A 56,204-nucleotide genomic window follows, 5' to 3' on the forward strand; every position below is an offset into this window, starting at 1 on the left:
CGCGGCGCATGGGCCTATTCGGCGGCCTTCACCGGGGCGTCGGCGGCCAGCTTGGCCTCCGCATCCTCCTGCGCCTTCAGGACGTCGGGGTGCGGCATGGAGATGATGTTGTAGCCGGAATCCACGAAGTGGATCTCGCCCGTCACCCCCGCCGACAGGTCGGACAGCAGGTAGAGGGCCGAACCGCCCACCTCCTCGATGGAGACGGTGCGGCGCAGCGGCGCGTGGCGCTTCTGGTAGTTGAACATCAGCCGCGCGTCGGCGATGCCCGCGCCGGCCAGGGTCCGCACCGGGCCGGCGGACAATGCGTTCACGCGGATGCCCACGGGGCCGAAATCCGCCGCCAGATAGCGCACGGACGCTTCCAGCGCCGCCTTGGCCACGCCCATCACGTTGTAGTTTGGCATCACCCGGGTGGAGCCGCCATAGGTGAGGGTGATGAGCGAGCCGCCGTTGGGCATCAGGGCCGCGGCGCGCTTGGCAATCTCCGTGAAGGAGAAGCAGGAGATGATCATGGTGCGGGAGAAGTTCTCCCGGCTGGTGTCCGCATAGCGGCCCTTCAGCTCCGACTTGTCGGAGAAGGCCACCGCGTGGACCAGGAAATCGATGCTGCCCCAGCGCTCCTTCAATGCGGCGAACACCGCGTCGACGCTGCCGAGGTCTTCCACGTCGCAGGGCAGGAGAATGGAGGAGCCGACGCTCTCGGCCAGCGGCTTCACCCGCTTGGCCACCTGGTCCCCCTGATAGGTGAAGGCAAGCTCCGCGCCCTGGGCCGCAAGCGACTTGGCGATGCCCCAGGCGATGGAATGGTCGTTGGCGACGCCCATCACCAAGCCCCGCTTGCCTTTCATCAGGTCCTGCATTCCGCACCCTCTCGCGCCTGAAACGCCGATAGCAGAGCTTAGGGCGCGACACTATGGCGTCGCGCCTCACCTTTCATGACCAAGCCTGACATGCCGCTCGGGCATGTCCGTCCGCGCCGCCGCCGTCAGGCGTCCACATGCTTGAGGACGAGGCATGCATTGGTGCCGCCGAAGCCGAAGCCGTTGGAGAGCACGTGGCCGAGGCTGGCATTGTCCACCCGCTCGCGGACGATGGGCATGTCGGCGAAGGCCGGGTCCATTTCCTCGATATTGGCGCTCTCGGCGATAAAGCCGTTCTGCATCATGAGGATGGAATAGATGGCCTCGTGCACGCCGGTGGCGCCCTGGGAGTGGCCGGTGAGCGACTTGGTCGCCGAGATGGGCGGGCACTTGGCGCCGAACACCTCGCGGATCGCCTCGATCTCCTTCAGGTCGCCGATGGGGGTCGAGGTGGCGTGCGGGTTGATGTAGTCGATGGGCGCCTTGAGGCCGGCGATGGCGAGCTTCATGGCCCGCGCCGCGCCCTCGCCCGAGGGGGCCACCATGTCGGCTCCGTCGGAGGTGGCGCCATAGCCGGCGATCTCCGCATAGATGCGGGCGCCGCGCGCCTTGGCGTGCTCCAGCTCCTCGAGCACCAGCACGCCCGCGCCGCCGGAGATGACGAAACCGTCCCGGTTCTTGTCATAGGCGCGGGAGGCGACCTGCGGGCGGTCGTTGAAATTGGACGACATGGCGCCCATGCCGTCGAACAGCACGGAGAGCGTCCAGTGCAGGTCCTCGCAGCCGCCGGCGAAGATCATGTCCTGCTTGCCGTACTGGATCAGCTCGTAGGCGTTGCCGATGCAGATGTTGGTGGTCGCGCAGGCGGCCGAGATGGAATAGCTCAGGCCCTTGATCTTGAACCAGGTGGACAGGGTCGCTGAGGCGGTGGAGCCCATGGCCTTGGGCACCGCGAACGGGCCGACGCGCTTGGGCCCCTTCTCGCGGGTGATGTCCGCCGCTTCGACGATGGTCTTCGTGGAGCTGCCGCCCGAGCCCATGATGAGGCCGGTGCGCTCGTTGGAGATCTCGTGCGGCTCGAGGCCGGCGTCGCGGATGGCCTGGTCCATGGCCACGTGGTTCCAGGCGGTGCCGCCGCCGTGGAAGCGCATGGCGCGGCGGTCCACCACCTCTTCCGCGTTCAGGGTCGGCGCGCCTTGCACCTGGGAGCGGAAGCCGAGCTTGGCCTGGTCCTCCGCGAAGGAGATGCCGCTTCTGGCCTCGCGGAGGCTCGCGAGAACCTCCTGCGTGGAGTTGCCGATGGACGAGACGATGCCCATCCCGGTGACGACGACGCGCCGCATGTCACTTCCTCAGTTGGAATGCACCACCATGGCCACGAATCGTGGCAGCGCCTTGTCAGGCGCCTGGTGCCGCCTCGGCCTGGAACAGGCCCACCTTCAGATCCTTGGCCCGGTAGATCACCTGATCGTCGGCCGCGAGCCATCCGTCGGCGATGCCGAGCACGAGCTTGGAGCGCATCACCCGCTTCAGCTCCACGCCGTAGACCACCTTCTTCACGTTCGGCAGCACCTGGCCGGAGAACTTCAGCTCCCCGAGGCCCAGCGCCCGGCCGCGGCCCGACGAGCCCAGCCAGCCGAGGAAGAAGCCCACCATCTGCCACAGGGCGTCGAGGCCGAGGCAGCCCGGCATCACCGGGTCGCCCTTGAAGTGGCAGCCGAAGAACCAGAGGTCCGGGTTCACGTCGAGCTCGGCCCGCACCATGCCCTTGCCGAACTCGCCGCCGGTCTCCGAGATCGCGGAGATGCGATCGAACATCAGCATGGGCGGCAGGGGCAGTTGCGCGTTACCGGCCCCGAACAGCTCGCCACGTCCACACGCGAGGAGATCCTCATACTCGAAGCTGGTCTGCCGGTCCGCCATTCTCGCTTGTGTCGCCGTTCTGCTGCGGGACAGGGCCCGCAGGTGGTTACGATAGAGCCGTGAAGCCCGCCCCCGTGACCGGCGGCGGCACTCCCTAACATAGGCAGGGGCGCGCTCAAAGTCATGAAAGCGTCACGGCGCGCAGAACTTGCCGCAGCGGCCGGAGCCGATACGCCCCCGCCGCGCTGCCGCGGCGCGAGAGGCCAGCCCGCGCCCGGTTCAGGATGGTGTCCGGATCCCGGATTTCTGTCGTAGCATGGCGGCGCGCGGGAGCCGGGCAGGATCGCCCGGCAGCGGGCCGAGGGAGCAGAGGATGGCGATACTGAATGAATTCAAGGAGTTCGCGGTCCGCGGCAATGTGGTGGACCTCGCCGTCGGCGTGATCATCGGCGCCGCCTTCGGCAACATCGTCACCTCGCTGGTGGGCGACGTGTTCATGCCGGTCATCGGCGCGGTCACCGGCGGGCTCGATTTCTCCAATCATTTCATACCGCTCTCGAAGGCGGTCACGGCCGAGAACCTGGTGGACGCCAAGAAGCAGGGCGCGGTGCTGGCCTACGGGGCCTTCATCACCATCGCCATCAACTTCATGATCGTCGCGGCGGTGCTGTTCCTGGTGGTGCGCGGCATCAACACGCTCCGGCGCAAGGAAGCGGACAAGCCGCCGGCCGCTCCGACGCGGACCGAGGTTCTGCTGACCGAGATCCGCGACCTTCTGGCCCAGCGCCCGGCGCAACCCTGACCCCCGGCAGGATCGCCCCGGCGGATGCCGGACCGCCTGCGGAAACCCGGCGCGGGACCGCTCAGCGGATGTCCGCGCCCACCGCGTCGGCCACCGAGGCGAAGCCGTCGGCCTTGAGCCGCGCGGCGAGGTCCGCCTTGATGCGGCCGACGAGGCCGGGGCCGCCGAACACCAGCATGGAATAAAACTGCACCAGGCTCGCCCCGGCGCGAATCTTGGCATAGGCGTCCGCCCCCGAGGCGATGCCGCCCACCCCGATGAGGGGCAGCTTGCCGTCCACCATCCTGTAGAGCGTGGCGAGCCGCTCGGTGGAGAGCGCCATCAGCGGCTTGCCGGAGAGGCCGCCGGCCTCGGCCTTGTGCGGGCTCTGCAGGCTCTCGGGGCGCGAGAGGGTGGTGTTGCCCATGACGATGCCGTCCACCCCGGTTTCGAGCGCCACCTGCGCCACGTCGGCCAGCGCCGCGTCGTCCAGGTCGGGCGCCACCTTCACCAGCAGCGGCGGCCGGCCCACCGGATCGGGGATGGAGGCGTTTCGCACCGCCAGCACGTGGGCGAGGAGCGCCTCCATCTCCGCACGCGCCTGCAGGGCCCGAAGGCCGGGCGTGTTGGGCGAGGAGACGTTGCAGACGATGTAATCGGCGAGCCGGCAGGTGGCGGAAACGCCGGCGGCGTAATCCTCCAGCGCGTCCTCGCTCTCCTTGTTCTTCCCCACGTTCGCGCCGACGATGCCCGTGGCGCCCGCGCTGCGGCGCTTTCCCAGGCGGTAGACGAAGGGGGCGAGCCCCTCGCTGTTGAAGCCGAAGCGGTTGATCACCGCCTCGTCCTCGTCCAGCCGGAACAGGCGCGGCAGGGGATTGCCCGGCTGCGGGCGGGGCGTCACCGTGCCGGCCTCGACGAAGCCGAAGCCGAGCCTGATGAGCGCGTCCGGCACCTCGCAATGCTTGTCGAACCCTGCCGCCAGCCCCACCGGATTGGGAAAGGGAATGCCCCACACCCGCGTCGCCAGAACCGGATCGTCCGCGCCGGACAGGTCCGGGACGAGGGGGCTCTTCAGCGCGCGGATGGCGAGGCCATGGGCCCGCTCCGGCGAGACGAAGCGCAGGAACGGCCGGGCAAGGGCGTAGAGGTCCATTTCGGCGTCACTCGCCGGTGGTGGCGGTGCCGCCGTGGGCCTTCGACCAGCTGTGGGGATCGTGGAGGAAGGACTCGATCTCGGCGATCTGCGTGGATTCGAAGCGGTTCATGGTCTTCACCGCCGCCAGCACGTCCCACCAGGTGGCGAGCCGGTGCAGGGAGAGGCCGGCGCCGTCCAGGATGCCCGCCGCCTCGGAGAAGATGTCGTAATAGAAGAAGACGAAGCAGTGGGAGCACTCGGCGCCCGCCTCGCGCAGGGCGTTGACGAAATTGACCTTGCTGCGGCCGTCGGTGGTGAGGTCCTCCACCAGCAGCACGCGCTGGCCGGGGGCGAGGTGGCCCTCGATCTGGGCGTTGCGGCCGAAGCCCTTGGGCTTCTTGCGCACATACTGCATGGGCAGCATCAGCCGGTCCGCCACCCAGGCGGCGAAGGGGATGCCCGCCGTCTCGCCGCCGGCCACCGTGTCGAACTGCTCGTAGCCGACCTCGCGGTAGAGGGTGGCGATGGCGAAGTCCACCAGCGTCTGGCGCACGCGGGGGAAGGAGATGAGGCGGCGGCAGTCGATATAGACCGGGCTCGCCCAGCCGGACGTGAAGATGAAGGGCTCGCCCGAGGAGAAACGCACCGCCTCCACCTCCAGCAGCATGCGCGCGGTCTGCTCGGCGATGGTGGCCTTGTCGGTGAAAGCCGGGACGTTCGACATGAGAGGGGGCCTCGGACGCTGAAGGGGCGGTATTACAATCGAACGACAGGCGGATCCCGTCGTGGATGGCGGCATGCATCGTGTCGGTCGAGGCGTCCCCGGATCGGCCCCCGGGCGCCGAGGCCGCAGGGACCTTTCGCGCGGGCGCTCACGGGCGCGGTCTTCCGGTCGATCATGAAACCCGTCTGCCTGTCTCAAGAGGCGCGAAGCATGCCAGCAGGCTCTGCTTTAAAAGCCCGACGCCCGCCCTGCAAGCGCGCCCCCTCGGCTCAAGGTTGCTCCCGCCCCATTTTATCGGGCTGCGATCCCCTGGGCGGACCTTCGGCCGCCCCACGCCACTCCGGCCCCTGTGCCGGCGCCGACCCGCCAGCGCTCGCTGAACGGGACGTGCGCGATCATCAATGACAAGCCTGGGATTGCGTTGGGTCTTGCCAAACGAAAACGGGCGGCCCTTCGGCCGCCCGTCGGTCATCGGGTGTCGCGGGCCGGGGCCCGGCGGATCACTCCGCCGCGCCGGCCTCGCCGTCGGAGCCGGCGGCGCGCTGGGCCTCGCGCTCGGCCTTGGCCTTGGCCTCGAGGTCCTCGCCGGTGGTCTGGTCCACCACCTTCATGGACAGGCGGGTCTTGCCGCGCTCGTCGAAGCCCATGAGCTTCACCTTCACCTTGTCGCCTTCCTTGACGACGTCGGAGGGCTTGGCCACGCGCTCGCTGGCGAGCTGGGACACGTGCACGAGGCCGTCCTTGGAGCCGAAGAAGTTCACGAAGGCGCCGAAGTCCACCACCTTCACCACGGTGCCCTCATAGATCTGGCCCACTTCCGGCTCGGAAGCGATGGACTTGATCCAGTTGATGGCGGCCTTGATGCTGTCGCCGTTGGCAGAGGCGATCTTGATGGTGCCGTCGTCCTCGATGTTGATCTTGGCGCCGGTCTTCTCGACGATCTCGCGGATCACCTTGCCGCCGGAGCCGATCACTTCGCGGATCTTGTCCACGGCGATCTTCATCACCTCGATGCGCGGGGCATGCTCGCCCAGCTCGGCGCGGGCGGTGGTGAGGGCCTTCGCCATCTCGCCGAGGATGTGGATGCGGCCGTCCTTCGCCTGGGTGAGGGCGACCTTCATGATCTCCTCGGTGATGCCGGCGATCTTGATGTCCATCTGGAGCGAGGTCACGCCCTGCTCCGTGCCGGCCACCTTGAAGTCCATGTCGCCGAGGTGGTCCTCGTCGCCGAGGATGTCGGAGAGCACGGCGAACTTCTCGCCCTCGAGGATGAGGCCCATGGCGATGCCCGCCACCGGGCGGCGCAGCGGCACGCCGGCGTCCATCAGGGCCAGCGAGGAGCCGCAGACGGTGGCCATGGAGGACGAGCCGTTGGACTCGAGGATCTCCGACACCACGCGCAGGGTGTAGGGGAACTCGTGCTTGGCCGGCAGCATGGGGTGGATGGCGCGCCAGGCGAGCTTGCCGTGGCCGATCTCGCGGCGGCCGGGGGAGCCCATGCGGCCGGTCTCGCCCACGGAGAAGGGCGGGAAGTTGTAGTGCAGCAGGAAGTGCTCCTTGTAGGTGCCTTCCAGGCTGTCGATGAACTGCTCGTCCTCGCCGGTGCCGAGGGTGGCGACGACCAGCGCCTGCGTCTCGCCGCGGGTGAACAGCGCGGAGCCGTGGGCGCGCGGCAGGATGCCGACCTCGGAGACGATCGGGCGCACGGTGCGCACGTCGCGGCCGTCGATGCGGATGCCGTCGTCGAGGATGGCCCAGCGCACGATGGAGGCCTCGAGCGCCTTGAACACCTCGGAGACCACCTGCGGGTTCGGCACGGAGGTGCCGCCGATGGCGAGCTCCTCGTAATACTTCTTCACCTTGGCCTTGGCGGCGCCGACGGCGGCGTAGCGGTCCTGCTTCTGCTTGATCTTGTAGGCGGCGCGCAGATCGTGCTCGGCGATCTCCTTCACCTTGGCCTCGATCTCGGAGACGTCCTGCGGCGCGAACGCGCGGGGCTCCTTGGCGGCCTTCTCGGCCAGCTTGATGATGGCCTCGATCACCGGCTGGAAGTGGCGGTGGCCGAACATCACCGCGCCGAGCATGATCTCCTCGGGCAGCTCCTTGGCTTCCGATTCCACCATGAGGACGGCATCGCCCGTGCCGGCGACCACCAGCTCGAGGGCGCTTTCCTTGACCTCGTCGACGGTGGGGTTCAGCACATATTCGTTGTCGATGAAGCCGACGCGCGCGGCGCCCACCGGGCCCATGAAGGGGATGCCCGAGAGGGTGAGGGCGGCGGAGGCGGCGACCATGGCGACCACGTCGGGATCGTTCTCTAGGTCATGCGCCAGCACGGTGACGATCACCTGGGTGTCGCACTTGAATCCGTCCGGGAAGAGCGGGCGGATGGGGCGGTCGATGAGGCGGGAGACCAGCGTCTCCTTCTCGCTCGGACGGCCCTCGCGCTTGAAGTAGCCGCCGGGGATGCGGCCGGCGGCGTAGGTCTTCTCCTGGTAGTTCACCGTGAGGGGGAAGAAGTCCTGGCCGGGCTTGGGCTCCTTCGCCGCGACGACGGTGGCGAGCACCTTGGTGTCGCCATAGGTGGCGAGCACGGAGCCGTCGGCCTGGCGGGCCATCTTGCCGGTCTCGAGGGTGAGGGTGCGGCCACCCCAGTCGAGCTCTTCGCGATGGATGTCGAACATGTCTTGCTCTTTTCTAGATGGCGCGAAGACGGGGAGCCATGAGCAAGACGGCCGGACGCGCCGCGCGAAGCCGCACCCTCACGAGGGGGCTCCGACGGTAGCGTCCGGCGATCCTGCCATGACTCGTCCTTCGTTCGCGGACCCGCAGCCGGCCCCATGCCTGCTGCGTCAGGCGTGCCTCCTGGTCATCGGAGGGCACGCGCGGCGCCCGCCCGCCTGGGGCGAGCGCCGGGTGGTGGCGTCAGCGACGGATGCCGAGACGCTCGATGAGGGTCTTGTAGCGGCCCTCGTCCTTCTTCTTCAGATAGTCGAGAAGGCTGCGGCGCTGCGAAACGAGCTTCAGGAGCCCGCGGCGCGAGTGGTTGTCCTTGTGATGGGACTTGAAGTGGCCGGTGAGGTTGGAGATCCGCTCGGTGAGGATCGCCACCTGCACTTCCGGCGAACCGGTGTCGCCGTCCTTGGTGCCATAATCCTTGATGAGCGCCTGCTTGCGCTCTGCCGTGATCGACATCGGTCTGTCCTTTCAACGAGAGTGCACTTTGGAAGCCCCCTCGCCGGCGCCGCCGGACGGGTTTCACGAGGCTTCCGCTCGGCCGGGCCGGGATGTCGTCCAGCACGGTCGAACCTGAAACACGGAAGGCGGCGCCCTTTTCATCGGAAAACGCCCGCCCCGCCTGTTATTGAAGCCGAGCGCGCGTGCTCCAGGGCACCGTCCGCGCGGCGGACTATAGACAATTTTCCCAATGGAACCAGCGGAATGTTTCCGGGCCGGCTCCACCTGCCGCAGCCCGGCCGCGACAGGTGTCGGCGTTCTCACCCTCCCGCGCGGTCGCAGCGGGAGGGCGTCAGCCCTGGGGCATTTTCGAGTGAACCGGGCACCGGTTCGCGTGAAGAAAATGCGCTGGAACAAAGAGGTAGGGCATTTCCGCGATTCGGAGAAACGCGGAAATGCCCTAGCCTTCGTCGCTGCGGCGCGGCGGGCGCGGTTCGCGGTTCACGATCTTCTTGGCCCAGTTGAACACGCGGTGGGGGTAGATCTCACCCCCCTCCACGTCGCCGATGGCGATGAGCGCGCCCTGGCAGAAGATGGCGGCGTGGCCCTTGACGATGGGGGCGTCCCGCCCGCGCAGGATCACGCTCTGGCCGCAACGCAGGCGGTGGGCGTCGGGCGGGGTGACGGTGATCTCGGGGATCTCCTCCAGGGCCACGGCCACCGGGTCGAGGGCGTCCATGAGCGCCTCTTCCCCGGCTTCCGCGCGCTCGCGCAGCTCGTCCAGGGGCACCAGGTCCTCTTCCAGGAAGGGGCCGACGCAGGCCCGGCGGAGGGCCGAGACGTGGCCGCGGGCGCCCAGCATGCGGCCGAGGTCGCGGGCGATGGCGCGCACATAGGTGCCCTTCCCGCACTCGGCCTCCAGCACCGCGTGGTCGGCATCGGGCCGCTCCACGAGATCGATGCGGAAGATGCTCACCGGGCGGGCCTCCAGCACCACCTCCTCGCCGTCGCGGGCGAGGTCGTAGGCGCGCTCGCCGCCGATCTTGAGGGCGGAATAGGCCGGGGGCACCTGCATGATCTCGCCGCGGAAGGCGGACAGCGCCTGCAGGATGTCGGCGTCGCTCGGGCGAAGGTCGGAGGTGGCGACCTCCTTGCCCTCGGCGTCGTCGGTGTCGGTCTCGATGCCGAAGCGCACGGTGAAGCGATAGGTCTTGCGCCCGTCCATGACGTAGGGGACGGTCTTCGTCGCCTCGCCGAAGGCAATGGGCAGGCAGCCGGAAGCCAGCGGGTCCAGCGTGCCGGCGTGGCCCGCCTTCTTCGCCCCGAAGATGCGCTTCACCACGCTCACCGCCTGGGTTGAGGTGAGGCCTACGGGCTTGTCGAGCAGCACCCAGCCATCGAGGTCGCGCTTGGGCGCGCGGGGGCGGTTGTCCTGCTCGCGGGTGATGCGGGGCGGGCGGGACTCGCGGGCGGAACCGGGCGCCTTGCCGGTCTCGGCAGGGGCAGTGGGCGCGGGGGCATCTGCGGCGGCGTCCACGGCGGGGACGTCAGCCTGGGCAGTGGCCGTTGCAGCGGCTTGAGCGGTCATTCGTCGTCGGTCTCTTTGTCGGTCGAAGTCTCGGACTGGGTCTCGGAATCGAGGTCGCGCTGCACCTCCGGCGAGCGCAGCAGCGCATCCATGCGGGCGCCCTCGTCGAACGAGGTGTCCTTGCGGAAGCGCAGCTCGGGCACGCTTTTCAGCTCCACCCGCCGGGCCACCTCGCCGCGCAGCCGGCGCGCGTTGGTGTCCAGCGCCTTCAGCACGGGGGCGATGTCCTTGCCGCCCAGGGGCATGACGTAGCAGGTGGCGATCTTGAGGTCCGGCGACATGCGCACCTCGGGCACGGTGATGATGTGCCCGGCGAGCACCGGATCAGTGACGTTGCCGCGCTGGAGCACTTCGGCGAGCGCGTGGCGGACGAGCTCGCCCACGCGCAGCATGCGCTGGGAGGGGCCGCCCCCCGTGCGGGAATCAGGTCTCATTGTTCTTAAAACCTCTGCGGTGCCCTGCGGCCTGGCCGCGGCACCTTCTCCTTCAAGATGGAGCGGGCGGATTTGGACCGTGCCGCTCCGGTTGAAACCGTTTGTGCTCCGCTGTCGCGCCATCCTGCCCTCTCCCGCGGGCGGGGGAGGGGGGTGGAGCGCGGACCGCTCTCGTCAGCCCGTCATCGCCGGGCCCGGTGCCGGCCGTCCACGCCCATCAGCCGGCACGGGCCGCCCCCGGGAATACCCGGGTCCGGATATGCCCGGATTCCGGCGTCCGGGACCCGATGCCGGCGACAGCCGGTGTCGGGCCCGCGGCCGGGCGATGGCGATCCCCGAAGGGAGGGTGATCACAGCGAGCGCTGGATCACCTCGACGCGGTAGCACTCGATCACGTCGCCAGCGCGCATGTCCTGGTAGTTCTCGAAGGACATGCCGCAATCCTGGCCGGCGTGCACCACGTTCACCGCATCCTTGAAGCGGTTCAGCGTGGCGAGCTTGCCTTCGTGGATCACCACGTTGTCGCGGATGAGGCGGACGTGCTGGCCGCGTTCCACGATGCCGTCGGTGACCTGGCAGCCGGCCACCTTGCCCACCTTGGAGACCGCGAAGATCTCCTTGATGAGGGCGTTGCCCAGCATGGTCTCGCGGTTGATGGGCGCGAGCAGGCCGCTCATGGCCTTCTTCACGTCATCCACGAGGTCGTAGATGATGTTGTAGTAGCGGATCTCGATGCCCGCCCGGTCGGCCGCGTCGCGGGCTTCCTTGTTGGCCCGCACGTTGAAGGCGATGATGGCGGCGCCGGAGGTCTCCGCCAGCGTCACGTCGCTCTCGTTGATGCCGCCCGCGCCGGAATGGATGATGCGGGCCTGCACCTCGTCGTTGCCGATCTTCTCCAGCGAGCCGATGATCGCTTCCACCGAGCCTTGCACGTCGCCCTTGATGATAAGGGGGAATTCCTTCCGCCCCGAAGCCTTCACCTGGCTCATCATCTGCTCCAGCGAGCCGCGGATGGTGGCGGAACGGGCCGCCGCCTTCTCGCGCTTCTGGCGCTGGCGGTAATCGGTGATCTCGCGGGCTCGCGCCTCGTTCTCCACCACGGCGAGGCGGTCGCCCGCCTCCGGGGTGCCGTTGAAGCCCAGCACCTCCACCGGGAAGGACGGGCCGGCCGCGTCCACGTTGGAGCCGGTGTCCGAGATGAGGGCGCGCACGCGGCCCCACTCGGCGCCCGCCACCACGATGTCGCCCACGTGCATGGTGCCGCGCTGGACGAGGACGGTGGCCACCGGGCCCCGGCCGCGATCGAGCTTGGCTTCCACCACGGTGCCTTCGGCGGCGCGGTCGGGATTGGCGCGCAGGTCGAGCAGTTCCGACTGGAGCGCAATGGCCTCGAGCAGCTTGTCGAGGTTGAGATGCTCCTTGGCGGACACCTCCACCTCGAGCGTCTCGCCGCCCATGCTTTCCACCTGCACCTCGTGCTGGAGCAGCTCGGACCGCACCCGCTCCGGCTTGGCGCCGGGCTTGTCGATCTTGTTGATGGCCACGATCAGCGGCACCTTGGCGGCGCGCGCGTGATTGATGGCCTCCACCGTCTGGGGCATCACGCCGTCATCGGCCGCCACCACCAACACCACGATGTCCGTCACCTTGGCGCCGCGGGCGCGCATGGCGGTGAAGGCGGCGTGGCCGGGGGTGTCGATGAAGGTGATCTTGCTGCCCGAGGGCGAGGTCACCTGGTAGGCGCCGATGTGCTGGGTGATGCCGCCGGCCTCGCCGGAGACCACGTTGGCCTTGCGGATGGCGTCCAGCAGCGAGGTCTTGCCGTGGTCGACGTGGCCCATGATGGTCACGACGGCCGGGCGCGGCAGGAGGGTTTCGAGCTCGTCCGGCGTGTCGAACAGGCCTTCCTCGACGTCGGATTCCGACACGCGGCGCACCGTGTGGCCGAGATCGGTGGCGATGAGCTCGGCCGTGTCGGCGTCGATCACGTCGGTGATCTTCACCATCTGACCCTGCTTCATCAGCATGCGGATCACGTCCACGGCCCGCTCCGACATGCGGTTGGCGAGTTCCTGGATGGTGATGGTCTCGGGCAGGATCACCTCGCGGGCGATCTTTTCCTTGCTCTCCTGCTGCCGATGGCCGGTCATGCGCTGGGTGCGGCGGCGGAACGACGCCACCGAGCGCTGCCGCTCCTCCTCGCCCGACTGGGCGGTGACGAGGGTAAGGCGGCCGCGCTGCTTTTCCTGGCCGGCGGGGGCACGGGGCACCTTCACCGGGGCGACCGGGCGGGCGCCGGGCCCGCGGCGCACGGCGCGGCGTTCCTCGTCCTCGCCGCCCTCGGTCGGGGTGGCGGCGGTGCCGGCCGGGCGGGGCGTGAGCGGCCGGGCGGCTGTCGCACCGGCGCCGGCGCCGCCGGCGGGACGGGCACCGCCCTGGTCCTCGCCGAAGCGCTTGCGGGCTTCCTGCTCGGCCTTCTTCTTCTTCTCTTCTTCCTGGGCGCGGCGCGCCTCTTCCTCGCGCTTGCGGGCCTCGGCGGCCTCGCGCTCGGCACGTTCGACGCGCTCGCGCTCGGCGCGGCGGCGCGCCTCTTCCTCGGCGGCGCGGCGTTCCTCGGCCATGCGCCGCTCTTCCACCTCGCGGACGCGGGCGTCGGCGAGAGCTGAAGCGCGGGCGTTGCGCTCCTCCTCGGTCAGGGTGCGCAGGACGACGCCGGAGCCGCCGGGACGCTGCTGCTGGCCGGGGCGGCCACCGGGGCCGCCGGCGCGGCGATCCTGGCCGCCGGGGCCACCGGAACGCGGCGGCTGGCCGGGACGGCCGGGCGCGCCGGGGCGCTGGCCCTGGGCCGGAGCGCCGGAACGCGACGCCCCGGATGCGGGGGTCGAGCGCGACCCTTCGGCCGGGCGAGCGGGAGCGGCCGGCCGGGCTGGAGCCGCAGGAGCGGCCGGGGCAGGCGCGGGGGCAGCGGCCACCGGAGCCGGAGCGGCGGGAGCCGCGGGGGTGGCCGGAACGGGAGCCGCGGGCTGGACCGGCTGCTCGGCGGGCGCGGCCGGAGCCTTCGCTTCCACAGCGGCAGCGGCCGGGGCGGCCGGGGCGGCGGGAGCGGGTGCGCTGGGCGCGACAGGCGCAGGCGCCGCAGCCTCGGGAGCTGCGGGGACGGGGGCTGCAGGAGCCGGGGCGACCGGGGCCGGGGCCGGTGCCTTGGCCTCGGAAATCGGCGCGGCAGGAGCCGGCACGGGCGCCTTGGCCTGGACCGGAGCCGCCGGCTGGGCGGGGGCGGCCGGACGCGGCGCGGCGGGGGCGGCCGCCGGCGCTGGGGCAGTGGCGTGCCCCTGTTCACCTGGGGCGATGACGCGGCGCTTCACCTTCTCCACCACAACCGCCTTCGAGCGGCCGTGGCTGAAGCTCTGGCGCACCGTGCCCTGCTCCACCGGGCGCTTCAGGGTGAGCGTCTTACCGGGGGCGGGATGCAGCGTCTTGTCGCCTGGGGTCTTCGTATCGTTCATTCCGTATCCGTTCCTTGCATCCGGCCGGGGACATGCGCGTGATCCTCGCCCTGCCCATGCCCTTCGCCACCGGACGCACCCGTCCGCCAGCGCAAGAGCTTGAGGCAGCGCCCGAGAAAGCCTTCCGTCGTCGGATGCGCGAGCAGCGCCGCATGTACCACATTTGACCGCCCCAACGCCAAGTCCAATTCGATGCCGGGAAAGCAATCGATCAACGAGACCGGGCGCGCGCCGGCATTTTCCACCTGGCGTGCGAGGGCATTCAGCTTGCGCACCCCATCCGGGCGCGCGTCCGCGGCGTGCAGGAGTACCCGCACGTCGCCGGCGGCGAGGGCCGCCTCGATCTTGGTCGCGCCCGTCACCACCTTGCCCGCCTTGTTGGCGAGGGAGAGGGCGGCGCGGGCATCCTTGTAGAGAAGCGCATCCACGAGATCGGCAAGGTCCGGCGCGGCGGTTCCCTTGCCCTTGAAGGCGCGGCCGAAGGCCTTGCGCTTCAGCGCCGTCTCGAGATCGGCGCGCGTGGCGCTCACCCAGGCGCCACGCCCGGGCAGCCTACGGGCGAGGTCCGGGACGATCTGGCCGTCCGGCCCCGCCACGAAGCGCAGCATGTCCTCGACCGGGGTGACCCGCCGCGTGGCAAGGCACAGGCGCGACAAGGGCGCCCGTGCAGCCCCAAGGCTGCGGGGTCCCCCGTCCGTCTCGTCCTCGTCCAGCGTTTCGAGCACCGTGGGTCATCTCCTTCGGCTCAGGCTTCGTCGGCCGGGGCGTCTTCCGCCTCGGCCGGCTCATCCGCCTCGATCCAGCCGGCGGTGACGCGGGCCTGCATGATCAGGGCCTCCGCGTCCTCGCGGGAGAATTCGAAGCCGTCCAGGGCGCCGGCGTGGCGGACGGTCTCGCCGTCCTTGCGCTCGGTCCAGCCGACGAGATCGTCGGTGGCGCAGCCGGCCAGGTCCTCGACGCTCTTGATGTCGTTCTCGCCGAACGCCACCAGCATCTTGGAGGTGACGCCGGGCACCGCCTTGAGGTCGTCCTCCACGCCCAGCTCCTTGCGGCGGGCGTCGAGCGCCTCCTCCACCTCGGCGAGGTGCTTCTGGGCGCGGGCCTGCAGCTCGGCGGCGGTGTCCTCGTCGAAGCCCTCGATGGAGGCGAGCTCCTGGAGCGGCACGTAGGCGATCTCCTCCACCGAGGTGAAGCCCTCGGAGGTGAGCAGCTGGCCCATCATCTCGTCGAGATCGAGCGCTTCGGCGAACATCTTGGTGCGCTCGGCGAATTCCTTCTGCCGCCGCTCGCTCTCCTCCTGCTCGGTCATGATGTCGATGTCCCAGCCGGTGAGCTGGGTGGCGAGGCGCACGTTCTGGCCGCGGCGGCCGATGGCGAGCGAAAGCTGCGCGTCCGGCACCACCACCTCGATGCGCTCGCGATCCTCGTCGAGCACCACCTTCACCACCTCGGCGGGGGCAAGGGCGTTGACGATGAAGGTGGCGATGTCCGGGTTCCAGGGAATGATGTCGATCTTCTCGCCCTGCAGCTCGTTCACCACGGCCTGCACGCGCGAGCCGCGCATGCCGACGCAGGCGCCCACCGGGTCCACGGAGCTGTCGCGGGAGATGACCGCGATCTTGGCGCGGGAGCCGGGATCGCGGGCCACCGCCTTGATCTCGACGATGCCGTCGTAGATCTCCGGCACTTCCTGGGCGAACAGCTTCGCCATGAACTGCGGATGGGTGCGGGACAGGAAGATCTGCGGCCCGCGGGGCTCGCGGCGCACGTCGTAGACATAGGCGCGGATGCGGTCGCCGGTCTTCACCGTCTCGCGCGGGAGCAGCTCGTCGCGGCGCAGCATGCCTTCGCCGCGGCCGAGGTCCACCACCACGTTGCCATACTCGACGCGCTTGACGAGGCCGTTCACCACGTCGCCGATGCGGTCCTTGTACTCGTCATACTGCCGGTCGCGCTCGGCCTCGCGCACCTTCTGCACGATGACCTGCTTGGCCGACTGGGCGGCGATGCGGCCGAAGTCGAAGGGCGGCAGGGTGTCGGCGATGGTGTCGCCCACCTGGGCCGCCGGATTGTGGCGGCGGGCGCCGTCGAGCGTGATCTCGGTGGCGGAATTCTCCACATCGTCCACCACCAGGAGGTGTCGCGCCAGGCGCAGCTCACCGGTCTTGGGATTGATGTCCGCGTGGATATCCGTCTCCTGGCCGTAGCGCGAGCGCGCCGCCTTGGCGATGGCGTCTTCCATGGCGGCGATGACAATGCTGCGGTCGATGGACTTTTCCCGCGCGACCGCATCGGCGATCTGCAGGAGTTCCAGCCGGTTTGCGCTGACGGCGACCATCAGTGCTTCTCCTTCACGCTGCTGGCGTTGGCCGAGGAGCCGGCCGTCTCCAGGCCGGCCTTCTTCTTGGCGTTGGATTTCTTGGCATCGGGCTTCTTGCCCGGGACCTTGCTCTTCTTCGCCTTCTTGCCGGCGACCTTGCCGGTGGCGGCCTTGTTGGCCACCGGCCCGCGCGCGGGCGCGGCGGGGGCGTCGGCCAGATCGCCGGGCGCGAACGTGTCGTCCGCCTCGAGCGGATCAGCGTCGCCGTCGAGGAAGGCCTCGGCGTCCTCGTCCAGCGCCTGCCCGGCGGCCTTGGCGGCGCGCAGGGCCTCGCGGATGAGGGCGTCGGTGAGCACGAGCTTGGCGTCGTGGATGTCGGCGACGGGCAGGCGGACGGTGTCCTCCTCGTCGGCCCTGGCATCCAGCCGCTTGACCACCGCATCGTCGCCCTCGGCGCCGATGAGGATGCCGCGGAAGCGCTTGCGGCCGTCCACGGGGACGGTCATCTCCAGCTTCACCTCGTGCCCCGCCCAGCGGACGAAGTCCGAGCGGCGCACCAGCGGCCGGTCGATGCCGGGGGAGGACATCTCCAGGCGGTAGGCGCTGGCGATGGGGTCTTCCACGTCGAGCACGGGGGAGAGAGCGCGGGAGGCGGCCTCGCAATCATCGATGGACATGGTGCCGTCGGGCCGCTCGGCCATGATCTGCACCGTGCCGCCGTCGCGGTTCGTCACCTTGACCCGCACCAGGCGGAAGCCGAGCGCGCCGAGCACGCCCGAGGCGATGGCGGCCACGCGGGCGGCCACCCCGGTTTCGGTGATGAGGCGCGGCTCGTTCGGATCGTCGAGCGCGGCGTTGATCTCGGTCATGTCCCTCCGGGACGCGAAGGTCCGGGCGAATTGGGCCTCCGGCGGTTCGGCACCGGGGCCCGGGTTTGAATCGTTGCCCCTGCGGGCCGGCAGCGGAAGGTCCGGATAAGCAGAAAAGGAGCGGACCCCCGCGGGGACCCACTCTCATCACCTTCGACTGCGATGGCGCTGAGGCATCCCCATCGGGGACGGCGCTAATATAGCCAGAAATGCTCGCGACGCAATCCCCTCGCAGCGGTCGACCATTCCGGAGGTGCGGTGGTCCGCTTTGCCGGGAGTGCCGCATTTGCGCCGCGATGGGCGTGTTGAAGGCGCCCATGGCGGCGTTCCCGCCGCCGACCTCGAGGGAGGCGCTCCGGCGCCGTGCGGTGGGCCTGTTCCCTCTGCCGCAGGGTCCGGAGGCAGCGGCCCGCCTGATCCGCCTGGGGCTGACCGGATCGCTGAATTTCGGAACCGCCCTTCCGGCCGACGAGCTTGTGTTTGCGTCACTCGTCCGGAAAGCGGCGAACCGCCGGGGCGCCTGGCACGCCCGCCTGCGCCCCGGCGGTGAAATCCTCGCCTCGTTTCCTCGCCTCGTTTCCTTGCAACCCGTGACGGAAAGCACCGCCCGCCCTGCCGGGGGACGGCGATGGCTCACGCCAGGGCGTCCAGCTCCCCGTCAGTCAGGGCGCCGGGCACGATGGTGACGGGAATCGGAAAGCGCGCCGCATGCCCGCCCGCGAGCGAGGTGACGAGCGGCCCCGGCCCATCCTTCCCCTCGCCCGCCGCCAGGACCAGGATGGCGATGTCCCGATCCTCGTGGATGACGGCGCGGATCACCTCCGCCTTGTCCCCCTCGCGCACCACGTGCTCGGGCGTGATGCCGGCCACCTGGCGGGCGCGGGCCGTGTATTTGGCAAGTCGCTCCTCCATCTCCTCATGGGCCTCGGCGCGCATGAGGTCGGCGACGCCGAGCCATTGCTGGTTCACCCCTTCCAGCTCCAGGATCCCGAGCATGACCATTCCGCCTTCGGTGCCGGCGGCGCGGCGGCTGGCGTAATAGACGGCCCGGTCGCATTCGGGCGTGTCGTCCACCACCACCAGGAACTTGCGGCGATGGCCGGGCTCGTGGCTCTGGCGCGTCGGAATCATGGGCACTCGCCTCGGCTCGGGGGCGCGGCGGCCCCGTTCGGGCGGGGATGGTGCCACGGGAGACGGCGGCGGCGGGAGGACTTTTTCGCCCCGCGCAAGACGCGTCCCCAGGGCAAAGGACCTTGAGCATTTCCGCGATTCAACAGACGGGGGAAATACTCTAGACGGGACAGGCGCCGCGCGGACGGTGCGGGACAGCGCGGGGCCGGCCTCAGGCCGGATGCGCAGGTGACAGGGAGATGTGGCGGTGTCGGAACTCAGCCTCGAACAGGCCCAGGCCATTGTCGCGGCCGCGCTCGGTCATGCGCGGGCCAATGCCATGAACCCTCTGGCGGTGGTCGTGCTCGACGCCCGTGGCGCCATCAAGGCGTTTGCGGCGGAGGACGGCACCAGCCTCAACCGCGGCGACATCGCCCACGGCAAGGCCAGTGGCGCGCTGGGGCTGGGCATGGGCTCGCGCGCGCTGTTCAAGCGGGCGAAGGACCAGCCCTTCTTCATCTCGGCCGCCACCTCCACCATCGGCGGCGCGCTGATCCCGGTGCCGGGCGGCGTGCTGATCCGGTCCGGCGAGGGCAAGATCCTCGGCGTCGTGGGCATTTCCGGCGACACCTCCGACAATGACGAGGCCTGCGCGCTGGCCGGCATCGCCGTCACCGGCCATGTGGGCGACCCCGGCCAGGATTGACCGTCGGGGAGGCAAAAGGCCCGGCGGGAGCCGGGCCGTCCGCTCAGAGGATCTGCGCCGCGTCCTCGAAGGACAGGCGCGGCAGGCGGGGCATCACCTTCTCCGGGTCGCCGTGGCCGATGGCGGCGATGAAGTTGGTCTTCACGGTGCCACCCGGGAAGAATTCCGCGTCCACCTTGTCGGCGTCGAAGCCGGACATGGGGCCGACGTCGAGGCCAAGCGCGCGGGCGGCGAGCATGAGATAGGCGCCCTGCAGCGACGAGTTGCGGAAGGCGTGGGGCTCGATGGCCGCCGGATTGTTCACGAAGATGTCGCGGAAGCCCGGATTGTGCGGGAACACCTGCGGGATCTTGTCGTGGAAGTTCAGGTCATAGCCGACGATGACGATGACCGGCGCCGCGAGCGACTTCAGATTCCCCTGCGAGAGGGCGGGGCGCAGGCGTTCCTTCGCCTCGGGGGTGGCAAGGAACACGAAGCGCGCGGGCTGGGTGTTGGCCGAGGTGGGGCCGAACTTCACCAGATCGTACAGGGCCTTGATCTCGGCCTCGGTCACCGGGGCGTCGGTCCAGCCGTTCTGCGAACGGGCGTCGAGGAAAAGGCGATCGATGGCGGCCTGGTCGATCTTGCCGGGCGTCAGGGCGGACATGGCGGCATTTCCTTTCGAATGTCACGGGGGCGCGGCGGGCGCGCGAAGGGCAGGCTGGCATCAGCCAGTCACCTTGGAGGTATATTTTCGGATGCGCCCGCACAATGGCCCGGCTTGCAAGGAGCCGTTGCGCGGATGCAAGCAGAGGCGGAAGATCCATCAGTCGGCTTGATCGATCGGTGAAGCCAATTGATGGGCATTCGCCGGCAAGTCGCTTTATATGATGCGCCCAGCGGGGCCGCCGCATCGCCCGGGCCCGCAAGCGTCCCCAGGTGTGAGCCCTCCCGCCATGACCGAGCCCGCCAAGGCCGAGCCGCCGTTTTCCGCCTCAACCGGCCTCGAGGCCGAGGATCCGTGGCTGGAGCGGGTGCGTGACCATATCCGCACCCTGCCGGAGAGCGGCATCGTCGAAGTGATGAACTATGGCCGTGACCGGCCGGGCATGATCCCGCTGTGGGCCGGCGAGGGCGACGTGCCCACCCCGCCCTTCATCTGCGAGGCGGCGGCCGCCGCCCTCCATGCGGGCGAGACCTTCTACACCTGGCAGCGCGGCCTGCCGGAGCTGCGCGCCGCCATCGCCCGCTACATGACGCGCCTCTATGGGGTGAAGGAGGATCCGGAGCGCTATTTCGTCACCGGCTCGGGCATGCAGGCGATCCACATCGCCATCGCCATGGCGGTGACGTCCGGGGACGAGGTGATCATTCCCTCGCCCACCTGGCCCAATGCTGCCGCCGCCGCACAGAAGGCGGGCGCGCGGGCGGTGTATGTGCCGTTCAACTATGGCCCCGGGGGCTTCACCCTCGATCACGATCGGCTTGCCGCCGCCGTGACGCCGCGCACCCGCGCCATCTTCCTCAACACGCCCGCCAACCCCACCGGCTTCGTGGCGACCCGCGAGGACCTGAAGGCGGTGCTGGCGCTGGCCCGCCGGCACGGCCTGTGGATCATCGCCGACGAGATCTATGGCCGCTTCTATTATGGCGACACCCCCCGCGCGCCCTCCTTCCACGACGTGATGGAGGAGGACGACCACATCCTGTTCGTGCAGACCTTCTCGAAGAACTGGGCCATGACCGGCTGGCGCATCGGCTGGATCGAGGCGAGCCCGAAGCTCGGGCAGATCATCGAGAACCTGATCCAGTATTCCACCTCCGGTGTCGCCGCCTTCATGCAGCGCGGGGCGGTGGCGGCCCTCGACCTCGGCGAGGGTTTCGTCGCCGAGCAGATCGCCCGCGCCCGCCGGGGCCGGGACCTGGTGGGCGATGCGCTGCTGGCTACCGGCAAGGTGGACCTCGTGAAGCCGCCGGGGGCCTTCTATCTCTTCTTCGGCATCGAGGGCCGCAAGGACGTCAGGAGCCTCGGCCTGACCCTGGTGGACGAGGCGAACGTGGGCCTCGCGCCTGGCACCGCTTTCGGCAACGGCGGGGAGGGCTTCATGCGCCTGTGCTTCGCCCGTGGCGACGCGCAGCTCGCCGAGGCGAGCCGCCGGCTGGTCGCCTGGCTGAAGGGGCACGGCGCGGCGTGAGAGGTCTCTCCTACCGGGTCAGGGCCGCCGTTGCCGCGACAGTCACGCTCGCGGCGGGAGCTGCCGGCGGGTTGGTCTTCGCCGTGCTGGGCCTGCCGGCGGCCTGGATCTCCGGCTCGCTCGTGGTGACCATCGCCCTGGCGGTGGCCAATGTGCGGATCGACGTGCCCGAATGGCTGCGCGTGCCCGCTTTCGTGGTGCTCGGAGCCTCGATGGGCACGGCGCTGACGCCGGAGACCTTCGCCCGCGCCGCCACCTGGCCGGTGAGCATGGCCTGCCTCGGGGCAAGCGTGCTCGGCACCATGGCGGGCGGCACGCTCTTTCTCACCCGTGTTGCCGGCTGGAGCCGGGAGACCGCCTTCTGGGCCTCCGCCCCCGGCGCCTTCGGCACGGTGGTGGCGATGGCGGCGGACACCCGCGCGGACCTGCGCAAGGTGGCCTTCGCCCAGGCGCTGCGCCTGTTCCTGCTGGTTGCCGCCCTGCCCAACGTGCTCGGCGCCCTGGGCCTCACTGCCGGCGGGCTGGCGCCGCCGCCGCATGTATCCTCGCCATGGGCCGTGGCAATGCTGATCGCCGTGTGCACGGGCACAGGCCTCCTCGCCACGCGGCTGAAGGTGCCGGGCGGGCTCATCCTCGGGGCGCTGGCCGGAAGCGCGGCGCTGCACGCCTCCGGGGCCTCGGATGCGGTGCTGCCGCCCGAGATGCTCATTCCTGCCTTCGTGATTCTGGGGGCGAGCGTGGGGGTGCGCTTCCTCGGCACCACGCTGGGCACCATCCGCGCCTATTTCCTCGCCTCGCTCGGGGCGTTCCTGGTGGCGGTGGCCATCTCCACCGTGTTCGCCGTGATCGCGGCCTGGCTGACGGGCGACGACCTCGGCAAGCTGGTGACCGCCTTTGCCCCGGGCGCGCTCGAGGCCATGACCGCGCTGGGCTTCGCCCTCGGCTACGATCCCGCCTTCATGAGCGCCCATCACCTGTTCCGTTTCGCTGGCCTCTCGGTGGCGCTGCCGGTGGCGGCGCGCCTCATGTTCGCCGCGGCGGAGGAGGTGGATGCCGTTGGGGAAGAGGAACACACGAAATAGTGTAGCTATACCGCCGGCCGAGCACTTGCCCAAAAACCCGTCCCGCACCTAACCAAGCCCTGCCTCCATTGGGCGAGGCGGTGTGACGGAGAGTAGCCTTGCGTATTCTGGACGATCTCGCGCTCCTGCTCGGGCGCCTGTGCATGGCGGCGCTGTTCCTGCCTGTCGGCATCGGCAAGATCGGCAACATCGCGGGATTTTCCGCCATGCTCGCGGCCAAGGGCGTGCCCATGCCCGAGTTGATGACCTATCTGACCATCCTGGTGGAAGTGGGCGGCGGCGTGCTCCTCGTCCTCGGACTGCTGCCGCGCATCGTGGCCGTCATCCTCATCGGCTTCACGGCCATCGCCACGGCCACGTCGCACGTGTTCTGGGGCATTCCCGATGCCGGAGCGGCCGCGGCTCAGCAGATCCATTTCTTCAAGAATGTGGGGCTCATCGGCGGGCTTCTGTTCTATTTCGCCGCGGGTGCCGGTCGGTTCGCCGTGCCGTTCGGGCGCAAGGCGGGCTGAGCGCCAAGGGGCGGGCTATTCCCCGCCGTAGCGATGCAGGTCGGAGCCGTGGCGGCGCAGCCACGCCTCCGCCTCCCGCCGGGTCGGGCACACCTGCTCCACCAGCCGCCAGAAGCGCGGCCCGTGGTTCATCTCCAGCCGGTGGGCCACCTCGTGGGCGGCGAGATAGTCGAGCACGAAGTGCGGCGCGAGGATGAGCCGCCACGAGAAGGACAGGTCCCCCCGCGCCGAGCAGGAGCCCCAGCGGCTCGCCGTGTCGCGCAGGGTCAGGCGGCCCACGTCCACCTTGAGGGCGGCCGAGTAATGCTTCACCGCCGCCGCGAGGTCGCGGCGCGCCTCCCGCTTCAGGAAGTCCTGCACCCGGCGGGAGACATGGGGCGCGTCGCCGGCGACGCAGAGCGCTGGCAGGCCGCGCGCCGCCGCATCGATCCAAACGGTACCCCGCGCCTGCGGGCAATGGACGATGCGATGGGGCTCGCCGCGGAGCGGGATTGCCGCCTCGTCCTCGAACGGCACCGTCTCCGGCAGGCGCACCAGTCGCACGCGCACCCATTCGCGATGCCGCTCCACGAAATCGCGGGCGAAGGCGAGTGGCACGTGGGGTGGGGCGGTGAGGGTCACGTCCCGCGCGGCCGCCCGCACGCGCAACGTGAGGCGTCGGGCTTGCGGGTGCCTGCGTACCGTTACACGCAGCGGCCCATCATCGAGCGAAAGCTCGATACATTCCGCGGAGCGCGGAAGGGGGGCTTGTCCGTCCTGGCGGCGAAACAGCATGTGTGGAACCGGGGCGACGTTACCTCCCCATCTTCACTGCATTTGCTTCGCCCGGCCAGAGCTAAGTGGGAGCAATCCGGGGATAAAGCGCAGTCACATTCCTGTTGAGGGCGAATACGTCCTGTTCCGCTTCCCCTGACACCGCAGGCGCCACCTCCGGCTGCGAGGAGCGCGGGCGCGCGGCACCGCGCGGCAACTCCTGGTTGAGGATGAAGTCGGAGATGCGTGGCGCGATCTCCGAACGGAACCGCGAGCCGTTGAAGACGCCGTAATGGCCGACGCCGGGCTGCTCCCAATGGGCGCGCTTGTCCTCGGGGATGCGCGGGCACAGCTTGTGCGCGGCTTTGGTCTGGCCGATGCCGGAGATGTCGTCCTTCTCGCCTTCCACCGTCATCAGCGCGACGCGGTGGATGGCATCCGGCTTCACCGGCTGGGCGTGGTGCATGATCTCGCCCTTGGGAAGGGCGTGGGTGATGAAGACGTTCTCCACGGTCTCCAGATAGAATTCGGCGGTGAGGTCCATCACCGCGAGATATTCATCATAGAAGTCGCGGTGCTTCTCGGCCGAGTCGCCGTCGCCCTGGATCAGGTGCCGGAACAGGTCCCAATGGGCCTGCATGTGCCGGTCGAGATTCATGGACATGAAGCCGTTGAGCTGCAGGAAGCCGGGATAGACCTCACGCAGGGCGCCGGAATGGGGCCACGGCACCGTGGTGATGACGTTGCGGCGGAACCACTCGATGCCGCGGTCCTTGGCCAGCGCGTTCACCGCGGTGGGCGCCTCGCGGGTGTCGATGGGGCCGCCCATCAGCACCATGGACTTGGGAACGTAGGGATCGTCCTCCGCTTCCATGCGGGCCACCGCCATCATCACCGGCACGGCGGGCTGGCACACCGCCATCACGTGGCAGTCGCCGCCCATGCGGTGGAAGATGGAGATGAGGTAGTCCACATAGTCCGACAGGCTGAAGCGCCCCTCACCAAGGGGAACAAGCTTGGCGTCCACCCAATCGGTGACATAGACGTCGTGGGTCGGCAGCATGGCCTCCACCGTGCCGCGCAGCAGCGTGGCGTGATGGCCGGACACCGGGGCGACGATGAGCAGGCGCGGCTGCGGCTGCCGTGGCGGATATTCGAAGGCGCGCTCGAAGTGCAGCAGGTTGCAGAACGGCCTCTGCCACACGGTGTTGACGTGCACGGGCACGGTCTGCCCGCTCGCCACCGTATGGGTGATACCCCAGTCCGGCTTGCCGTAGCGGCGCGTGGTGCGCTCGAACAGCTCGCAGGCCGCCGCCATGGACTTGCCCACGGTGGTGTGGGAGACCGGATTGATGGGGTTCTTCAGGAACAGCCGGCTGGCATCCGCCATGGCGCGCGAGGGGTTCAGGGCCGCGTAGCCCATCTCGTACATCCAATAGAGCGGCGTCGAGAGGCCGACGTCGCCCTGCCGCGGCAGCCGCGTAGCGCTCGCGAACTCTCCGATTGCCATGTGCGCTCCTCACGTTTAGTGCGCCCTTCGTAGAGAAAACGTGGGCGCAGTCGCGGGTTTGGTCAATGCCGACAAAAGACATAGATGCCGGTCTTGATGCGTGTGCAGCGCGGATGTCGCAATTCTGCAACGTAATCCGCTCCGTTTCGGCGGTTCGGGGAGGGTGCGCGTGATGACGACGGCCTTTGCCACCTCGTTCCACGGCCGCGCTTCAGGTCTTCGGCTCGACACGCTGATTCGCCTGCGCTGGCTGGCCGTCACCGGGCAGATCGCGGCGCTGGTGGCGGTCAATCTGGGCCTGGGGTTCCCGCTGCCCATCAGCTCGTGCCTCGCGGTGGTGATCCTGTCCGCCGCCGTGAACGTGCTGCTCCGGGTCAAGTATCCGGTGGCGCGCCGTCTGGGCGACGCCGCCGCCGGACCATTGCTCGCCTACGACGTGCTGCAGCTCACGGCCCTTCTTTATCTGACCGGCGGGCTTAAGAATCCGTTCGTGCTGCTCTATCTCGCCCCGGTGATGATCTCGGCGACGACGCTCGCCTGGAGCACCACCGTCATGCTGGGCATCCTGGCGGTGACCTGCGCCGGCACGGTGGGCCTGTGGGCGCGGCCGTTGCCCTGGGCCGGACCGGATGTGCCCGTGCTGCCGGACCTGTATCTGGCAGGGATCTGGGTGTCGCTGTCGGTGTCCGTGGGCTTCATCGGCCTGCATGCATGGCGGGTGGCGGAGGAAACGCGCGAGCTTGCGGACGCGCTGGCCGCAACGGAGCTGGTGCTCGCCCGCGAGCAGCATCTGTCCGCCATCGACGGGCTCGCCGCCGCCGCGGCCCATGAGCTGGGCACCCCGCTCTCCACCATCGCCCTGGTGGTGAAGGAGATGCAGCGCTCCATGGGCGACAACAGCCCCTTCAGCGAGGACGTGGCGCTGCTGCGCGACCAGGTGAACCGCTGCCGCGACATCCTGCAGACGCTGACCTCCCTGCGTTCCGGCGACGCGCCGTTCGATCGCATGCCTCTCGCGTTGCTGCTGGAGGAGGTGGTAGAGCCGCACCGGAACTTCGGCATCGCCATCAACGTGACGGTGCAGGACACGCCGGGCGCTCCGGTCATCGCCCGCAATCCCGGCCTGCTCTACGGCCTCGGGAACCTCGTGGAGAATGCGGTGGACTTCGCCTCCGAGCGCGTCGACATCTTCGCCCAGTGGACGCCGGCCGGCCTCGACATCGTGGTGAAGGACGACGGCCCCGGCTTCGCGCCCGAGGTGAGCGCGCGCATCGGCCAGCCCTACGTGACCTCCCGCGCCCGCGAGCGGCAGCAAGAGGACGGGGAGAGCGGCCTCGGCCTCGGCTTCTTCATCGCCAAGACGCTGCTGGAGCGCACCGGGGCGAACCTCACCTTCGAGAACCGGCCGCCGCCCGAGACGGGGGCCATCATCTCCATCCATTGGCCGCGCACGGCGCTGGCCATCGAGGTGGAACCGGGCGCGACAAAGGGACGCGGATCGGAGTATTCTACGAGTTAAGCGACGTAAAAGCCGCAACGGTGTTTGGTTCGTTTGCCGGCGGTGCCGGACCTGGATCTGAGGAAGAAGCAATGAATGAGACGACGCCGCTGGAGGTGGGGGAAGACCGGTCCGTTCTGATCGTGGACGACGACCGGTCCTTCCTGCAGCGCCTCGCTCGGGCCATGGAGGCCCGCGGCTTCATCGTGGCCACCGCGGAGACGGTGGCCGACGGCCTGGCGCGGGTGGAAGCGTCCGCCCCCGCCTTCGCGGTGGTGGATATGCGCCTCGGCGACGGCACCGGCCTCGACGTCATCTCGGCCCTGAAGAAGAACCGTCCCGGCGCGCGGGCCATCGTGCTTACCGGCTACGGCAACATCGCCACGGCCGTCACGGCGGTGAAGATCGGCGCGGTGGACTATCTCGCCAAGCCGGCGGATGCCGACGACGTGGTGGCGGCGCTGCTCGCCTCCGGCGACCACAAGCCCACCCCGCCGGAAAACCCCATGTCCGCCGATCGGGTGCGCTGGGAGCACATCCAGCGGGTCTATGAATTGTGCGGGCGCAACGTGTCGGAGACGGCGCGCCGCCTCTCCATGCACCGCCGCACGCTCCAGCGCATCCTGGCGAAACGCGCCCCGCGCTGAGCGGCAGCCAGTGGATCGTGGTCCCCGGCTCGTCCCCGGGGGCGCGGGATGCCGTTCCCTGAAGGTGGATCCGGCCGGAGCGTCAGCCTGGCCGGCGGTGCATTTCAGAGCATCGCCTTCATGAGCTCGGGGTCGTGCAGCAGGGCGAGGCGCGTCGCCGCGGCGCGGGCGAAGCGCAGGGTGAGGGCCTTGCGGGTCGCGGCGGGCAGGGGATGAAGCGGCGCCTCCCGCAGGCATTCGGCGCCGAAGGCGTCGGCCACCAGGAGGCCCGTCTCCTCCGGCAGGATCCCGGTCGGGAAATCGAGCGGCACAGCGAACAGCAGCCGGTCGCAGAAGGCCCGGTATTCCGGCCATTTGGCATCCGAGCGGAAATCCGCCACCGACGACTTGATTTCGATGATGGTGACCTCGCCCTTGGCGCCAAGGGCCAGGATGTCCGCCCGCCGCCCCGACACCAGCGAGAATTCCGGCACGCCCGCAAGCCCCGCGAGGGCGAGGTGCCGCAGTACCCCGCGCTGCACGGCCCGCGCGGTTTCCGACTGGCGGCCGTCGGGCCGCGGCTCGGGCGCCAGCTCCCTCACGGCTTCGCCTCCGCCGCAGCACCCTCGCCCGCCGGGGTCATGACCTTGGAGAGGCCGCGCGTGATGGCGGCGTTCAATTCGCCGCCGAACACGAAGATGGAGGCGGTGAGATAGAGGAAGACGAGGGCGATCATCACCGAGGCGAGGCCGGCGTAGGTGGTGACGTAATTGGCCGGGAACTCGGCGAGATAGAAGCCGAAGGTGGAGGCCGCCACCAGCCAGAGCACCAGCGTCACCACGATGCCCGGCGCCACCTCGGTCAGCCTGCGCCGCCCCGCCGGCAGCCACAGGTGCGCCACCACCAGCGACACCACGAGGATGACGGCGGTGGCGCCGAAGCGCAGCAGGGTGATCACGCGGGAGAAGGGCTTCAGCGCCGGCAGATGGCTCACCGCCGTCTGCCACAGGAGCGGTCCCAGCACCACGAGGAAGGACAGGGCCAGCATGGAAACCGCCGCCAGCAGCACGTAGCCGATGGATTCCAGCCGCAGCCAGTACCAGGCGCGCATCTCCTTCACCCCATAGGCGCGGTTCAGCCCGATGCGCAGGCTTTCGATGCCGTTGGAGGAGAAGTAGATGGCGAGCACCACGCCGTAGGTGAGCACGTCCGTGCGCACCTGGTTCACCACATTGTAGATCTCGCGGGAGATGGGCCCCGCCACCTGCTCCGGCCAGGTCTCCAGGATCAGCTGGATGGTCTCTGCCGCCAGCGGGCGCAGGTCCAGGAAGCCGGCCAGGGCGGTCACGAAGATGAGGAACGGGAACAGGGACATGAGCGCGGACAAGGCGATGTGGCTGGAGATTGCCCAGCCGTCATCCGCCGAGAAGGTCCAGAACGCATCGAGGACGATACGATAGATCCGCCGCAGCATGGTGGCTCCCGTTTCCCGTCACATCGGGCTTTCCCGCGCGAATGGCAAGCGGATGCCGCAGGCCCCGGCGTGGACGCCGCCTTTCCTTGCGTCGCGTGTCCGGTGGGCCACCTTTGCCGTCGCCCCCGGCTTTCCGTGTGCGCCCTCGTCTCGTTTCGATCGTTCGAGGCCGCTTCGCCGCGCAGCTGGAAGCTGCTTCCATTTTCCTGTGATCGGATCGTGCCCGGAGCGCTTCCGCGTTCCCCGAAATCGAGGGATGTCCTATCCCCTTGGGCAGGCGCGCTTTCTGCGTGTGGAGCGGTTTCCACTTCACGCGAAAACGCTCTAGATGTGCCAAGACGATGGCCGGTGCCGTGCGCCGCTCCGTCCGGACAGACCCGGGATCGCCCCAGCATGAGCAGCTCCGACAACGCCCCCGCGCCTTCCGGCTTCAAGGCGCGCCTCGCGGGATTGGTCAGCCCCGCCCATCTGAAGGTGGGCCTGCGGGCGGCCGTGGCCGGCCTTGCCGCCTATGGGATCGCCTATGGCCTTGCGCTGCCCAACGGGTACTGGGCGGTGCTCTCCGCGGTGGTGGTGGTGCAGTCCACCATCGGCGCCAGCCTCAAGGCGGCCCTCGACCGCGCGCTCGGGACGCTCGTGGGGGGAGCGGTGGGCGTGGCGGCGGCGGTGATCGCGGACGGGTCGCTGTCCCTCACCGTGCTGACGTTCGCCATCGCCGCCTTCGTGACCGCGACGGTTTCCGCCCGCTCGGCGAGCTTCCGGCTCGCACCGGCGACGGTGGTGATCGTGCTGCTGGCCGATCCCGGCAACCACGAGCCGTGGCTCGCCGGCCTCCATCGCGTGTTCGAGATCGGCGTGGGTGGCGTGGTGGGCATGCTGGCGGCCGTGCTGATCGTGCCGGAACGGGCGCTGTTCCGCCTGTTTCCCCATTGCGCCAAGGCGCTTCGGGTCAGCGCCCGCCTGCTGGAGCTGGGGCGCGACGGGCTGCTGGGGCGTGGGCTCGACCCGGGCGAGCTCGACCGGCTGAACAGCGGCGCCCGCGCCGCCCTGCGCGCGGCGGATGCCCGCATCGCCGAGGCGCGGACCGAGCGGGCAGGGGGCTTCGTCAGCCATGCCGATCCCGCGCCGGTGGTGCGCAACTGCCGCCGGCTTTGGCACTCGGTCATCATTCTCCTGCGCGTGGCCGACCAGCCCATGGCGGCGCCTGTGGTCGAGCGGATCGCCCCGGTGCTTGACGCTGCGGTGGCCGCGCTGGCGGCCCAGATGGAGGCGCTCGCCGTCCGGCTCGACGGAGCGGCACCGGCCGATGCCGCCGATGGGGCGGCGGCGGTGGCGGCCGCCGTGGTGGCGCTGGAGACCCAGGCGGAGCAGCTCAGCACCGATCCGGCCCTTGCCGATGTGCTGCGGGGCGACACGCTCGCCGCCCTGTTCGCCGCCGTCACCGCCTGCGGCCAGGCGCGGGAGAATCTGGAGGAGCTTGCCGCCCGCCTCGCCGAGGTGGAGGGCGAAGCGGCGCAGGACGACTGACCGCAGGTGTGGCCGGGGCGCTTGGCGCCGATGGGATCCGGCTCAAGCCTGCGTACAAAGATGGGGTTTGCCTTGTCACGGTTCCGAGGCAAGGATAGGCCAATTCTGCAACGCACAATCGGGGGAGAGAGTACATGTCCGCCAGCGCCGCCCTTCAGTCCGCCGGGATCGACGCCTTTGACGCCGTCGCGCTCGGCCGCACCGCAACGGGGAGCCTGGAGCAACTGCTGGCGGAAGCCACCTCCCTGGTGCGCGCGAAGGTTACCGAGGGCGGGCGCATCTCGTCCGTCCTGCTGGAGAAGGAGCAGCGCGCCGCCCACGGCCTCGCCTGGTTCGCCACTTATGTCTTCTCCGTGCGCGAGCTGGTGCATTATGCCGACCGCCTCACCGAGATGGGCAAGTTCGGCGACACCGAGAAGCTGATCGTCCAGATCGGCCTTGGCGAGTACATCGCCCAGATCCTCGGCGGCATTCCCATGAGCCAGGGCGAGATCGTGCGCCTTGCCGACCTTTATGTGCCGGCCGCCTCCATCGCCGCCCTCGCGGCCGAGCCCGCCGTCGCCGCGCTGGTGGAGAAGGGCAACACCGCTGCGAGCCGTGCGGCGCTGGCCGACATCGTGCGCGACGCCCATCTCGCCGGCACCATCGGCGAGGCGGGCCTCGACGAGACCATGGAGGCCATGCGCACCGAGATGCACCGCTTCGTGGAGGCGGAGGTCGCCCCCCACGCCCACGAGTGGCACCTGAAGAACGATTACATCCCGCTGGAGATCATCGCCCAGCTCTCCGAGATGGGGGTGTTCGGCCTCACCATCCCGGAGGAGTTCGGCGGCCTCGGCCTGCCCAAGGAGGCCATGTGCGTGGTCACCGAGGAGCTGTCGCGCGGCTACATCGGCGTCGGCTCGCTCGGCACCCGCTCGGAGATCGCGGCGGAGCTGATCCTCGCCGGCGGCACCGACGAGCAGAAGGCGCACTACCTGCCCAAGATCGCCTCGGGCGAGATTCTTCCCACCGCCGTCTTCACCGAGCCGAACACCGGCTCCGACCTCGCCTCGCTCCGCACCCGCGCGGTGAAGGACGGTGACGTCTACAAGGTCTCCGGCAACAAGACCTGGATCACCCATCCGGTCCGCGCCGACGTGATGACGCTGCTGGTGCGCACCAATCCGGCGGAGCCGGGCTACAAGGGCCTTTCCATCCTCCTCGGCGAGAAGCCGCGCGGCACCGACGAGAACCCCTTCCCCGCCGAAGGCATGACCGGCGGCGAGATCGAGGTGCTCGGCTATCGCGGCATGAAGGAGTACGAGATCGGCTTCGACGGCTTCACCGTGCCGGCGAAGAACCTGCTCGGCGGCGAGGAGGGGCAGGGCTTCAAGCAGCTCATGACCACCTTCGAGAGCGCCCGCATCCAGACCGCGGCGCGCGCCGTGGGCGTGGCGCAGGCCGCCATGGAGGTGGGCCTGAAATATGCCGAGGAGCGCATCCAGTTCGGCAAGGCGCTCATCAACTTCCCCCGCGTCGCCGACAAGATCGTGATGATGGCGGTGGAGACCATGATCGCCCGCCAGATCACCTATTTCGCCGCCCGCGCCAAGGACGAGGGGCGCCGCACGGATCTGGAGGCCGGCATGGCCAAGCTGCTCGGCGCCCGCGTCGCCTGGGCGGCGGCGGACAATGCCTTGCAGATCCATGGCGGCAACGGCTTCGCGCTGGAATATCCGGTGTCGCGCATCCTGTGCGACGCGCGCATCCTCAACATCTTCGAGGGTGCGGCCGAGATCCAGGCCCAGGTCATCGCCCGCCGCCTGCTCGACGGCGGCAACTGAGCCTGTCCCGTCCCTCGCGTCGCATGGGCGGGGGACGGAAGCGCAGGCGAACGGACAGCAGGGGCGGGGATCATGAGCGAGGCTGTCGTCATCGACGATGCCCAGCCGGGGGACGAGGCCGAGTGGCGCCGGCTCTGGGCCGGCTACAACGCCTTCTACGAGGCGAATGTCGCGCCGCAGATCACGGCGCGCACGTGGCAGCGCATCATCGATCCCGCCTGCCCGATGCTGGGTCGCGTCGCCCGGCGGGATGGGAGGCTTGCCGGCTTCGCCATCAGCATCCTGCACGAGGGCACCTGGGTCGCCGCTCCGGTCTGCTATCTGGAAGACCTGTTCGTCGATCCCGACTGCCGGGGGCTGGGGATCGGCCGCAGCCTGATCGCGGACCTCGTCCGCCTCGGCAGGGACAAAGGCTGGTCGTGCCTCTACTGGCACACCCGCCAGGACAATCCGGCGCGCCGGCTCTATGACACGTTCGTCCAGGCCGACGATTTCGTCAGATACCGCATGGATCTGTGACGGCCGGCCGCCACGAGGCTGGCGGAGCCGTCACACGGTGCACTTCCCCAAGGGGAACGCCTATGCTCGACGCCGGCGAGCGGCCCTCGGATCGCGGTTCCGCGAGGTGGCGGACGGGCCCGGTCATTCCTCCGCCGGCGGCTCTTCTCCCGGCACGTATTCCAGAATGTCCCCCGGCTGGCAGCCGAGCACGGCGCAGATGCGGGCCAGCGTGTCGAAGCGCACGCCGCGCACCTTTCCGGACTTCAGCAGGGAGACGTTCTGCTCGGTGATGCCGATGCGCTCGGCAAGCTCGCGCGAGCGCATCTTCCGCCGGGCGAGCATGACATCCAGATTGACCACGATGGGCATGGCGGAGCCTTCGACTTTGCTGCCACGCCTCAGATGAAGCCGGCGTTTTCCCGCGCGATGCGAGCGGCCTCCCGCAGCACCGTGCCGATGCCGATCAGGAGCAGACCCACCAGAATGGCGACCACGTCATAGCTCGAAAACGTCACGGCGAGCAGGCGTTCCCCTTCCGGATTGCCCACGGTGAGCGTGACGCTGAGGGCGGCCGCCGCCAGCGGGCTCAGCAACGCCTGCAGCATCACGGCGCCGCCGAAGCGCTCCAGCCGCCGGGAGAGCGCCTCCGAGATGATCTCCCCGCGTCCGAAGTCGCGGAAGATGAGGTGCACCTGGAAGAGGCCGTAGCCGAGGATCGCCAGCGGCACCGCCGAGATGGCGCAGCCGATGGCCCGCTCCGTTGTCCCCAGCGTGATGGGATAGCCCGCGACTCCGATGCGGGGCACCACCGTCGCCACCACCCATTCCGGCCTCAGCCAGAGGCCGAGCCCTCCCGCCACGAGCAGCACCAGCACGGCGAGGGTTGCGAGCGAGAACAGGCGTCCGCGGCGGGCCAGACGCGCGAGGCGCGGATCGGGCGGGACATAGAAGGTGGGGCGGGACATGGCTGCGGGCATGGACACTCCTTTCCTTGACGGATGAAAAAATTATCGTCTAACAATAAAAATATCAATCCCTGTGAGATCCCTCATGCATCTGTCGTCCGTCCTGCCTCGGTGGCTCCGGCACGCTCTGCCCGTCCTGTCCTCGCGCCGCGTCGCCGCGAAACTCTCTGGCGCTGTCCTCTCCCTGACGCTGGTGCTGGCCGGCTGCTCCCACGTGCCCCTCGCCAGCCTGCCGCAACTCGCCAGCCTCGATCTGATGACGGCGGACATCTCGGTGCTGCGAGCGGCGGTGCGCGCGCCCGACGCGATCGTTCCGACGCCGGGAGGGGCGGTGTTGCAGCTGTCCTATTGGCGGCCGGGCGAGGAGGCCCACAAGACCGTCGTCGAGGTGCCCCTCGAGGAGGAGCCGGGCGCGCAGGCTCTCGCGGCGCTGAAGGCGGAGGAGCGACCGGGTATGCGCATCACGGTCTTCCGCCTGGGCGATGAGAGCCGGCGGAAGCTGGAGGCGGCGCGGGCCGCCGCCATGGCCATGAAGTCGGACGAGATGGCCAAGGGGCGGCGGGCGCAGGGCAGCCTCGCGGTCTCGGCCAAAGGCTGCGCCACCGGACCGCTCCCGGAGGGCCCGTTGCGGATCAGCACCTACCTGCGGCTGAAGCCGGGCGGCGACTTCGTGCCCCTCCTCCAGGACGTGGACCTGAGGGAGCTGGCGGCCCAGGCCGGGGTCAAGGATCTACCCATCGAGCCGTGCGGCCGATGAGAGGAAGGGTCCTGGGGGATCAGCCGGAACGGATGGTCTTCATCCGTTCCGAAAAGGGGATCAGCCAAAGCAAAAGGTGTGCTTCGACGGGCGCGCGACGGATGGGCTCCATCTGTCTGTCGCGGTCGAGCCAGGAGGCTGGCGGCCCCGACGTTCGTCCCGCCGAGGACTGGCCATCCCGACCCATTGGCCGAACCTCCAGAGTCGGCGCGGAGGGCAGAGCCTATTTCAATTCCGCCGCATGGTCCTGCGCGTAGGTCTTGAGCGTCCGCGGGGCGTGGCCGGTCAGGGCCTCCACGTCCGCGGCGAGGGCGGCGGTCCAGCCTTCCCGCACCGGATGGAAGATGGAGGCGAGGAAGCGCGCATACGCCTCCGGCACGCCCGCCCGCGTGAGGATGCCGACGAAGGTGTCGTCGTCCACGGCCGCATAGGCGATCGGCTTGCCGGTCACCGCCGAGAGGATGGCCGCGGCCTCGCCATAGTCCAGCGCCTGCGGCCCCGTGAGGTTGAAAGCGCGGCCGTCGAACCGGTCGGTGGTGAGCGCCGCCACGGCGCTCTCGGCGATGTCCCGCGCGTCGATGAAGCTGGTCTTGCCGGTGCCGGCGGGCAAGGCGATCTGCCCGTGGGCGAGGCCGGCCTTCCAGAAGGTGTGGAAATTGTCGGCGAACCAGTTGGGCCGCAGGATCACATAAGGCGTGCCGGAGGGCTCCAGCGCCAGCTCCACCTGGCGATAGGGGATGGCGTCGTCCGCATCCGCGCCGAGCACGCTCATGAACACCACCTTCATCTTGCGTGCGGCGGCCGCGGCGATCACCGGCAGCAGCCGCTCGGTGATGGCGAGCGAGCCGGTCGGCGCGAGCACGAAGGCCCGGTCGACGCCCGAGAAGGCGGCATCGAAGGTGGAGGGGTCCTCGAAATCGAAGACCGCGCCTTCGGCCCCAGCCACCACCGCGCCGGATCGGGAAGCCGCCTTCACACGCTCACCACGGGACAGGAGCGCCCCGACCAGCGGTCGCCCCACATTGCCGGTGGCGCCCAGCACCAGGATCTTTCCAGACATCTGACGGCTCTCTTCTCGGGTTCGGAGGCGGATGCGCCGGCCGGGGAGATTCCCCGAACCGGATCCAGTCTGGGTTTCCATTGGAAACCATGTATGGATCGGATACATACTGCGCAGGGCGAGACGCGAAAAGAGAGCACCTAAAGCTCACATGGTCACCGCAAGGAAACCGACTCGACACGGCGCTGCGGCGGCGGAAGCCGCCACGCGTCCCTACGATGTGTATGAGGACCGCTGCCCGACGCGGATGGTGCTCGACCGGCTGGCCGACAAATGGGCGCTGCTGATCCTGGATCACCTGAGGTCCGGGCCGGTGCGGTTCAACCACCTGCGCCGGGACATCAAGGGCATCTCGCAGAAGGTCCTGTCGCAGACGCTGAAGAAGCTGGAGCGCGATGGTCTCATCTCGCGCGCCGTCTTCCCCACCGTGCCGGTGACGGTGGAGTATGCGCTGACCGATCTCGGGCGGACCCTGACCGACACCGTGGCCGCTCTCGCCCATTGGGCCGAGTGCAACATGGAGGAGGTCCTGGCCGCCCAGGCGGCCTATGACGCGCGCTGCGGGGCGGCGCGGCCTGCGTCGCCTGCCGGCGGGTAAGAACGCCGGGGCATTTTCAAGCGAAGTGGATCTCGGCTCGCGCTCCAGAGCACGCGCCGACCAGCTTGCGGCGCAAGCTGGTCGGATAACGCGTTCTCCATCTTCAAGTTAGAGAGCGATTCACCGAGCAAATTGATTCAATTTGCTCGGCTCGCGCTCTAGTCCTCCGCCGCCGGCTCGATCTCCAGCTCCATCACCTCGTGGCCGGTAAGCCTGAAGAAGGCCCGCAGGGCGTCGGGGGTGAGGACGGTGGTGCGCGCGTTGGTGAGGGGGTGGCAGCCCACCGCATCGGCGCGCAGCAGCGCGGCGTCGACGGCCACCTTCACCAGGCGGGCGGTGTCGTTGGCGGCGGCGAGCAGGCTCACCGATCCGGGCAGGATGCCGAGATGCTCGTAGAGCGCCTCGGCGGAGGCGAAGGAGAGCGAGCCCCTGGCGCCGAGCGGGCCGCGCAGGGCCTTGAGGTTCACCGGGGTCTCCTCGCCCATGGTCACGAGGAAGTAGGTCTTCTTTCCGTCCCGCAGGAACAGGTTCTTGGTGTGGGCGCCGGGAATGTCGCCACGCAGGGCCTGCGATTCGGCCACCGTATGCACCGGCGGATGGGAATAGGTGGTGGCGGGAATGCCGTTGGCGGCAAGGAAGTCGATGAGGGCGTCGGGAGTGAGCGGCATAAGCGGTCGGCCAGGTGGACGGGGGATCTGGTCCCAGCCATAGACCCCGCCCCCGCTGCGATGCAATGGGGCGCCGGCCCGGCCGCGACGCCCCGCCGCGCTCATGTCCCCGCGCCGTCTCCCCGGCTTCTCGCCGGTGTCGCGCGGGCTGGGCCGCGGCGCGCCGGCGTGTGCCGGAGCCGGAGAGCCAATCCCTCCGGCTCCGTCCGTGTCACTTCAGCTTGGTAAGGCAGGTGCCCGCCGCTTCCGCAGCGGCGCGGGCGGTGCCGCGGGGGACGGCGCCGGAGATGACGAGCGCCTTGGTCTTGTCCGCGACGAGACCGCGCGGATCGGACGCGGAGGCAAATCCCGGTGCCGTGGCGACGTAGATGGCCTTTGCGTCGGCGTCGAGGTTGGCGGCGCATTTGTCCGCCGTGGCCTGGTCGGCGAGGGCAGGCGAGGCGCAGGCGGAGAAAAGAACGGCAATGACGGCGATCTGCTTCATGGAGGTGTTCCCTGGGTTCGTTCTATTCCCGCATCTCCGCCGCGAATTTAGCGGGTGCAGCATGACGTTCGCGCCCAATTTTCAAGCCGACTTGAGCAGGTTATGCGTCCCGTCATTCCGCTTGGCGATGCCGAATTTGCGGGGTAACAGTGATGTTCTTGCCACGCAATGAGCATTATTGACTGTATTCGGCGCAGGGATGCGCGGTCTGGTCAGGAACTACAAGAGGTTGAGGTGGAAGCTGGGGCAAGATATCCGGCGGGCGGGGGCGTGCCGCAGGGAGAGGGGCCGTCATTCGACCGGCCTGCGGCGGCCGGGGACCGGAATCCGTGGATTGGCGAGGCGGCGCGGCTGGAGTTGGTCTCCCGGCCGGGCTATGCGCAGGCGCTGGCCTCCTATGCCTCGGGCTTCCTTGCGATCCATACGGGCAACCGCCTGCTGAACGCCGTGCTGGGCGATCGCGGACGCACCGTCTTCTGGCTCTTCATCTTTTATCTGGAAGCGCTGCCGCGGGACGAAGGGGGCGGGCTCGCCGCCGGCCGCCTCATCCAGCTGTGCACCACTGTCGGCCTGTGCAGTCCTGGCCGCACCCGCGCCCTTCTCGCCCTCATGCAATGGGCCGGGTATCTGGCGCCAGCCAGCGAATCGGGCGGGGACCGGCGGGTCAAACCACTGGAAATTCAGGAGAAAATGTATCAGTTGCAACGCCAGCGCTGGCACATCCTGTTCGCCTCGCTCGCTCTGGTGGCGCCGGAGGTGGCGGTCTATCAGGAGAAGCTGGCCGATCTGGCGTTCACCCGGTCGATGGCGCGTCTCATCGGCGATCGGTACCTGAAGGGCGAGCGCATCGTCGCCGCGGCGCCGGCGCTGAAGGGGCTGCTCGACCATGACTGCGCCGTCCTGCTGCTGCTGGCGCTCTACGGCGTCGACCATGCCGGGCTGCCGCCGCCTACCATCGCCGACCTGTCCCGCCGCTTCCACGTGTCGCGCACCCATGTGCTGAAGGTGCTGCGCACCGCGCAGGCCAGCGGCCTCGTTGAACCGCCGCCGGAACGCGGTGTGGGCCGCCTTTCCGCGGCGGGGCGCGGGGCGGTGGCGCATTTCTTCGCCGCCGGCTTCTGCCTCATCGCGTCCTGCGCCTGGGAGGCCGGTCGGAACGATTGAGGAAAGGATCTTTGCCGCGACGCGCTCTTTCGCTCCTGCACAAATTCCTTAAGACTAAGGTCGAAGGTGCGGGGGAGAGGACAGGGGATGACGAGCGCGGTTTGGGCGAAGCAGGCGGAGCGGGACGCCGAGGACGTGAAGGATCAGCCCCTGCGTGACGACATCCGTCTGCTGGGTCGCATCCTCGGCGACACGGTGCGCGAGCAGCAGGGCGAGGAGGTGTTCGACCTCGTCGAGCGCATCCGCCAGATGTCCATCCGCTTCCACCGCGACGACGACGAGGCGGCGCGGGTCGAGCTGTCCGCGCTGCTGGGCGGGCTGTCCGCCGATCGCTCCCTCGATATCATTCGCGCCTTCAGCTATTTCTCGCACCTTGCCAACATCGCCGAGGACGAGCACCACATCCGCCGCAACCGGGCCCATGCCATCGGCGGCTCGGCCCCGCGCGCGGGCAGCCTCGCCTATTCCTTCGCCCGCGCCGAGGCGCAGGGGATCGGCGCCGAGGCGCTCGCCGGCTTCTTCTCCGGCGCGCGCATGAGCCCGGTGCTCACCGCCCACCCCACCGAGGTCCGCCGCAAGAGCACGCTCAACCGCGAGATAGAGATCGCCGGCCTGCTCGACCGCCGCGAGCGCATCGTCCCCACCCCGCAGGAGCAGGCGGAGGACGAGGAGACGCTGCGCCGCGCGGTGCTCACCTTGTGGCAGACGGCGCTGCTGCGGCGCATCAAGCTGACCGTGCTGGACGAGGTGGCGAACGGCCTCTCCTATTACGACTACACCTTCCTCTCCGAGCTGCCGCGGCTCTACTGCACCATCGAGGACCACCTCTCGCGCGACGGGGCGGAGGTGGCGCTGCCCTCCTTCCTGCGCATCGGCAGCTGGATCGGCGGCGACCGCGACGGCAACCCCTTCGTCACTGCCGAGGTGCTGGAGCAGGCCGTGCGCCTCCATCGCGACCGCATCCTCTCCTTCTACGAGCAGGAGCTGACGGAGCTGGGCGCCGAGCTGTCGCTGGCGGCGCGGCTGGTCAGCGTATCCGATGCGCTCACCGCGCTCGCGGACCGCTCCCCCGATCGCTCCCAGGAGCACCGGGAGGAGCCCTACCGGCTCGCCCTCGCTTATGTGCTCGGGCGCCTGCGCTCCACCGCGCGCCACCTGCGCGCCGAGGAGGCGGGGGCGGACACGCTTGCCCCCTATGCCACGGCCCAGGAGCTGAAGGCCGACCTCGAAATCATCAGCGACTCGCTTTGCGCCAACGGGTCGAAAGTGCTGGCGCGCGGGCGCCTGCGCCGGCTGCGCCGGGCGGTGGACTGCTTCGGCTTCCACCTCGCCTGCCTGGACCTCAGGCAGAATTCCGACGTGCACGAGCGGGTGGTGGGCGAGCTGTTCGAGAAGGTGGCCCCCGGCACCGCCTATTCCGGCCTCGACGAGGAGGCGCGCATCGCCTTGCTCCTGAAGGAGCTCGCCACCGCCCGGCCGCTGGCCTCGCCCTTCATCGCCTATTCGGACGAGACGCGCTCGGAGCTCGCCATCTTCGCCGCCGCCGCCGCCGCCCACCGGGCGCTGGGGCGCGAGGTGATCCCCAACGCCATCATCTCCAAGGGCGAGGGCGTGTCCGACCTCCTGGAGGTGGCGCTGCTGCTGAAGGAGGTGGGCCTCGTCACCATCGATGCCGAGGGCCAGCTCTCGAGCGAGGTCAACGTCATCCCCTTGTTCGAGACCATCTCGGACCTGAAGGCCAGCGCCAGGGTGATGGAGCGGGCCTTCTCCATCCCCGCCTATCGCCGCCTGGTGGCGAGCCGCGGCGACGAGCAGGAGGTGATGCTCGGCTATTCGGATTCCAACAAGGACGGCGGCTTCGTCACCTCTGGCTGGGAGCTGTACAAGGCGGAGATCGGCCTCATCGAGGTGTTCCGCGCGCACGGCGTGCGCCTGCGCCTGTTCCACGGCCGCGGCGGCTCGGTGGGCCGCGGCGGCGGGCCGAGCTACGACGCCATCCTCGCCCAGCCGGGCGGGGCGGTGAACGGACAGATCCGCATCACCGAGCAGGGCGAGATCATCGCCTCCAAATATTCCAACCCGGACGTGGGCCGGCGGAACCTGGAGATCCTGGTCTCGGCGACGCTGGAGGCCTCGCTCCTCCAGCCGCAGCACAATGCGCCGCGCACCGAATTCCTCACCGCCATGGAGGAAATCTCGGACACGGCGTTCGGCGCCTACCGCAACCTCGTCTACGAGACCGAGGGGTTCGAGGACTATTTCTGGTCTTCCACCGTCATCAGCGAGATCGCCACGCTGAACATCGGCTCGCGCCCCGCCTCGCGGGCGAAGACGCGTTCCATCTCCTCGCTCAGAGCCATCCCCTGGGTATTCTCCTGGGCCCAGTGCCGCCTCATGCTGCCGGCCTGGTACGGCTTTGGCACGGCGGTGGAGGCCTTCGCCGAGCGCCGGCCGGATTATGGCCTCTCCTTCCTTCAGGCCATGTATCGGGAATGGCCCTTCTTCCGCACCCTTTTGTCCAACATGGACATGGTGCTGGCGAAGAGCTCCCTCGCCATCGCCTCGCGCTATGCGGAGCTGGTGCCGGACGAAAAGCTGCGCGCCGAGATCTTCGGCCGCATCCGCGCCGAATATGAGCTGACGCTGAAGCACCTGAACTCCATCATGGGGCAGGAGAAGCTGCTCGCCGGCAACCCGCTGCTGGACCGCTCCATCCGCAACCGCTTCCCTTATCTCGATCCGCTCAACCACCTGCAGATCGAGCTCCTGCGCCAGCACCGCGCCAGCCCCGGCGACGACAAGGTGCTGCACGGCATCCAGCTCTCCATCAACGGCATCTCGGCGGGGCTCAGGAACTCGGGCTGACGCCTCGCGGCTTGCCCCAACGTCAGAAGGTCGAGCCTGGCGGCGGGGCGTGGATGGCCGGGCTGCTGCACCCGGCCTCTTCCCCGCGGCGCCGGTTCGCGCTCTACTCAAAACGATTAGAACGGGCGCATGCCTCCGCGACGGAGGCGCGCGCCGAACAAGAACGACAGGCCCAGGGACCCCGCCATGCCCCTCACCCTCGGCGTCATCGCCGACGACTACACCGGCGCCTCCGACCTTGCGAACACCCTCACCCGGGAAGGCGTGCGCACGCTCCAGACCATTGGCGTGCCGGACGCCGCCCTCGCGCTGCCCGACGCGGATGCGGTGGTGGTCTCGCTGAAGAGCCGCTCGGTCCCCGCGGACGAGGCGGTGGCCATGTCGCTTGCGGCCTGTGCGTGGCTGAAGGCGCGCGGGGCCTCGCACATCCTGTTCAAGGTCTGCTCCACCTTCGATTCCACCGATGCGGGCAACATCGGGCCCGTCACCGATGCGCTGCGCGCCGCCACGGGCGCCGCCATCGTGCCGGTGACGCCGGCGTTTCCGGAGACAGGGCGCACCGTCTACATGGGCCATCTCTTTGTCGGCACCGTGCCGCTGGACGAGAGCCCGCTCAAGGACCATCCACTCAACCCCATGACGGATTCGGACCTGAAGCGGGTGCTCGGCCGCCAGAGCGCGGGCCGGGTCGGCCTCGTGCCCCTGAAGGAGGTCGTGGCCGGGGCCCATGCGGTGGCGGCGCGGCTGGAGCAGCTGGCGCTGGACGGGCGCACGGCGGCCATCGTGGATGCGGTGTTCGATTCCGATCTCGAGGCCATCGGCACGGCAGCGGCGGCCCTGCCGTTGTCCACCGGTGCCTCAGGCCTCGGCCTGGGCCTCGCCCGGGCGATGGTGGCCGAAGGGCGGGTGATCCGCCAGGCGATCGACAGCGCCGCCATCGCCAGGGGCATCGGCGGGCTGGCGGCGGCGGTCGCCGGCAGCTGCTCGGCGGCGACGCTGGAGCAGATCGCGGTGGCTGAAGCGACAATGCCGGTGCTGCGCCTGTCCGCCGAGCGCCTCGTGACCCACCCGGACGAAGAGGTGGCCGAGGCCCTGGCCTGGGCGAGGGAGCGCCTCGGGACCGGTCCCGTTCTCATCGCCGCCAGCGCCGATCCGCAGAAGGTGGCGGAGGTGCAGGCCCGCTTCGGCCGCACCGCCGCAGGCCTGGCGGTGGAGCACGGCACCGCCGCCATTTCGCAGGGGCTGGTCGGGGCTGGGGTGCGCCGCCTCGTCATCGCGGGCGGCGAGACCTCGGGCGCGAGCGTGGACCGGCTGAAGCTGCCCGCCTTCCTGGTGGGGCCGGAGATCGCTGCGGGCGTCCCGCTGCTGCGGACGGAAGGACAGGCGGGTGCGCCCATGCTGCTGGCGCTGAAGTCCGGCAATTTCGGCGGACCGGACTTCTTCGGCAAGGCGCTCGCGATGATGGGCGTCGCCTGAGGGGCGGGGAGGGGGCTGCCGGGTCACCGGCGCAGGAGGGGAGTGCGGCCGCGAGGGGCGGGGATCCACTTTGCGTCCCGCTTGGCGCCGCGGCCTTGCAAGCGCGCAATCGGTGCCGGGGGTGCCCCGGACAGGCCACTGGATGGCGGCCTCTTCGAAAGTCGAAAAGACCCGGCGCGGACGGGGGGCAGTGTCGTCCGCGCCGGGTCTTTTCATGCGCCGTTGCGCGGCGCGGTGGTTCAGTCGTTGTGGGCCGGGCCGGAATGGGGGTCCGTGTCGGAGAAGGGGCCGGAGACGGGGGCCTGCTGGGTCGCGGCGACGGCCGGCGCGTGGGTCCCGTGCGGGTGGGCGCCGCGCTCGTAGCTGGTGGGCGCGGCATTCGCCGGCAACGTGGCCTGGTCATCGTAGCGGCCGGCGGCCACCGCGTAGGATTCCTTGTTCTGCGCCGAGATGTATTCGTCGGCGAAAGCGGAAGACGTCGCAGCGGAAAGGCTGGTGGCGATCAGGGCCGCAGCAAGGATCTTGGAAGTCATCTTGGTCTTCATGGTCGTTTTCCTATCCAACCCGAAAGATCCGGGCGGGGAACGGGGCAAGACTGCTTCGCTCCTTCGATGTTGGAATTTATGTATTCGCCTGAATTTCACAAGTCACGACGTCGTGTGATTTGGAATAACAAAATTGTCATTGTGAAATTTGCAGGGCAAAGATTGCATCGGTGCACGCGTGATCTGGTGAGGAAAGAAGGTGCATGCCCAGTAAACGCGCGCGAATACTCATATCATTTGCCAACAAATGAATGTGAATATTGGGCGTGGGGCGACGGGTTTGCCGCGTCTGCAAGCGCCGGACGTCCCGTCGGATGGCGATATCCGCGCGGCGCGCGGTGGAAGGGGAGCACACGCGAAAAGCCCCGGCTTTGCGGAAGCCGGGGCTGCTGCGTAGAGGCTCGGGCTCGGGCGCCGGCTTGGCGCCCCGCCCTCACTCTCCCGGCTGGAGCGCCGGGGGATGGGCCGGGGCAGGGCCCGGGCCTTCCATCGTCCCGTGGCCGTGCTGGGTGAGCGGCCGGTTGCCCGACAACGCCCGGAGCATCACGTAGAACACCGGCGTCAGCACGATGCCGAAGAGCGTGACGCCGATCATCCCCGAGAACACCGCGATGCCCATGGCCTGCCGCATCTCGGCCCCCGCGCCGATGGAGGTGACGAGCGGCACCACGCCCATGATGAAGGCGAGCGAGGTCATGAGGATGGGCCGGAGCCGCAGCCGGCTCGCCTCGATGGCGGCGGCCACCGGGGTGCGGCCGGCGAACTCCAGCTCGCGGGCGAACTCCACGATCAGGATGGCGTTCTTGGCCGAGAGGCCCACCAGCACCACGAGCCCGATCTGGGTGAAGACATTGTTCTCCCCGCCCGCCAGCCACACCCCCGTGAGCGCCGCGAGCAGGCCCATGGGCACGATCATGATGATGGCGAGCGGCAGCATCAGGCTCTCATACTGGGCGGCCAGCACCAGGAAGACCAGGAAGATGGCCAGCGGAAACACCCACACCGCCGAGTTGCCGGCCAGGATGTCCTGGTAGGTCAGCTCGGTCCATTCGAAGGAGAAGCCCTTGGGCAGGGTCTCCTTCGCGATGCGCTCCACCGCCTGCTGCGCCTCGCCGGAGGAGAAGCCGGGGGCGGCCCCGCCGTTCACGTCCGCCGAGAGGAAGCCGTTGTAGCGCATGGCCCGCTCCGGCCCCGCCGCGGACCGCACCTTGAGCAGCGCGGAGAGCGGGATCATCTCGCCGGAGGCCGAGCGCACCTTCAGGGTGCCGATATCCTCTGGCCGGGCGCGGAACGGGGCGTCCGCCTGCACCCGCACCGTGTAGGTACGGCCGAACTTGTTGAAGTCGTTCACATAGGCCGAGCCGAGATAGATCTGCATGGTCTCGAACACGTCGGTGACCGCGACGCCCAGCTGGCGGGCCTTCACCCGGTCGATGTCGGCGAAGAGCTGGGGCACGTTCACCTGGTAGGAGGAGAACAGGCCGGCAAGCTCGGGGGCCTTCATCGCCGCGCCGAGGAAGGCCTTGGTCGCCCCGTCCAGCGCCTCGTATCCGAGGCCGGCGCGATCCTCGATCTGGAACTTGAATCCGCCGATGGTGCCGAGGCCTTGAACCGGCGGGGGCGGGAACATGGCGATCAGCGCGTCCGGGATGACGGCGAACTTCTTGTTCAGCTCCAAAGCGATGGCATTGCCGCCGAGGGCCGGCGCGCGGCGGTGCTCGAACTCGTCCAGGCCGACGAAGACGATGCCTGAGTTCGACGAATTCGTGAAACCGTTGATGGACAGGCCCGGGAAGGCGATGGCCGACTTCACCCCCGGCGTGGCGAGGGCGATGTCGCTCATCTTGCGGATCACCTCTTCCGTCCGGTCGAGGGTGGCGCCGTCGGGAAGCTGGGCAAAACCAACGAGATACTGCTTGTCCTGCCCCGGCACGAAGCCGGGCGGCACGGCGCGGAACACCACCACCGTCAGCCCCACCAGCACCAGATAGAGCCCCAGCATGATCGCCTTGTGGGCGATCACCCGCTTCACCGCCCCGCCATAGGCTGCCGAGCCACGGGTGAAGGCCTTGTTGAAGCCGCTGAAAAACCAGCCGAAAGCAAAGTCCATGAACCGCGTGAGCCGGTCCTTCGGCGCATCATGCCCCTTCAGCAGCAGGGCGGCGAGGGCGGGGGACAGGGTCAGGGAGTTGATGGCGGAGATCACCGTCGAGATGGCGATGGTGAGGGCGAACTGCTTGTAGAACTGGCCCGTCAGCCCGGTGATGAAGGCCAGCGGCACGAACACCGCGATCAGCACGAGAGCGATGGCGATGATGGGGCCCGACACCTCCTGCATGGCCCGGTAGGTGGCCTCCCGCGCCGAGAGCCCGCCCTCGATGTTGCGCTCCACGTTCTCCACCACGACGATGGCGTCATCCACCACGATGCCGATGGCGAGCACCAGCCCGAACAGGGTCAGGGCATTGATGGAGAAGCCGAAAACGTGCATCACCGCGAACGTGCCGACGATGGAGACCGGCACGGCGAGCAGCGGGATGATGGAGGCCCGCCAGGTCTGGAGGAACACGATCACCACCAGCACCACCAGGGCGACCGCCTCCAGAAGGGTATGCACCACGGCGTCGATGGAGGCGCGCACGAACTGGGTGGTGTCATAGACGATGGAATAGTCCACCCCCTCCGGCATGTTCTGCTTGATCTCCTCCATCACCCGGCGGGTGTCGTCGGCGATGCGGATGGCGTTGGAGCCCGGCGCCTGGAAGATCGGCACCGCCACCGCCTGGGTGTTGTTGAGCAGCGAGCGCAAGGCATATTCGGAGGCGCCGAGCTCGATGCGGGCGATGTCCTTCAGGAGCACGATCTGGCCGTTCGCGCCGCTCTTCACGACGATGTTGGCGAATTCCTCCTCGCTGGCGAGGCGCCCCTGCGCGTTTACCGAGAGCTGGAGGTCGAGGCCCTTCTGGCCGGGCGAGGCGCCCACCACGCCTGCGGCCGCCTGCACGTTCTGGGCCTGGATCTCGCGCACCACGTCGGCCGCGGACAGGCCATGCTCGGCCACCTTCTGCGGGTCGAGCCAGATGCGCATGGAATAGTCGCCGGCGCCGAACAGCTGCACCTGCCCCACGCCCTCGATGCGGGCGAGGCGGTCCTTCACGTTCAGAACCGCGTAGTTGCGCAGGTAGGTGGTGTCGTAGCGGTTGTTGGGGGAGATGAGGTGCACCACCATGGTGAGGTCGGGCGAGGACTTCACGGTGGTGACGCCGAGGCGCCGCACTTCCTCCGGCAGGCGCGGCTCGGCCTGGGAGATGCGGTTCTGCACCAGCTGCTGGGCCTTGTCCGGATCGGTGCCGAGGCGGAAGGTGACGGTCAGCGTCATCAGGCCGTCGGTGGTGGCCTGGCTGGACATGTAGAGCATGTCCTCGACGCCGTTGATGGCCTCCTCCAGCGGGGTCGAGACGGTCTCGGCGATCACCTTGGGGTTGGCGCCGGGATAGGTGGCGCGCACCACCACCTGCGGCGGCACCACCTCCGGATATTCCGAGATCGGCATGGCCCGCATGGCGATGAGGCCGGCGAGGAAGATGAGGACCGAGAGCACGCCCGCGAAGATGGGGCGGTCGATGAAGAAACGGGACAGGTTCATGGCACCCTCCCTCCGCGGTGCGGATGGAACGGATTTCGCGGAAACGCGGAACGAAGCGGCTCATTCCCCGGCCGGCAGGGCCGGGGCGGCAAGAAGGCGGGTGAGGGTTGCGCCGGTCGCCGGGGCGAGGCTCCCAGCGCACCCCTCACCCAACCCTCTCCCGTCCGAAACCGGATGCGGCCGGCGCCGGGGAGAGAGGGAACGAAACTCGATGTCTGCGATGCGCGGGGTCAGTTGGCCCGACTGGACGGTGCCGCTTCCGTCACGCGCATCGGCACGGCCTCCGGCGCCACCAGGGCACCGGGACGCACGCGGTGGAGGCCGTTGACCACGATGCGCTCGCCGGCGGAAAGGCCGCTGGTGACCACGCGCAGCCCGTCCACCGGAGCGCCGAGGGTCACCTCGCGCCAGACGGCCTTGTTGGCGGCATCCACCACGAAGACGAATTTCTTGTCCTGGTCCGTGCCCACCGCGCGCTCGCTCACCAGCAGGGCCGGCTCGGCGTTCGGCTGGCCCATCTCCAGGCGGGCAAACTGGCCGGGCAGGAGCCGGCCGTCGGGATTGGCGAAGCGGGCGCGCACCCGCACCGTGCCGGTGCGGGTGTCCACCTGGTTGTCCACCAGCTGCATGTGCCCTTCCACCGACATGCCGCCCGCGGAGGTGGTCATGAGCACGGGGATCCGGTCGAGCCGGTCGGAGACGTCGCCGCCACTGCCGAGGCCGGCGAGGGCGCGGGCGACGGTGGCCTCGTCAGCACTGAAGCTGGCATAGATGGGATCCACCGAGACCAGCGTGGTGAGCACCGGCGCGCCGGGGCCCGCGGCAACGAGATTGCCCACCGTGATCTCCGCCTTGCCCACCCGGCCGGACACCGGCGCGCGCACGCGGGTATAGGAGAGATTGAGCTTTGCAGCAGTGAGCTTGGCCTGCATGGCCCGCAGGCTCGCCTCGGCGGCGCGCTGAGCGTTCAGGCGCTCGTCAAGGTCGCGCTGGGAGAGCGTGCGGGTGGTGAAGAGCTTCTCGCCCCGTTCCAGCTCGTTGTGAGCCAGTTCCACGCGGGCCTGGGCGGCGGTGACCTGGGCCTCGGCCTCGTCCACATCCGCCTCGAAGGGCTCGGGATCGATGGACACGAGCAGCTCGCCGGCCTTCACCAGCGCGCCCTCGCGGAAATGGATGGCCTTGATGGCGCCGGCGACCCGCGAGCGCACCTCCACCCGCTCCACCGCCTCCAGTCGGCCGGAGAAGGTGTCGAACAGGCGGGCCTCGCGCGGTTCCACCGTGGCCACCGACACCTGCACCGCCGGGGGAGCGGCGGGCGTGGCAGCGGCCTTCTCGGCGTGGGCGCCGGTCTGCGCCGGGCCGTAGAGGAGGACGAAGGCGGTGCCGGCGGCGACCGTCGCGAGGAGCAGGGCGTTGCGTAGCCGCGTGCCGTTCCGGGCCTGCGGTGAGGCGGCCACGGTCCGGGTGTCGGTAGCGTTCGGGGCGGTGTTCGGGTCGATCATGGGGAGCGATCCTGGGGCTGTGCGATCAGAGGACGTTCGCGACCGGCTTGCGCCGACCGGGGCGTGTCGAAGCGAAGAAACGGGAAAAGAGGGTCCGCAGCGCCTCGCTCCAGCAGGGGGGCGATGCGTCGAGCGCCGCAGCCGTGCCTTCGGGCGGCTGTGTCAGGTTGTCGGGCCAATGGGTCGGGCCGGGCAGGAGATCGAGCTCGGTCGCGACCCCCGACTGCTCCAGCACCCGGGCATAGCGGGTCGCCTCGTCCCGCAGCGGGCAGTCCTGCGCGCTCACCACCAGTGCCGGCGGCAGGCCCTTGAGGCGGGAGGAGGCGAGCGGCGCGGCATAGGGGTGGGCGGCCTTGTCGGGGGAGCCGAGATATTTCTGCCAGCCGTCCGCATACTTGCAGCCGCAGGCGCCGGCCTCCGCCGCGCGCAGGGAGGCGGTGGCGAGGCTCGGGTCAAGCATGGGCGACACGAGGATCTGGCCGGCGAGCGGCGGATGCTGCTGGTCACGCGCCATCATGGCGAGGCCGGCGGCGAGGTTGCCACCCGCTTCCTCCCCCGCCACATAAAGCGGGGCGCCGCGCCCGGCGAGGTCGGCGCGCCGGCCGTAGAGGGCGCCGAGCGCAGCGAATGCGGTGGTCAGGGCGAACGGAAACGGATGCTCGCAGGCGAGCGGATAGTCCGCCGACACCACCACCGCACCGGCGGCGGCCAGGAGCGCCGCGATGCAGGCGCCGCCCTCCAGCGTGCCGCCGGTGAAGGCGCCGCCGTGAAGGTGCAGCACCAACGGGGCAGCGCCCTTTCCGGGCCTGTCGCCATAGAGGCGGGCCGGCAGGGCGCCAGCTTCCGTCTCGATTGCGATGTCGCGCCAGTGGGTTGTCATGGTCGTCGTCCGAAGGGTTGGCCGAAGGAGCGGCCTTATGCAGTGCACCAAACATATTTTGGGGCGACTGCCGGATAAATGCCTCCTTCTTGACCACATTGTTCCTGCAGGTGAACAATAGGCGTATTTCCGGGAGGCTGATCGGACGTTCATGGACCAGCTTGCTGCAATGCGGGCGTTCGTGCAGGTGGTGGAGACGGGCAGTTTCACCCGCGCCGCCGCGCTCCTCGACATGCCCAAGGCGACCCTCACCAAGCACGTGCAGTCGCTGGAGGGCCACTTGCGCACGCGCCTGCTCAACCGCACCACGCGGCGCGTCATCGTCACGCCGGACGGGGCCGCCTATTACGAGCGGGCGCTTGTCATCCTCGCCGACCTCGCCGAATTGGACGGGTCGCTGTCCTCCGCCCAGGCCGTTCCGCGCGGGCGGCTGCGCATCGACATCTCACCCTCCCTCGCGACCCGCATCCTCATTCCGGCGCTGCCCGAGTTCTTCGCGCGCCATCCCGACATCATGCTCGACGTGGGCTGCACCGATCGGCCGGTGGACCTGCTCGGCGAGAATGTGGACTGCGTGATCCGCGTGGGCGAGATCCAGGATCCCAACCTCATCGCCCGGCGCATCGGGGAGATGCATTTCGTGACGGTGGCGGCGCCGTCCTACATCGCCCGCCACGGCATGCCGGCCCATCCGCTGGAGCTGGACGAGTGCCACCACACCCTCCGCTATTTCAGCGCACAAACCGGCCGTTCCTTTCCCCTCGAGTTCGAGCGCGACGGGGAGGAACTGGTGGTGTCCGGCCGCTACCAGGTGGCCACGAATGACGGCAACGCCTATGTGGCGGCGGGGCTCGAGGGGCTCGGCATCATGGTGTCGCCGCTGTTCATGGTGGAGGACCATGTGCGCTCTGGCGCGCTGGTGCCGGTGCTGACGGACTGGAGCGCGGGCGAGATGCCGGTGCATGTGGTCTACCCGCCCACCCGCCATCTCACGAGCCGCCTGCGCGTCTTCGTGGACTGGACGGCGGAGCTCTTCGCCCGCCTGGACCTGGCGCGGCGGCTTCAGTCGTCCGAATAACGCTCCTCGGCCCAGGGGTCGCCGCGCATGTGGTAGCCCCGCGCCTCCCAGAAGCCGGCAGTGTCGCGGGCGATGAACTCGATGCCCTTCAGCCACTTGGCGCTCTTCCAGAAATAAAGGTGCGGCACCACGAGGCGCACCGGCCCGCCATGCTCGCGGGTGAGCGGGGCGCCTTCCCAGGAATGGGCCACGAGCGCGTCCTCGGCGGCGAAGTCCTCCAGGAGGAGGTTGGTGGTGTAGCCGTCGGAGGAGTGCAGCATCACCGCCGCCGCATGGGGCGCGGGGCGGATGATATCCAGCAGGTCGCGAGTCGCGACGCCCTCGAAGGTGTTGTCGTAGCGCGACCAGGTGGTCACGCAATGGATGTCGGACACGTTCCGGCTCTGCGGCAGGGCGCGGAAGTCGTCCCAGCCCAGGGACAGGCGGTTCTCGACGGCGCCGGTGACGTCGAGGCGGAAGTTGGTCGGGGTCACCTGCGGCGTGAGGCCGAGGTCCAGCACCGGCCAGTCTTTCACCAGATGCTGGCCGGGCGGCAGGCGCTCGGTATCCGCGCGGGCGACGCGGCCGGTGAGAAAGCGGCCTTCCTCGGCCCAGCGCTGCTTGGTGGTGGTGAGCTTGGTGTCTGGCGGCAGAACGGTTTCGCGGGTTGGTTCGCTCATGGGGGCAGCTCCGGCGAGCGGGATAGGCATCCATGATGCCACGGCATGCCAGCCCTTCCTATGCGCCGGAAGCTTGCCCTCTCGCCCTTGTTATGGGAGAGCCACCCGCAGCAATCGAGGATGGACGGCAAGGCGGACGGAATGAGCGTGGCCCAGGAGCCTGCGAGTGTCACGGCGGCGGGGCCGCAATTCGCGGATCTCACCGCGGACCTCGCTGCGCGCCTTCCGGGGCTGCGCGGCAGCCTCACCGCCAATGCCTCCTTGGCCGATCTGACCTGGTTCCGGGTAGGCGGGCCGGCGCAGGTGCTGTTCCTGCCGGCGGACGCGGACGATCTCGCCTATTTCCTCGCCGGCCTGCCGGCGGAGGTGCCGGTGACGGTCATCGGCCTCGGCTCCAACCTCATCGTGCGCGATGGCGGCGTGCCGGGGGTGGTCATCCGGCTCGGGCGCGGCTTCACCGACATCGAGGTGGAGGGCCTCCGCATCACCGCCGGCGCCGGCGTGCCGGATGTGAAGGTGGCGCGGGCGGCGGCGGATGCGGGCATCGCCGGCTTTTCCTTCCTGCGCGGCATTCCCGGCGCCATCGGCGGTGCGTTGCGCATGAATGGCGGAGCCTATGGCGGGGAGACCAGGGACGTGCTGGTGCGCGCCGAGGCCGTCACCCGGGCCGGCGAGAAGGTGAGCTTCTCCAACGCCGGCATGGGCTTCACTTATCGCCATTGCGGCGTGCCGGAGGATGTGATCTTCACCCGCGCCGTGTTCGAGGGGCGGACGGGGGACGCCGCCGTGATCGCCGCCGAGATGGCGAAGATCACCGAGAGCCGGGAGGCGACCCAGCCCATCAAGAGCCGCACCGGCGGCTCCACCTTCAAGAACCCGCCCGGCACCAGCGCCTGGAAGCTGGTGGATGCCGCCGGCTGCCGGGGGCTGACCATTGGCCGGGCGCAGGTCTCCGAGTTGCACACCAATTTCCTCATCAACCTGGGCGGGGCCACTGCGGCCGAGATCGAGGGCCTGGGGGAAGAGGTGCGCCGCCGGGTGAAGGCGGCATCGGGCGTCACGCTCGACTGGGAAATCAAGCGCATCGGCCTGCCCCTCGCGGGTGCGCCGGCGGGGCATTAGCAAAGCCGCAAGGCGAGGGCGCCATGGTGTGGCGCCCGGGTGGGAAGGCCCGGCGCCCGATACGGGCCGGAACAGAACGGGAATAGGCTTATGGCGAAACATGTGGCGGTGCTCATGGGCGGCTGGTCCAGCGAGCGCGAAGTCTCCCTGCGCTCCGGCGCCGCCTGCGCCAGGGCCCTGGAGGCGGCCGGCTACCGGGTGACGCAGGTGGATGTCGGCCGCGACGTGGCCGAGGTGCTGGCGCGCCTGAAGCCGGACGTGGCGTTCAACGTGCTGCACGGCTGCCCGGGCGAGGATGGCACCATCCAGGGCATTCTGGAGATCCTGCGGATTCCCTACAGCCATTCCGGCGTGCTCGCCTCGGCGCTGGCCATGGACAAGGCGCAGGCGCGAATCATGCTGGCCGCCGCCGGCGTGCCGGTGGCGAAGGGCGGCATCGTCTCCCGCGCCGCCGCGGCGAAGGCCCATGTGATGGCCCCGCCTTATGTGCTGAAGCCCAATGCGGGCGGTTCCAGCGTCGGCGTCTACATCGTGCGCGAGGACCAGGCCCATCCGCCGCAGGAGTTGACCCGGCCGGACTGGTCCCATGGAGAAAATCTTCTTGTGGAAGAATTCATCGCCGGCCTGGAGCTGACCTGCGCGGTGATGGGCGACAAAGCCCTTGGGGTGATCGAAATCGAGTCGACGCAGAAGTTTTACGATTACGAAAGCAAGTATGCACCGGGCGGCTCCAGCCACATCCTTCCGGCCCGCATTTTACCTGAAATTTACCAACGGGTGCAGATGTTAAGCCTCACGGCGCACCGAGCTCTCGGGTGCCGGGGGGTGTCGCGGAGCGACTTCAGGTTCGATCCGGCGAGGGAGGGGGCATCCGGCCTCGTCTGTCTCGAGGTGAACACCCAGCCCGGCATGACCGAGACGTCTCTGGTGCCAGAACTGGCGGCCCACGCGGGCATCTCATTCGGCGAGCTTGTGACATGGATGGTGGAGGACGCGTCGCTGGAGCGTTGAGACCCCGCCCCGGCAATGGGGGAAGGTCCGCGCAGCGGCCTGTCCCCGCTCCGCCGCCCGGCCGTCACAAGCGCCTTCCCCTGGAACCGCGCCCGGCGAGCCGCACGGCCATCCTGCTCCGGCGCCTGACCGTCCGCCTCGGCTCGACCCGGCTCGGGCGGCGCAGCGCCAGCCTCCTCGCCCTCGCTGTGGTGGGCGGCTTCTCGGTCTACGGCATCGTCCTCGGCGGACATGTGGAAGCCGCTAAGGAAATCGGCCTCGATGTCGCCGATGCCGCCGGCAACGTGGCGGGCTTCAAGGTCAAGGAAGTCAACATCTCCGGCCACAATCACGTGACGCCGGCCGAAATCCTCGAAGCCGCCGGCATCAAGTCCTCCACCTCCATCCTGTTCGTGAACGCCGACGAGACCCGCGCCCGGCTCGAGCAGCTGCCGTGGATCCAGTCCGCGAGCGTGCGCAAGTTCTACCCCGACCGCATCGATATCTCGATCGCCGAGCGCCAGGCCTTCGCCTTGTGGCAGAGTGGCGGCGAGATCCGGGTGATCGCCCGCGACGGCACCCCCATCGCCCCCTATTCCGATGATTCGCGCTACCTGCAGCTGCCCATCGTGGTGGGCGAGGGCGCGGAGAAGCGCGTGGGCGACATCGTCGATGCGCTGGCGCGGCTGCCGGCGCTGCGCGACCAGGTGCGGGCCGCCATCCTCGTCGCCGAGCGCCGCTGGACGCTGAAGATGCGCAACGGCATCGACGTGCGCCTGCCCGAGACCGGCATGGACGAGGCGCTGGTGGCCCTCATGGATCTCGATCGCGACAAGAAGCTGCTCAGCCGCGACATCACCATCATCGACCTGCGCCTGCCCGACCGGGTGGTGGTGCGCCTGTCGGACGCTGCCGCCGACGCCCGTGCCCAGATGCTCAAGGCGCGGGCCAAGGCCAAGAAAGGAGGCCCCGCATGAGGCAGAGGCTCGCCCAGGGCTTCGCGCCGAAGATGCGCCCGCTGCCGCAGAAGAAGAGCGGCATCGTGGGCGTGCTCGATATCGGCACCAGCAAGGTGGTATGCGCCATCGCCCGCCTCAAGCCGCGCGGGGCGTCGGACGTGCTGACCCGGCGCACCCACGCCATCGACGTGCTGGGCATCGGCCACACCCGCGCCCATGGCATCAAGGGCGGCGTGGTGGTGGACATGGCCAAGGCCGAGCTGGCTATCCGCCAGGCGGTGGACATGGCCGAGCGTGCCTCCGGCGTGCAGATCGCCTCGGTGGTGGTTGGCGTCTCCGGCGGCCGACTGGCCTCCCAGCATTATGAGGCCGCGGTGCGGCTCACCGCGCCGGCGGTGGAGGAATTCGATATCCGCCGCGTGCTGGAAGCCGCCTCGACCTATGCGGTGGGCGACGGCCGGGCGGTGATGCATGCGCTGCCCGTGGGCTATTCGCTGGATGGCCGCCGCGGCATCGGTGAGCCGTGCGGCATGCTGGGCCGCGAGCTCGGCGCCGACATGCACGTGATCACGGCGGACCTCACCGCGCTCAAGAACCTGGTGCTGTGCGTGGAGCGCTGTCACCTCACCATCGAGGCCATGGTGGCGGCCCCCTATGCGGCGGCGCTCTCCTCCCTCACCGACGACGAGATGGAACTGGGCGTCACCCTCATCGACATGGGGGCGGGAACGACCACCTTCTCCATCGTCGCCGGCGGCCACTGCCTCTATGTGGATGGCGTGGCGCTGGGTGGCCAGCACATCACCAACGACGTGGCCCGCGGCCTGCCCGCGCGGCTCGCCGACGCGGAGCGCCTGAAGGCGCTGCATGGCGCGGTCGTGGCCGTCTCCTCCGACGAGCACGACATGCTGACCGTGCCGCCCTTGTCAGGTGATTCGCGCGACCAGCCGCACATGGTTCCCAAATCGCGCCTCGTCACCATCGTCCGTCCGCGGGCGGAAGAAATCGTGGAGCTGGTGCGCGACCGCCTGAAGGCCTCCGGGCATGCGGGTGACGCGGGGCGGCGCATCGTCCTCACGGGCGGCGCGGCGCAGTTGCAGGGGTTGGCGGATCTCGTGGCGCGGCTCATCGGGCCGCAGGTGCGAATCGGCCGTCCGCTTGGTGTCTCGCGCCTTCCGGAAGCGGCGCGCGGCACAGCTTTCGCAGTGACCGCCGGCCTGCTCGTTTACCCGCAGGTGGCCGGCCTCGAGCATTTCGAGCCGCGCCGCCGCCAGGCCGTCGTGGGCGAAAGCCCGAATTATTTCGGCCGCGTCGGACGCTGGCTGAAGGACAGCTTTTAGACATGGTTAACGAAAGCTGCCGTAACAAAGAGGTCATCAAGGATTCGCGAGCGGCGGACAGGGCCGATCGGGACGGAGCAAAAGCATGACGATCAACCTTCAGATGCCCGACATTCGTGAGCTTCGTCCCCGGATCACGGTGTTCGGTGTGGGTGGTGCCGGGGGCAACGCGGTTAACAACATGATCACCTCGGGGCTCCACGGCGTGGAGTTCGTGGTGGCCAACACCGACGCCCAGGCCCTCGCCCTCACCAAGGCCGAGCGCGTGGTGCAGATGGGCGTGGCGGTGACCGAGGGCCTCGGCGCCGGGTCCCAGCCCGAGGTCGGCCGCGCCGCCGCCGAGGAAGTCATCGACGAGATCCGTGACCACCTGTCCGGCTCGCACATGGTGTTCATCACCGCCGGCATGGGCGGCGGCACCGGCACCGGCGCCGCCCCGGTGGTGGCCCGCGCCGCCCGCGAGCTCGGCATCCTCACGGTGGGCGTGGTGACCAAGCCCTTCCACTTCGAGGGCGCCCGCCGCATGCGCGTCGCCGAGCACGGCATCAGCGAGCTGCAGAAGAGCGTTGATACCCTCATCGTCATCCCGAACCAGAACCTGTTCCGGGTGGCGAACGAGAAGACCACCTTCGCCGACGCCTTCGCCATGGCCGACCAGGTGCTCTACTCCGGCGTCGCCTGCATCACCGACCTGATGGTGAAGGAAGGCCTCATCAACCTCGACTTCGCCGACGTCCGAGCCGTGATGCGCGACATGGGCAAGGCCATGATGGGCACCGGCGAGGCCTCCGGCGAGAAGCGCGCCCTGCAGGCGGCGGAAGCCGCCATCGCCAACCCGCTGCTGGACGAGACCTCCATGCGCGGCGCCGGCGGCCTGCTCATCTCCA

At 69.4% G+C, this 56,204-nt stretch carries 51 protein-coding genes (2 of these 51 cut by a window edge); 21 read left to right on the forward strand and 30 right to left on the reverse strand.

Translation table 11 applies throughout. The annotated features are described in order from the left end of the window. From V5F59_RS00260 to fabA, 4 genes are all read right to left on the reverse strand, one after another. Positions 1 to 10 carry the beginning of a thioredoxin domain-containing protein gene (locus V5F59_RS00260; protein WP_393979209.1) on the reverse strand. 743 nt of this gene lie to the left of the window's left edge, so only the first 10 of its 753 coding nucleotides appear in the window; the start codon lies at positions 8 to 10; its stop codon lies off the left edge, out of view. Positions 11 to 14: 4 nt separating this feature from the next. After that, positions 15 to 863, reverse strand: coding sequence for an enoyl-ACP reductase FabI (gene fabI, locus V5F59_RS00265; protein WP_393979211.1), 849 nt, complete (start codon positions 861 to 863; stop codon positions 15 to 17). 125 nt (positions 864 to 988) lie between these two features. Beyond that, on the reverse strand, positions 989 to 2,206 hold the full coding sequence (fabB, locus tag V5F59_RS00270; protein WP_393979213.1) for a beta-ketoacyl-ACP synthase I: 1,218 nt from the start codon (positions 2,204 to 2,206) through the stop codon (positions 989 to 991). Between the two features lie 55 nt (positions 2,207 to 2,261). After that, positions 2,262 to 2,786, reverse strand: a complete 525-nt coding sequence (gene fabA / locus V5F59_RS00275) for a bifunctional 3-hydroxydecanoyl-ACP dehydratase/trans-2-decenoyl-ACP isomerase (protein WP_393979215.1) — start codon at positions 2,784 to 2,786, stop codon at positions 2,262 to 2,264. A 319-nt stretch (positions 2,787 to 3,105) separates the two neighbouring features. Between fabA and mscL the strand changes: the two genes are divergently transcribed. Beyond that, positions 3,106 to 3,528: a large conductance mechanosensitive channel protein MscL gene (gene mscL, locus V5F59_RS00280; protein ID WP_393979759.1), complete on the forward strand. Its 423-nt coding sequence runs from the start codon at positions 3,106 to 3,108 to the stop codon at positions 3,526 to 3,528. 61 nt (positions 3,529 to 3,589) lie between these two features. Here mscL and V5F59_RS00285 read toward each other — a convergent pair whose 3' ends face one another. From V5F59_RS00285 to V5F59_RS00335, 11 genes are all read right to left on the reverse strand, one after another. Continuing rightward, the gene (locus tag V5F59_RS00285; protein ID WP_393979217.1) at positions 3,590 to 4,660 is read right to left on the reverse strand and encodes a quinone-dependent dihydroorotate dehydrogenase; all 1,071 of its coding nucleotides are present in this window, start codon (positions 4,658 to 4,660) and stop codon (positions 3,590 to 3,592) included. 7 nt (positions 4,661 to 4,667) lie between these two features. After that, entirely contained in the window at positions 4,668 to 5,366 is a 699-nt protein-coding gene (locus V5F59_RS00290) for an orotate phosphoribosyltransferase (RefSeq protein ID WP_393979219.1), read from the reverse strand. A gap of 500 nt (positions 5,367 to 5,866) precedes the next feature. Continuing rightward, complete coding sequence (gene pnp / locus V5F59_RS00295; RefSeq protein WP_393979221.1) at positions 5,867 to 8,050, reverse strand: polyribonucleotide nucleotidyltransferase; 2,184 nt, start codon at positions 8,048 to 8,050, stop codon at positions 5,867 to 5,869. A 241-nt stretch (positions 8,051 to 8,291) separates the two neighbouring features. Beyond that, complete coding sequence (rpsO, locus tag V5F59_RS00300; RefSeq protein ID WP_393979223.1) at positions 8,292 to 8,561, reverse strand: 30S ribosomal protein S15; 270 nt, start codon at positions 8,559 to 8,561, stop codon at positions 8,292 to 8,294. Between the two features lie 442 nt (positions 8,562 to 9,003). Then, positions 9,004 to 10,131 carry a tRNA pseudouridine(55) synthase TruB gene (truB, locus tag V5F59_RS00305; protein ID WP_393979225.1) on the reverse strand — a complete coding sequence of 376 codons (1,128 nt, stop codon included), beginning with the start codon at positions 10,129 to 10,131 and terminating at the stop codon, positions 9,004 to 9,006. After that, complete coding sequence (gene rbfA, locus V5F59_RS00310) at positions 10,128 to 10,565, reverse strand: 30S ribosome-binding factor RbfA (protein ID WP_393979227.1); 438 nt, start codon at positions 10,563 to 10,565, stop codon at positions 10,128 to 10,130. The genes truB and rbfA overlap by 4 nt, the downstream gene beginning before the upstream one ends. A 350-nt stretch (positions 10,566 to 10,915) precedes the next feature. Continuing rightward, positions 10,916 to 14,071, reverse strand: coding sequence for a translation initiation factor IF-2 (gene infB, locus V5F59_RS00315; protein WP_393979229.1), 3,156 nt, complete (start codon positions 14,069 to 14,071; stop codon positions 10,916 to 10,918). After that, positions 14,068 to 14,796: an RNA-binding protein gene (locus tag V5F59_RS00320; RefSeq protein ID WP_393979231.1), complete on the reverse strand. Its 729-nt coding sequence runs from the start codon at positions 14,794 to 14,796 to the stop codon at positions 14,068 to 14,070. Before V5F59_RS00320 ends, infB begins: the two co-directional genes overlap by 4 nt. Before the next feature lie 20 nt (positions 14,797 to 14,816). After that, positions 14,817 to 16,409: a transcription termination factor NusA gene (nusA, locus tag V5F59_RS00325; RefSeq protein WP_393979233.1), complete on the reverse strand. Its 1,593-nt coding sequence runs from the start codon at positions 16,407 to 16,409 to the stop codon at positions 14,817 to 14,819. After that, entirely contained in the window at positions 16,409 to 17,260 is an 852-nt protein-coding gene (rimP, locus tag V5F59_RS00330; protein ID WP_393979235.1) for a ribosome maturation factor RimP, read from the reverse strand. The genes nusA and rimP overlap by 1 nt, the downstream gene beginning before the upstream one ends. A 633-nt stretch (positions 17,261 to 17,893) precedes the next feature. Continuing rightward, a complete protein-coding gene (locus tag V5F59_RS00335; protein WP_393979237.1) occupies positions 17,894 to 18,391 on the reverse strand; it encodes a universal stress protein in 498 nt (165 codons plus the stop codon). Positions 18,392 to 18,638: 247 nt separating this feature from the next. On the opposite strand from V5F59_RS00335, the gene V5F59_RS00340 reads away from it, so the two are divergent. Continuing rightward, on the forward strand, positions 18,639 to 19,076 hold the full coding sequence (locus V5F59_RS00340) for a GlcG/HbpS family heme-binding protein (RefSeq protein ID WP_393979239.1): 438 nt from the start codon (positions 18,639 to 18,641) through the stop codon (positions 19,074 to 19,076). A gap of 43 nt (positions 19,077 to 19,119) precedes the next feature. Here the strand turns inward: V5F59_RS00340 and V5F59_RS00345 are convergent, their stop codons facing one another. After that, entirely contained in the window at positions 19,120 to 19,722 is a 603-nt protein-coding gene (locus tag V5F59_RS00345; RefSeq protein ID WP_393979241.1) for a malonic semialdehyde reductase, read from the reverse strand. A 289-nt stretch (positions 19,723 to 20,011) separates the two neighbouring features. Between V5F59_RS00345 and V5F59_RS00350 the strand changes: the two genes are divergently transcribed. The 3 genes from V5F59_RS00350 (at position 20,012) to V5F59_RS00360 (ending at position 22,844) form a co-directional block, all read left to right on the forward strand. Beyond that, on the forward strand, positions 20,012 to 21,250 hold the full coding sequence (locus V5F59_RS00350) for a pyridoxal phosphate-dependent aminotransferase (protein WP_393979243.1): 1,239 nt from the start codon (positions 20,012 to 20,014) through the stop codon (positions 21,248 to 21,250). Further along, the gene (locus V5F59_RS00355) at positions 21,247 to 22,332 is read left to right on the forward strand and encodes an AbrB family protein (protein WP_393979245.1); all 1,086 of its coding nucleotides are present in this window, start codon (positions 21,247 to 21,249) and stop codon (positions 22,330 to 22,332) included. The genes V5F59_RS00350 and V5F59_RS00355 overlap by 4 nt, the downstream gene beginning before the upstream one ends. Positions 22,333 to 22,430: 98 nt before the next feature. Beyond that, positions 22,431 to 22,844: a DoxX family protein gene (locus tag V5F59_RS00360; protein ID WP_393979247.1), complete on the forward strand. Its 414-nt coding sequence runs from the start codon at positions 22,431 to 22,433 to the stop codon at positions 22,842 to 22,844. A 15-nt stretch (positions 22,845 to 22,859) separates the two neighbouring features. Here the strand turns inward: V5F59_RS00360 and V5F59_RS00365 are convergent, their stop codons facing one another. Next, positions 22,860 to 23,618 carry a M48 family metallopeptidase gene (locus tag V5F59_RS00365; RefSeq protein ID WP_393979249.1) on the reverse strand — a complete coding sequence of 253 codons (759 nt, stop codon included), beginning with the start codon at positions 23,616 to 23,618 and terminating at the stop codon, positions 22,860 to 22,862. A 61-nt stretch (positions 23,619 to 23,679) separates the two neighbouring features. Further along, the gene (locus V5F59_RS00370; RefSeq protein WP_393979251.1) at positions 23,680 to 25,107 is read right to left on the reverse strand and encodes a polyhydroxyalkanoate depolymerase; all 1,428 of its coding nucleotides are present in this window, start codon (positions 25,105 to 25,107) and stop codon (positions 23,680 to 23,682) included. A 172-nt stretch (positions 25,108 to 25,279) separates the two neighbouring features. Between V5F59_RS00370 and V5F59_RS00375 the strand changes: the two genes are divergently transcribed. Beyond that, positions 25,280 to 26,626, forward strand: a complete 1,347-nt coding sequence (locus tag V5F59_RS00375) for an ActS/PrrB/RegB family redox-sensitive histidine kinase (RefSeq protein ID WP_393979253.1) — start codon at positions 25,280 to 25,282, stop codon at positions 26,624 to 26,626. A 71-nt stretch (positions 26,627 to 26,697) separates the two neighbouring features. Continuing rightward, positions 26,698 to 27,252, forward strand: a complete 555-nt coding sequence (locus V5F59_RS00380) for an ActR/PrrA/RegA family redox response regulator transcription factor (protein WP_393979255.1) — start codon at positions 26,698 to 26,700, stop codon at positions 27,250 to 27,252. Between the two features lie 104 nt (positions 27,253 to 27,356). Here V5F59_RS00380 and V5F59_RS00385 read toward each other — a convergent pair whose 3' ends face one another. Both V5F59_RS00385 and V5F59_RS00390 read right to left on the reverse strand, forming a co-directional pair. Further along, positions 27,357 to 27,833: an MmcB family DNA repair protein gene (locus V5F59_RS00385; protein ID WP_393979257.1), complete on the reverse strand. Its 477-nt coding sequence runs from the start codon at positions 27,831 to 27,833 to the stop codon at positions 27,357 to 27,359. After that, positions 27,830 to 28,705 (reverse strand): YihY/virulence factor BrkB family protein, encoded by an 876-nt coding sequence (locus V5F59_RS00390; RefSeq protein WP_393979259.1) that lies wholly within the window; start codon positions 28,703 to 28,705, stop codon positions 27,830 to 27,832. Before V5F59_RS00390 ends, V5F59_RS00385 begins: the two co-directional genes overlap by 4 nt. A gap of 393 nt (positions 28,706 to 29,098) precedes the next feature. Between V5F59_RS00390 and V5F59_RS00395 the strand changes: the two genes are divergently transcribed. From V5F59_RS00395 to V5F59_RS00405, 3 genes are all read left to right on the forward strand, one after another. Then, positions 29,099 to 30,232 carry an FUSC family protein gene (locus tag V5F59_RS00395; protein ID WP_393979261.1) on the forward strand — a complete coding sequence of 378 codons (1,134 nt, stop codon included), beginning with the start codon at positions 29,099 to 29,101 and terminating at the stop codon, positions 30,230 to 30,232. Between the two features lie 134 nt (positions 30,233 to 30,366). After that, positions 30,367 to 32,058 carry an acyl-CoA dehydrogenase family protein gene (locus V5F59_RS00400; protein ID WP_393979263.1) on the forward strand — a complete coding sequence of 564 codons (1,692 nt, stop codon included), beginning with the start codon at positions 30,367 to 30,369 and terminating at the stop codon, positions 32,056 to 32,058. Between the two features lie 72 nt (positions 32,059 to 32,130). Next, a complete protein-coding gene (locus tag V5F59_RS00405) occupies positions 32,131 to 32,577 on the forward strand; it encodes a GNAT family N-acetyltransferase (RefSeq protein ID WP_393979265.1) in 447 nt (148 codons plus the stop codon). A gap of 123 nt (positions 32,578 to 32,700) precedes the next feature. Here the strand turns inward: V5F59_RS00405 and V5F59_RS00410 are convergent, their stop codons facing one another. Further along, positions 32,701 to 32,928 (reverse strand): helix-turn-helix domain-containing protein, encoded by a 228-nt coding sequence (locus V5F59_RS00410; protein ID WP_393979267.1) that lies wholly within the window; start codon positions 32,926 to 32,928, stop codon positions 32,701 to 32,703. A gap of 29 nt (positions 32,929 to 32,957) precedes the next feature. Then, positions 32,958 to 33,536, reverse strand: coding sequence for a DUF2975 domain-containing protein (locus tag V5F59_RS00415; protein WP_393979269.1), 579 nt, complete (start codon positions 33,534 to 33,536; stop codon positions 32,958 to 32,960). Between the two features lie 73 nt (positions 33,537 to 33,609). Between V5F59_RS00415 and V5F59_RS00420 the strand changes: the two genes are divergently transcribed. Continuing rightward, a complete protein-coding gene (locus V5F59_RS00420) occupies positions 33,610 to 34,281 on the forward strand; it encodes a hypothetical protein (protein ID WP_393979271.1) in 672 nt (223 codons plus the stop codon). Positions 34,282 to 34,504: 223 nt separating this feature from the next. Here the strand turns inward: V5F59_RS00420 and V5F59_RS00425 are convergent, their stop codons facing one another. Further along, positions 34,505 to 35,341, reverse strand: a complete 837-nt coding sequence (locus V5F59_RS00425) for an SDR family oxidoreductase (protein ID WP_393979273.1) — start codon at positions 35,339 to 35,341, stop codon at positions 34,505 to 34,507. Between the two features lie 247 nt (positions 35,342 to 35,588). Here V5F59_RS00425 and V5F59_RS00430 point away from each other — a divergent pair, with 247 nt between their 5' ends. Next, positions 35,589 to 35,939, forward strand: a complete 351-nt coding sequence (locus V5F59_RS00430) for a winged helix-turn-helix transcriptional regulator (protein WP_393979761.1) — start codon at positions 35,589 to 35,591, stop codon at positions 35,937 to 35,939. Positions 35,940 to 36,097: 158 nt separating this feature from the next. Here the strand turns inward: V5F59_RS00430 and V5F59_RS00435 are convergent, their stop codons facing one another. Together V5F59_RS00435 and V5F59_RS00440 are read right to left on the reverse strand one after the other, a co-directional pair. Beyond that, complete coding sequence (locus tag V5F59_RS00435; protein ID WP_393979275.1) at positions 36,098 to 36,607, reverse strand: prolyl-tRNA synthetase associated domain-containing protein; 510 nt, start codon at positions 36,605 to 36,607, stop codon at positions 36,098 to 36,100. 211 nt (positions 36,608 to 36,818) lie between these two features. After that, a complete protein-coding gene (locus V5F59_RS00440; protein WP_393979277.1) occupies positions 36,819 to 37,091 on the reverse strand; it encodes a hypothetical protein in 273 nt (90 codons plus the stop codon). A 234-nt stretch (positions 37,092 to 37,325) separates the two neighbouring features. On the opposite strand from V5F59_RS00440, the gene V5F59_RS00445 reads away from it, so the two are divergent. The 3 genes from V5F59_RS00445 to otnK all read left to right on the forward strand — a co-directional run bounded on the left by V5F59_RS00445 (position 37,326) and on the right by otnK (position 42,596). Continuing rightward, positions 37,326 to 38,255 carry a hypothetical protein gene (locus V5F59_RS00445; RefSeq protein ID WP_393979279.1) on the forward strand — a complete coding sequence of 310 codons (930 nt, stop codon included), beginning with the start codon at positions 37,326 to 37,328 and terminating at the stop codon, positions 38,253 to 38,255. Between the two features lie 87 nt (positions 38,256 to 38,342). After that, the gene (ppc, locus tag V5F59_RS00450) at positions 38,343 to 41,120 is read left to right on the forward strand and encodes a phosphoenolpyruvate carboxylase (protein ID WP_393979281.1); all 2,778 of its coding nucleotides are present in this window, start codon (positions 38,343 to 38,345) and stop codon (positions 41,118 to 41,120) included. A gap of 186 nt (positions 41,121 to 41,306) precedes the next feature. Next, positions 41,307 to 42,596 (forward strand): 3-oxo-tetronate kinase, encoded by a 1,290-nt coding sequence (gene otnK, locus V5F59_RS00455; RefSeq protein ID WP_393979283.1) that lies wholly within the window; start codon positions 41,307 to 41,309, stop codon positions 42,594 to 42,596. Positions 42,597 to 42,835: 239 nt separating this feature from the next. Here otnK and V5F59_RS00460 read toward each other — a convergent pair whose 3' ends face one another. From V5F59_RS00460 to V5F59_RS00475, 4 genes are all read right to left on the reverse strand, one after another. Continuing rightward, entirely contained in the window at positions 42,836 to 43,141 is a 306-nt protein-coding gene (locus tag V5F59_RS00460) for a hypothetical protein (protein WP_393979285.1), read from the reverse strand. A gap of 433 nt (positions 43,142 to 43,574) precedes the next feature. Continuing rightward, entirely contained in the window at positions 43,575 to 46,787 is a 3,213-nt protein-coding gene (locus V5F59_RS00465; protein WP_393979287.1) for an efflux RND transporter permease subunit, read from the reverse strand. Positions 46,788 to 47,017: 230 nt separating this feature from the next. After that, a complete protein-coding gene (locus V5F59_RS00470) occupies positions 47,018 to 48,289 on the reverse strand; it encodes an efflux RND transporter periplasmic adaptor subunit (protein ID WP_393979289.1) in 1,272 nt (423 codons plus the stop codon). Positions 48,290 to 48,314: 25 nt separating this feature from the next. After that, positions 48,315 to 49,169, reverse strand: coding sequence for an alpha/beta hydrolase (locus V5F59_RS00475; protein WP_393979291.1), 855 nt, complete (start codon positions 49,167 to 49,169; stop codon positions 48,315 to 48,317). Between the two features lie 151 nt (positions 49,170 to 49,320). On the opposite strand from V5F59_RS00475, the gene V5F59_RS00480 reads away from it, so the two are divergent. Then, positions 49,321 to 50,247, forward strand: a complete 927-nt coding sequence (locus V5F59_RS00480) for a LysR family transcriptional regulator (RefSeq protein WP_393979293.1) — start codon at positions 49,321 to 49,323, stop codon at positions 50,245 to 50,247. Here V5F59_RS00480 and V5F59_RS00485 read toward each other — a convergent pair. Then, positions 50,232 to 50,906, reverse strand: coding sequence for a sulfite oxidase-like oxidoreductase (locus V5F59_RS00485; protein ID WP_393979295.1), 675 nt, complete (start codon positions 50,904 to 50,906; stop codon positions 50,232 to 50,234). The two genes, V5F59_RS00480 and V5F59_RS00485, sit on opposite strands and share 16 nt — an antisense overlap. A gap of 141 nt (positions 50,907 to 51,047) precedes the next feature. Here V5F59_RS00485 and murB point away from each other — a divergent pair, with 141 nt between their 5' ends. From murB to ftsZ, 5 genes are all read left to right on the forward strand, one after another. Further along, positions 51,048 to 52,028 carry a UDP-N-acetylmuramate dehydrogenase gene (gene murB / locus V5F59_RS00490; RefSeq protein ID WP_393979763.1) on the forward strand — a complete coding sequence of 327 codons (981 nt, stop codon included), beginning with the start codon at positions 51,048 to 51,050 and terminating at the stop codon, positions 52,026 to 52,028. 90 nt (positions 52,029 to 52,118) lie between these two features. Continuing rightward, positions 52,119 to 53,039 carry a D-alanine--D-alanine ligase gene (locus tag V5F59_RS00495; protein WP_393979297.1) on the forward strand — a complete coding sequence of 307 codons (921 nt, stop codon included), beginning with the start codon at positions 52,119 to 52,121 and terminating at the stop codon, positions 53,037 to 53,039. Further along, entirely contained in the window at positions 53,036 to 53,995 is a 960-nt protein-coding gene (locus V5F59_RS00500) for a cell division protein FtsQ/DivIB (protein ID WP_393979299.1), read from the forward strand. The genes V5F59_RS00495 and V5F59_RS00500 overlap by 4 nt, the downstream gene beginning before the upstream one ends. Further along, on the forward strand, positions 53,992 to 55,317 hold the full coding sequence (ftsA, locus tag V5F59_RS00505) for a cell division protein FtsA (protein ID WP_393979301.1): 1,326 nt from the start codon (positions 53,992 to 53,994) through the stop codon (positions 55,315 to 55,317). Before V5F59_RS00500 ends, ftsA begins: the two co-directional genes overlap by 4 nt. An 85-nt stretch (positions 55,318 to 55,402) precedes the next feature. Continuing rightward, positions 55,403 to 56,204, forward strand: the beginning of a protein-coding gene (gene ftsZ, locus V5F59_RS00510; RefSeq protein WP_393979303.1) for a cell division protein FtsZ. 1,025 nt of this gene lie beyond the right edge of the window; the window shows 802 of its 1,827 coding nt (coding positions 1-802); its start codon is at positions 55,403 to 55,405; the stop codon falls past the right edge of the window.

The organism is Xanthobacter nonsaccharivorans, from assembly GCF_043194755.2.
Classification (GTDB): domain Bacteria; phylum Pseudomonadota; class Alphaproteobacteria; order Rhizobiales; family Xanthobacteraceae; genus Xanthobacter; species Xanthobacter autotrophicus_G.

Bases quoted from the DNA above. Each gene is read 5' to 3' on its own strand.
- V5F59_RS00380 (WP_393979255.1), top strand. From the start codon at position 26,698: ATGAATGAGACGACGCCGCTGGAGGTGGGGGAAGACCGGTCCGTTCTG.
- V5F59_RS00350 (WP_393979243.1), top strand. From the start codon at position 20,012: ATGACCGAGCCCGCCAAGGCCGAGCCGCCGTTTTCCGCCTCAACCGGC.
- V5F59_RS00440 (WP_393979277.1), bottom strand. From the start codon at position 37,091: ATGAAGCAGATCGCCGTCATTGCCGTTCTTTTCTCCGCCTGCGCCTCG.
- V5F59_RS00420 (WP_393979271.1), top strand. From the start codon at position 33,610: ATGCATCTGTCGTCCGTCCTGCCTCGGTGGCTCCGGCACGCTCTGCCC.
- V5F59_RS00285 (WP_393979217.1), bottom strand. From the start codon at position 4,660: ATGGACCTCTACGCCCTTGCCCGGCCGTTCCTGCGCTTCGTCTCGCCG.
- infB (WP_393979229.1), bottom strand. From the start codon at position 14,071: ATGAACGATACGAAGACCCCAGGCGACAAGACGCTGCATCCCGCCCCC.
- V5F59_RS00470 (WP_393979289.1), bottom strand. From the start codon at position 48,289: ATGATCGACCCGAACACCGCCCCGAACGCTACCGACACCCGGACCGTG.
- V5F59_RS00475 (WP_393979291.1), bottom strand. From the start codon at position 49,169: ATGACAACCCACTGGCGCGACATCGCAATCGAGACGGAAGCTGGCGCC.
- V5F59_RS00430 (WP_393979761.1), top strand. From the start codon at position 35,589: ATGGTGCTCGACCGGCTGGCCGACAAATGGGCGCTGCTGATCCTGGAT.
- fabA (WP_393979215.1), bottom strand. From the start codon at position 2,786: ATGGCGGACCGGCAGACCAGCTTCGAGTATGAGGATCTCCTCGCGTGT.
- V5F59_RS00375 (WP_393979253.1), top strand. From the start codon at position 25,280: ATGACGACGGCCTTTGCCACCTCGTTCCACGGCCGCGCTTCAGGTCTT.
- V5F59_RS00480 (WP_393979293.1), top strand. From the start codon at position 49,321: ATGGACCAGCTTGCTGCAATGCGGGCGTTCGTGCAGGTGGTGGAGACG.
- truB (WP_393979225.1), bottom strand. From the start codon at position 10,131: ATGACCGCTCAAGCCGCTGCAACGGCCACTGCCCAGGCTGACGTCCCC.
- V5F59_RS00485 (WP_393979295.1), bottom strand. From the start codon at position 50,906: ATGAGCGAACCAACCCGCGAAACCGTTCTGCCGCCAGACACCAAGCTC.
- V5F59_RS00395 (WP_393979261.1), top strand. From the start codon at position 29,099: ATGAGCAGCTCCGACAACGCCCCCGCGCCTTCCGGCTTCAAGGCGCGC.
- rimP (WP_393979235.1), bottom strand. From the start codon at position 17,260: ATGACCGAGATCAACGCCGCGCTCGACGATCCGAACGAGCCGCGCCTC.
- V5F59_RS00290 (WP_393979219.1), bottom strand. From the start codon at position 5,366: ATGTCGAACGTCCCGGCTTTCACCGACAAGGCCACCATCGCCGAGCAG.
- V5F59_RS00435 (WP_393979275.1), bottom strand. From the start codon at position 36,607: ATGCCGCTCACTCCCGACGCCCTCATCGACTTCCTTGCCGCCAACGGC.
- V5F59_RS00495 (WP_393979297.1), top strand. From the start codon at position 52,119: ATGGCGAAACATGTGGCGGTGCTCATGGGCGGCTGGTCCAGCGAGCGC.
- V5F59_RS00370 (WP_393979251.1), bottom strand. From the start codon at position 25,107: ATGGCAATCGGAGAGTTCGCGAGCGCTACGCGGCTGCCGCGGCAGGGC.
- V5F59_RS00415 (WP_393979269.1), bottom strand. From the start codon at position 33,536: ATGCCCGCAGCCATGTCCCGCCCCACCTTCTATGTCCCGCCCGATCCG.
- murB (WP_393979763.1), top strand. From the start codon at position 51,048: ATGAGCGTGGCCCAGGAGCCTGCGAGTGTCACGGCGGCGGGGCCGCAA.
- ftsA (WP_393979301.1), top strand. From the start codon at position 53,992: ATGAGGCAGAGGCTCGCCCAGGGCTTCGCGCCGAAGATGCGCCCGCTG.
- V5F59_RS00460 (WP_393979285.1), bottom strand. From the start codon at position 43,141: ATGAAGACCAAGATGACTTCCAAGATCCTTGCTGCGGCCCTGATCGCC.
- fabB (WP_393979213.1), bottom strand. From the start codon at position 2,206: ATGCGGCGCGTCGTCGTCACCGGGATGGGCATCGTCTCGTCCATCGGC.
- ppc (WP_393979281.1), top strand. From the start codon at position 38,343: ATGACGAGCGCGGTTTGGGCGAAGCAGGCGGAGCGGGACGCCGAGGAC.
- V5F59_RS00400 (WP_393979263.1), top strand. From the start codon at position 30,367: ATGTCCGCCAGCGCCGCCCTTCAGTCCGCCGGGATCGACGCCTTTGAC.
- V5F59_RS00425 (WP_393979273.1), bottom strand. From the start codon at position 35,341: ATGTCTGGAAAGATCCTGGTGCTGGGCGCCACCGGCAATGTGGGGCGA.
- rpsO (WP_393979223.1), bottom strand. From the start codon at position 8,561: ATGTCGATCACGGCAGAGCGCAAGCAGGCGCTCATCAAGGATTATGGC.
- V5F59_RS00365 (WP_393979249.1), bottom strand. From the start codon at position 23,618: ATGCTGTTTCGCCGCCAGGACGGACAAGCCCCCCTTCCGCGCTCCGCG.
- V5F59_RS00390 (WP_393979259.1), bottom strand. From the start codon at position 28,705: ATGCTGCGGCGGATCTATCGTATCGTCCTCGATGCGTTCTGGACCTTC.
- V5F59_RS00465 (WP_393979287.1), bottom strand. From the start codon at position 46,787: ATGAACCTGTCCCGTTTCTTCATCGACCGCCCCATCTTCGCGGGCGTG.
- V5F59_RS00335 (WP_393979237.1), bottom strand. From the start codon at position 18,391: ATGATTCCGACGCGCCAGAGCCACGAGCCCGGCCATCGCCGCAAGTTC.
- pnp (WP_393979221.1), bottom strand. From the start codon at position 8,050: ATGTTCGACATCCATCGCGAAGAGCTCGACTGGGGTGGCCGCACCCTC.
- V5F59_RS00345 (WP_393979241.1), bottom strand. From the start codon at position 19,722: ATGTCCGCCCTGACGCCCGGCAAGATCGACCAGGCCGCCATCGATCGC.
- otnK (WP_393979283.1), top strand. From the start codon at position 41,307: ATGCCCCTCACCCTCGGCGTCATCGCCGACGACTACACCGGCGCCTCC.
- V5F59_RS00405 (WP_393979265.1), top strand. From the start codon at position 32,131: ATGAGCGAGGCTGTCGTCATCGACGATGCCCAGCCGGGGGACGAGGCC.
- fabI (WP_393979211.1), bottom strand. From the start codon at position 863: ATGCAGGACCTGATGAAAGGCAAGCGGGGCTTGGTGATGGGCGTCGCC.
- rbfA (WP_393979227.1), bottom strand. From the start codon at position 10,565: ATGAGACCTGATTCCCGCACGGGGGGCGGCCCCTCCCAGCGCATGCTG.
- V5F59_RS00410 (WP_393979267.1), bottom strand. From the start codon at position 32,928: ATGCCCATCGTGGTCAATCTGGATGTCATGCTCGCCCGGCGGAAGATG.
- nusA (WP_393979233.1), bottom strand. From the start codon at position 16,409: ATGGTCGCCGTCAGCGCAAACCGGCTGGAACTCCTGCAGATCGCCGAT.